The following is a 57,671-nucleotide window of genomic DNA, read 5'->3' as shown; positions in this document are numbered from 1 at the left end:
ATCGGGACCGTCGATCTTGTTGATGCTCAGCTCATCCAGCAAGTCGTTGATCTGACCGCGCAATCCTTCGTGGTCATTCGTCAGCTCGCGTTCGACTTGCTGCTGATTCAGGCTAGCGCCCTGCAAGGTATCGATGTCGGTTTTCTTCAGCTGCCCGGTCTGGTCGAGCTGCACCTGCAGCCCCGAGACGTGCGAGCGCGCCGATTGCTCGAGCTCGCGGACGCGCGACAGCTCGTTGAAGATGACCGTCTGCCGATCGGCAAGTCGGTCTTGAACTTCTTCGGCCGAAACGATCGTCAATCGCCGCGGCAGGCTTTGCCCCGCCTGGCCTGCATAGTCAACAGCCGAAGCGTGAAAGGAGACCTGCGTGCCAGGGGCCAGCCCCAGCGGCGCGAGCTGCCACTGGTAAGAGATCTCGTGATGGTCGCCGGCAAATCCCTCGGCGGCCGAGGCCGTGGCCAGTTCGGCCGTCACCACGTCCGGTCCCGCGAGCAACTCGAGCGATTCTTCACCGGTATCCGACTTGTCGCTGCGCAGGAAATCGAGCGACACGCGGCGGACCGCCAGATCGTCGCCGGCGCGAACGCTGAGCGTGATCGCGGCGTCGGGTGTGACGAAAAGGTTCGCCTTCGGCTGCACGACCTCGACCGTCGGCGGAGCGTCGGGCACGGCGCGAATCTCATATTTCGTCGCCGCGGCGTTATGAAACCCCTCGCGGTCCGTCAGCAGGAACGAATAGGCCCCGGACGTGCGAATCTCGAACGGCGTATCGGCATCCGGGGCGATCGAGCCCGCGTAACCGTCGGCGCGAATCGTGGCCGGAATCTCCGCGTCGTCGTCCAGTTGCAAGGCCGCTTCGGCGAGCGGCTTCGTAAACGTGGCATTGACCGCCACTTTGGTTCCTGCGAGCGCTCGAATGTTGGCTTCGCTCGCGCGCGGCTGCCAACCGGTATAGCCGGGGAAGTGCAACATCAGGGACGAACCACGCACGGCCGGCGGCTCGACGACCGCAAGCGCGATCCAGGGCATCGTGTAATCGTCCCCTCCCACGGCGCGATACTCGAAAGAGCGCTCGACTCCTTCGCGGCGCGCCAGCATCGGCCCCCCCAGCGATTTGAGCGGTTCGGTCTCTTCGACGATTTCGCCATCGGCGCTGGGAAAACGATAGTGCATCACCACGTCGTCCGGCGGCATGCTCGAACCCTGATCGACGACCTCGACCTCGAACGACTGGCCGTGGGGCAGGCGTTCGACGGGATTGAGTATCGCCAACTGGTGCGTACGCGGCCATTCGACGTCGCTCAGCGGGTTGAGCAAGCGCCGGGCAGCAATGCGAGAGCTCGGGCCCGCGGCGACAGAGAGCAACGCCACGATCGCCGCGACGCCACCCAAACCGTACAGCGCGCGGCGCGCCGGACGGTCGTCGAGCGCCAAGGACAGGTCCAGTTTCTCGACGGCGCAGGTGGCATCACGAATGACTTCGCGGCGCAGTTCCACTGAGCCCGCCAGGGGATCGTCGGCCGGCTCGCGCGAGAATTCGACGGCGCTGGCCAAACGTCCGCGCAGGGTGGGAAAGAGCCGTTCCAACCTTTGCGCGATTTGCACGTTGCCGGACCGGCTGTCGCGCAGCGTGCGCCAGACGCGCCGGCCGGCCACAGTGATGGCGGAGAGCAGCGCCAGCGAAGAGATGGCCCGCAAACCGCGGTCGTGATAATGAAACAAGGCGTCGAGGGCCGCCAGCGCCAGCCCGGCCACGAGCACCAGGGTCACGCTGCGTGCAATCGCCTTGGCGAGGACGAATTGCCGCGCACGACGGCGGATTCGCGCGAGTTTCTGCTCGAGCGGATGCGGCATAACGATGGTTCCTCGCCTCAAATCCCGCCACCAGCAGATTATACCATCGCGTGCCGTTTGCGCAGCAGCCACTCGCCGACCAACAGGCCGAGGAATGCCAGCAGCAGCGGCCAACGATTCCAAAGCTCAACAGGGGGCAAGGCTTCGATCGGCACCTGCCGCCCAGGGGGCAACGACTTCCGCAGTTGGCTCACCGTGGCCAGCGTGAAGCTTTGGCCTTTGGTGGCTTCGCTGGCGCGCGCCAATTCGACGAAATCGGCCTCGACCCGCTCGAATTCGCCGGCGGCCGAAGTCACCGTGAAATCAGCGGCCGGCGCGCTCCCCTCCAGGGTCGGCGCGGCAATCCAGGAGTGGTAGCGCCCCTCGGGCAAGTCGGGAAGCGCCGCTTCGAAGACGCCGTGCCCCATCGGGGCCCGTTCGAGTTGCACGCGCGTGTTCTTGCCCCCTTGTTGTTCGAGGACGATCGTTACGCCGTCGTCCTGGACAGGAGCCAAACGCTCGTCGGTGAAGCGTGCGCGGACCAGGACCGTCTCACCGCGACGATAATCGCGCCGATCGGTCGTGAGTTCGGCCGAGCGATCTTTGCCCAGCAGCTTGGCCCGGCTGAGATAGCGAATCGTCTGGATCCAGTATCGCGCGAAGAACACGTCTCCGACGCGATAGCGCCAGCGCCAGGTGCTGTCGATGGCGTGAAACAACACCTTGCCGGCGCCCGCGTATTGCAAGCAGATCAAGGGGAGCTTCGCGCCGTTGTCTCCCGAGCGCGCCGCGTGCTCGGCCAGTACGCGCACGGCCGGTTTCAACTTCGAAACTTCGAACATCCAATACAGCGACGGCAACTTGCTCCAGATGTCGCGCGACTCCTCGGGCGTATCTCCTAACTGCATCGTCGGGCTTGCCAGGCCCAGCTCGGTGGGCAGGACCTGAAACCCCTCGCCCCGCCCCGTGATCGGCGCACCCGGCGTGGCGCCGTCGAACTCCAGCGGCAATAGCGCCGCCAGCGGCGTGTCGCGGTAGGCGTCGGGCGTAAAGCGCAACCCGGAGATAAAAACCAGTCCGCCCCCTTTGTCGCTGACAAACTCGTGCAGGTTGCGCATGACGTTTGCGCCCAACAACGTGGGATTGACGTCGCCGAAGAGGACGACGTCGTACTTGAACAGATCCTCGCGCCGCACCGGGAATGACCGCAGCGCCGACTGGTCGATCTCGGCGTACGCGGGATCGGCCTCCTGCAGCACCGTGTGCAGCTCGATCGTGCTGTCGCGCTCCAAAAGGTGTTTCAGATAGCGGAATTCGTAGTTCGGATAAGCCTGCGCCAGCAAAACGTGGATCTGATCCTTCCGCACGCTCACCAGGTGCTCGACGTGATTGTTGTCGGGCTGCACCTCGTCGGCCTGGCCAGGCACCTCGATGACGTATTCGAATTCGCCGACGGCCGTCGGCCGGTAGGGAAGGACGACTTTCTTGGCCACGCCGTCAGCCCCGACGGCGACGGTCAGTTTCGCCAGGGGCGCAGGATTGCTCTTGTCGCGCAGCACGACTTCGACCGTTTTGTCGGCAAAGCCGTGGCCGGTAAGTTTGAATTCGAAGTTCACCACGTCATCGACAAACACGACGTCGTCGACCAAAAGGTCGCTGAGCGCCAGGTCACGATTCGGTCGCTCGTTGCCCAGCGCCACGGTCAACAGCGGCACGCCGCGGCGGCGCGCATAGCCGGCGGCGTCGGCCAACGATTCGCCATCGGTGTTGATGCCGTCGCTCAAGAGAACAATCGCCGAAGGGGGCGCCCCGCGCAAATCGTTCAAGATCGAGCGAATCCCCTGGCCAAGGCGAGAACTGGTGCCGCTGGCCTCGACCTGTCGGACGCGGTCGATCAGTTCGTCCGGATCGCCCAACTCGCTGCGTGCCGTGTCCGACACGAAATACAGTCGCACCTTGTGGCCGCGCGCCGCGTCTCGCAACAATTGGCCGTCGTCGGCCAAGAGCGCGCTCTTGGCGAGGTTCAAGCGCGTCATCTTGTCGAGCCGGATCCCTTGCAACTGGCTTTTGGCCAGCGAGGCCAGCTGCGGATCGTCGTACCGATCGACCACGCCCATGCTGGCCGAGTCATCGACGGCGAATACCAGGTAGGGCAAACCCGTACGCTGTAAGGCCACGGTGACCTGTGCGATCATCACGCAGATGATTGCGAAGGCGGCCAGGCGTACGCCGGCCAAGGTCAGACGCATGGCCCGGCCCGCGCGCCCTGCCTCGCGCAAGTAGAAAAAGACGACAAGCGCTACCACCGCCGCCGCTGCCAAGAGCGTGATACCGGCCGGCCAGGGCCAATAATAGTCGAGCGTCCAGACCGTACCTTCACCACTCTCGGCAGGCTCCAGGCCGAGCAGCGGCTCCAACCAACTTGGCACGGTTCCCTTCATTGCGCGTAGCGCCCGCTGAACCAGGTTAAAAAGCTTTCGGTCAACAACAGGCAGACGGCCGTGGCCAACAGCCAAATGTGCAGCCGATTCCGCACCACGATCGCTTCGGTCGTGCCCGGTTCGGAGTCGCGCCAATTCGTGCGATGAAAGTAACGCACGCCGGGCCACACGTCGCGAGCCAGTTCCTCGGGCGTGACCTGTTCCAGATCGCTCTCCGCCGTATTGAGGTTCACGGCGAACGCTTGCTCCGCTTGAGACGTGCCAGATTGATCGGCGGGCGCGACGCGATAGATGCCGCTTTGCGAGGTTTCCGCGTAAGACCAGGCCCGATCGGCGCCGTCATTGGTCACTACCGCGCGCTTTGTCTCGCCGGAGGGTAAATGCACCGCGGCGCCGCTGGCGCGCCCCTGCGGCAGAACTCCTCCCAGCGGCTGACCGACGAGAAGGTTATGCTCGCCGAGCCGGCCGCCCGCGGCGAACAGCAGCATCTCTTGCACCAAAGGAACGTAGCTGGGCCACATCGGCATGGCGGTCCAGCTCACGTCGGCACTGGTGGCGACCAGAATGGAGCGTCCGCGGCCGATCGTCTCTTCGACGACCAGCGGGTCCCCCTTGCCTGCCGCCAGCGCTACCTGCGCCCGCGTGGGCTGGGGGAGTTGCAGCTGAAAGTAGGTTTGCAACGGCGTCGTAAGCAGACCGGTCTGCTCGGCATCGCGAAAAGCAGCCACCAACGGATGCCGGTAGCCGAGCGGATCAAGACCGTGTTCCCCCGCCTCGACGGGGCTTCCCAATCGTGCGGGCAGGACGTGCCTGTCACTGTCGGTCTTGGCGGCCAAAAGTCGGTTGTAGTTCTCCGGCTGCACCTGGTCGCCGAGAAAGAAGACCAGGCCACCGCCGAAGTTCAAGTACGACTGGAGAACGGCGGCTTCGCGCTCCGTGAACTGCGCGACGTTGCACAGAAAAACGCACTCGTATTGAGTCAGGTCGGTGTCCAATAGCGCACTTTCCGCGACGACTTCGGGGTGAACGCGGGACCGCTGCCGATCACCGGCCGTTGGCGACAAAGCGACCGTCAGAAAATCGGTCGCCGACTTGAATCTTCCTCCCGACGGACGACCATCTACGCACAGCACGCGGACCTGATCCTTGACGGGCGCGGCCAGGTAACGGCGGTTATCGAGTTCGAGCAGATCAGGCGTCAGCCGCACTTCGATCGCGTGTTCACCGGCACTATCGAAGTAGCAAGGAAAGCTCACGGCCGCACGGCCGCCGGCCGCCAGGTCGATCGCGCGCTGGGCTGTGTGCCGTCCGTCGACAAACAACTCGATCGTTTGCCCGGATCGAGCTTGTCGCCCGAAATTTCGTAGCTCGGCCGAGATGATAGTTTCCTGGCCGACCGTCACGAAACCGTCTTGCAGCCGTAGCTGCTCGACGGCGATGTTTTCTGCGCCCGCCTGCCCCAAGTCGATCACCGAGAGCGAGGCCGATTCGCCCAAGCGCCGGCTGCGTTCGCGAAATTCGCCCAGAGCGGCAGCGCTCAGGTCGGGCGCCCACGTCGTGCGTCCCAAATCGGTGAGGATATAAATCTGTTCGCGCGTCAGTCGCGGATACTCGCGCCGCGCGGCGGTTACCACCTGCTCGACTTGCGCGAGAGTCGATGCCAGGTCGGCGCCGCCGTGGGTGATCCTGGTCGCGGCGATTTCTCCCAGAAACTCGGTCGGCGAAAACGAGGGCGTGGCAACGATTGTCTGCGGAGGATCCGCCAACAGGACCAGCGTGAAGCCGTCTCCCTGACCACGTTCTTCGACGATCTGCTCCGCCAGTTGCTTGGCCCGATCGAAGCGCGTGCGGTCCGTCGGCTTGTAAGCCATTGAGTAAGAGGCATCGAGCACCAGGATCTTGTGCGTCGGCTGACCCGTATGGGCGACCACGCCGCTGCGCTCGATCATCGGTTCGGCCACGGCCGCGACGACCGCCATGACGAGCGCCGTTCGCACGGCCAGAATGAGCCAGTTTTCCAGATGAATGCGCCGCGAGTTCTTGCGCACCGCCGCCAGCAGGTATTGCACGGCCGCCCAGGGCACTTCCTGGTAGCGGCGACGGCTGAGCAAATGGATCACCAGCGGCGCAGCAGCCGCCGCCAACCAGCCCAGCATGGCCGGATGCATCCACAAGCCCAGCAGTACGAGTGATGCGAACAACGTTGATCCTGGCGCTAGAGTTTGAAAAAGGTTGCTCGCCGCGACCGTGCGTGTGTCGCGACCGCACCTTAGCCGGCATGCCTCAAACGAGACGACAAATAGGCGGACAAGGGGACGTCCAAGGTTTGATCGGTGCGCATGGGAACGTAATCGATGCGTTGCGCGCGGCAGCCGCTTTGCACTTGCCGCAAGAACGCCTGAAACTCGGCGAGGTAGGCCCGCCGCAGGGCCCGCGGCTCGCTCAACACGTCGGGCAGTTGCTCGAGCCCCTTGAAGAGCGTCGTTTGCTCGAAGGGAAAGTCCATTTCCGCCGGATCGAGGATGTGAAAGATCACCACCTCGTGCCGCTTGTGGCGCAAATGCTTCAGGCCGGCCATCATCGACGGCACGTCGTCGAACAGATCGCTGAGAATCACGACCAGGCCCCGCTTTTTCAGCCGCTCGGCCAAATCGTGGAAAATCGGTCCGGTCGCGGTCTTGCTCGCGGCGTGCATCTCGTCCATCAAATGCACGATCTGCTTCAAGTGCGACGGGTTGCCGCTGGGGCGCAAGAGACTGCGAATCTCTTGATCGAACGTCACCAGGCCGACACTGTCCTGCTGCTTGAGCGTGAGGTAGGCAAGCGAGGCGGCAACGCACTGCGCGTATTCCAGCTTGCTGAGCGACGTGTGTTCGCTCTTGTAGCGCATGCTTTCACTTGTATCGAGAAGCAGGTACGAGACGAGATTGGTTTCCTCTTCGTACTGCTTCAGGTAGACCTTGTCGGTCTTGGCGAAGACTTTCCAGTCGACGTAGCGCAGGTCGTCGCCGGGCACGTACTCGCGGTGCTCGGCAAACTCGACCGAAAAGCCGTGGTACGGACTGCGGTGCATGCCGGCCACGTACCCTTCGACGATCGAGCGCGCGCGTAGCTCCAGGCCGTGCAGCCTAGCGAGCGTCTGTGGATCTAAATACTTCTGCAACTCGTCCACCGCCGCTGGTCTCCAGGTCCGATTCCGGAACGACTTCGATCAACTTGCGAATGATATGGTCGGGCTTGATGCCCTCGGCTTCGGCATTGAAATTCGTGACGATCCGATGCCGCAACACCGGCGCCACCACGGCGCGAACGTCTTCGCACTCGGCATGGTAGCGGCCGTGCAACACGGCCCGGGCCTTGGCGGCCAGCACCAGGTATTGGCTCGCCCGCGGCCCCGCGCCCCAACTGACATAATCGCGGACGAACGGAGGCACTTCGCCCTTTTCGCGACGCGTCAACCGCGTGAAGCGCAACGCGTAGCGGGCCACGTGCTCGGCCACCGGCACGCGGCGAACGATGTTTTGCAGAGAAAGGATATCCTCGGTCGAGAGCGTCGTTTCCAACGTCGGGGCCACGTCGGCCGTGGTGCGCCGCACGATTTCCAACTCTTCGTCCTCGTCCGGATAGTCGACGAACGTATTGAACATGAAGCGGTCGAGCTGCGCCTCGGGCAGCGGGTAGGTCCCCTCCTGCTCGATCGGGTTCTGGGTGGCGAGCACGAAGAACGGCGGCGCTAACCGATGCCGGGCTCCGCCGACCGTCACCTGGCTCTCTTGCATCGCCTCGAGTAATGCCGCCTGCGTCTTCGGCGGCGTGCGATTGATTTCGTCGGCTAGGATCACATTGGCGAAGATCGGGCCGGCGAGAAACTTGAATTGCCGCACGCCCGTCGCTTTGTCCTCCTGGATCACTTCCGTGCCGGTAATGTCCGAGGGCATCAGGTCGGGCGTGAACTGGATGCGGCTGAACTTGAGCGACAGCGTGTCAGCCAACGTGCGAATCAGCAGCGTCTTGGCCAGGCCCGGCACGCCGACCAGCAGGCAATGGCCGCGGGCGAACATGGCGATCAGCAACTCTTCGATGACCTGCTGCTGGCCGACGATGACGCGTCCCAATTCGGCCACCAGCCGGCCGTACGCCTCGTTCAATTTCTGCACCGATTGGACATCATCATCCGCGAACATGCTGTTCCTCGTCATCGACCTCGGTTAACGATCTTGTCTGCGCTTCAGCCGATTGTTCGTCGCTGTTTGCTCGTGTGCTTTTGCCGCAGGCGCCGTATCGGAGGGCGGCTGCTTGTCGCCGCTTAACGTGCCGTCGGCAGGCGACAGATGGGCAGGCCCCAGGGCCGTGATGCGATCGTTCCCCGCAATCAGCAATATTTCGCCAGCCGCGATCAAATTGCCGGAGTGCAAACCGCGCGCTTCGAGTTGGAGGGGCGCCTGCTCCTGGCCGCTGCGCTGATCGAAAACGTGAATCGCGCGTACCGTTGGCCAATAGACCCTGCCGCCGGCCAGCAGCCCGCGGCCGAATCCCTTGGGTGTAGGGCCCTCGGGCCAAGGGTAGCTCACTTTGCCCGTGTCCACGCTGATGTGCCACAGTTTCTCGCCGCTGGCCCACAGGGCGTCGCCGCCAACGCCCAAAAGATGCACCACGTCCTTGGCGAGGCTTGTTTCCCATAGCAAAAGCCCCGTGGCGGCGTCGTAGGCCAGCACGCTTTCGCTATCGGCCGGCGCCACGATCAAACGGCCACGCTCGTACAGGCACGGCGTCAAGTCGCGATAGAAGTGCGTGGCGCGCTGATTCAGGTCCCCTTTCTTGGCACGCGGGTAACGGACGATCCACTGCGGTCGGCCCGTGTCGGCGCTGAGGGCTGCCACGGCTCCCAGGTTCGTGTTGGCATAGATCACGCCGTTGACGAGCGTCAACAGGTTGTGCGTACACTCCCCCGACTGACCTCGGGCCGGTGTTTCGGCGCTGGCGACGAATTGTCGCCACACCCGCCGGCCGGTGCGTGCATCGTAGCAGGCCACGTGCAGCTGAGGTCGCGTGCCATGCCGCAGCGCAACGTACAAACGGCGCCCATCGCTGACCGGCGACCCTTCGAACGCCCATTTCTCTTCGGCGCGAAGCGGCGGCCACGCCAGACGCCCTTCGCCCGCCAGATCGAGCCCCACCAGGTAGCTCGGCTGGCGGTAGTTCAAATGGTCTTCCGGACGCGTGGTGAGGGGGTCTCCCAGGCGAGCGTACAAAAAGCCATCCTGCGCCGTGAGCGTGAACCGCGGTACGCCCAACGTGCTCACGGTGCCGTGCAGGCGCTCGGAAACCGGCTCGGCCGGACGAAAGATCGTCGCGTCCGCTCCCCAGGCGGGGCGTCCGGTACGCACGTCGTACACGCGAATCTCGTGCAGCGTGCTCACCGCCAACAGATTCCCGACGACGATCGGGTGATAACTCAATAACTCATTCTTCGTCTCGGCCACTCGCGGTGAGGGATAAAACGAATCGGTGACCGGCGCCTTCGGCAACGGGATCGCCTCGGTCCAGAGAGGCACATCCGGCGACAGGGCCACCGGGCCCGCATGCGAACGGGACTGCGCGCCGGCAAATGTGGGCCAGTCGCGACCTTCCGCCTCGGCCGGCCAGTCGCGCGCCTTGGCCAGCAAATCCGTCAGGGCATCGCTGTACGTCACTTCCAGTCCGCCCAGCCGCCCGCGGGCGTCGTTGTGTAATGTCTTGAAGCCCGTCAGTTCTTCGGCGGCGCGCGCCAGCGAACCTTCGAGAATCGACACCAGCACGAGTCGGGCGCGCAGGCCCGGCATGTCGATATCGCAATCAGGATAAGCCAAACGGCCGGGCAAAATGCCACGGGCGTTCCAGAATTCGACCAGCGAGCGGCGCGCTGCATCGTCAAGCGGCTCGTCGCGGCGCAGCCAATACGTTTGCGGCGGCAGCGCGCTATCGGCGACGTACCACTTCTCGAGTTCCTGGCGATGCTCGGCCGGTAGTTGTTCGTCGGCCAGCACCCGTTCGAAGTGCTCGCGCGATATCGATTGCGGCGGCGTGGGAATGAGCTTCTCCCACCACGAGCGAGCTTCGCCGTGCTCGCCTCGTTCGAGCGCCATCTCGCCCAGCGCCATCAGGGCATCGTCGCCGACGCTGCTGGCAAAATACTGATCGAGCAACTGCCGCAGCTTCGCCGCGCTGCGCTCTGTGGTGGCTTCTTTGAACAGCCCGCTGGCTTGCGCATCGACGCGGCCCCGATACAGGGCAAGCGCTTCGGCCGGCAAGGCCGCTATCCGCATGTGGCAATATTCCCGGACGCTCGTGTAGCGGCGATCGCTGGCCCGGATGACGCGCCCCGTGTCCTGTTCCATGACCTGCCGGAGTGCTTCGATCGCCTCGTCGTATTGCTGATCCGCGGCGAAGGCTCTGGCTTGCTCGAGCCGGGCCAGCGTATCGGCATCCGCTTGCGGCACCTCGACCGAGTCGGAAAGCTCGAAGCGGCTGGAGAGGCCGTAGAAGAATTGCTGCTGCGCATCGACGCCAGCGGGCAACAGATACAGTGCTAACGCCGTCACCGCCCAGACTTTCCGGCTTGGCAAACCGATCATCACGTTCGCACGGACCTCGCAGAGGGCTCGGGCGGGCCTTGGCCGTTTTGGAGGAGAGTCCGTCGCGCGCAGCAACTAACTCCATGACCTCTAAGTATAAGCCGCGACGCGACTCGCGGAAAGAAAGCCGGCCTGAAGGCTCGCAGCGCAAGCCCCTGCGGCGACAGGGATACCGACTGGAAAATTACCGAGAATTACTACGCGCCGCCGGCCACGCCCATGCTGACGGCCGCTCCGCCCCCGGGCGGGCTGACTTGTTGCCTGCTAGCGCTGCGCATACCCTTCGAGCAAGCGGCCGATGTAGAACAGCGAGATCGCGGCGACGGCCATGACCAGCATCTTGCCGACGCTGATCCGATCGGTGATTTGCATGAGGATCGCCAAGATCGGAAGCACCAGGCCCGCGATCTGCATCAACCGACCAATCGTTCGCACGAAACCTTCTCCGACAGGTGTTTGGCTCGCTGGCGGCACATGGTCGCGCCGTTGGCAGTAGAGTATCGTACAGTCTGGCCGCGCCGCAACGCGCGCGGTGAAAAGGCGGAGCAAACATGAGTCTGTGGAAGATTCTGGGACGGACAATGCGGCTGCGCTGCCCGCGCTGCGGCGAAGGAAAGCTTTTCAGCGGCTGGGTCCGTATGCCGCGCGAGTGCGAAGCGTGCGGACTGAAATTCGAGCGCGAGCCGGGCTACTTCCTGGGCTCGATCTATTTCAACTACGGCGTCACGGCCTTCATCGTTACGGTGGCCGCGCTCGTATTACTCATGTTTACCGAGGTCTCCGAACGCACGCTGCTTATGTCGCTGGGCGCCTTCTGCGTGCTCTTTCCCATGTGGTTCTTCCGCTACGCACGCGCCTTGTGGATGGCCTGGGACCATTTCGCCGATCCACTGCCGACATCGGCGGCCACTTCTTCGGCGAGCACGCCGCCAGCAACTGAACACGCGCGGCGCAGCACACCCGGCTGACTCAGTTGGTGATCGACGCCGCGGCGCGCTTTTCGGAATCGAGCTGTCGGACTGAAACTGTCAGACGAAAGCGCGCGAGTTAGTGTCCGCTACGGGAATCGCCCGTCGCCGGTTCGCCGCCCGCAGCTCGTTTCAGGTCTTCTTCGCGGCGGGCACGGCGCACGAGATGATAGAAGTAGCCGCTGAGCGATCCAAAGATCGCGAACGGCATCGAGAGCATGAACAGGATGCTGTACATCATCCCCGTGACCAGGTCCCCTTTGCCGTCTTGATTGGCCAACGCCGCCTTGCAACTGGGGCAAGCCGACGCCGTCTGGGCGGCCAGCAAGACAACCGCAACCGCCGCGATCAGCGCCACGCTCGACAGCGCCTGACGACGACGATTGATACGCTTTTGATCGCTTGTGGGCTTCATGTTCGCGCTCTTGTGATCCACAGCTCCACGCGACCCAATTATAGCCGTTCTTGAGGGCCTGGGTAGAGAGGATCGATGGCCGGTTTATCCGTAAAAGGACGCAATTTTGTCGCTATGTGTTGTCCTGCTCCGGCTGACGATCGGCCGGAGCCTAAAGACCCTCGGTGGCGTAGCCCAACCACGGCCCGTGATACAGCATGACGTACACGACGACCCCCGTGACCGACACGAACAACCAGATGGGAAACGTCCAGCGAGCGATCCGTCGATGCCGCGCTCGCTGATCCGTAACGCCCAGATAGATCGTCGCGACGGCCAGAAAGGGCACCGCCGCCGCCAGGATCACGTGCGGAATCAGAATCGCGTAGTAAACGTATCGCACGCCGGTGGGCCCGGTGAATTTCACGTGCAGCGCCTGGTAGTGATACGTCAGGTAGCAAGCCAGAAACACGATGCTAACGACGAACGCCGAGAGCATGGCGCGCTTATGCGCTTGCTCACGCCCACGCTTGATCAACACATAGCCGGCCATCAGCAGCACCGTGGCCGTGGCATTGAGCAGGGCGTTCACGGTCGGAAGATCCGCGACCGAAAACGCGAAGAGCGGCGGTGGCAACAGGCCTGGGGTTCCAAGCAGCGTCACGGTGCAGCCTCGGTCGGTGCTGCTTTTTCAGACACTCGATCAGCGGGCGCGGCTGCGGTTGTGACCGGCGTGGACTGATCGCCCGCGGGCTCCTTCGCGGTCTCTGCCGCTGCGTTAACCGCCGCGGCTTCGTCGCTGGCGACCGTGTGGCCGGCGGCCGCATCGGGTTCCTCGGTCACTTCGGGCGGCGTCTCCTCGACCAGTAGCTTCTTGATCTTCTTCTTCAGCGCCAGCATCTGGCTGGGGTCGCTCGTCAGATACAGGCCGCGGACGTTGCTGAACTTATCCACGAGAATTATGCGTTCGGTGTGCATCTTTGGTCCGACCGGAACTTGAAACGCCTCGGTTCCCAGCTTCTGCACCGATTCGAACGGCCCGCTCAGGAAAGTCCACCGTGCGGGATCGGCCTGAAACGTGCGGGCGTACTTGTCCAACACCTCGGGCGTGTCGTTCGTTGGGTCGCAGGTGATGCTCACGAATTTCAGGTGCGGGTCCTTCTCGTCTCTTTGCAACTCCGCCAAGGCGCGATTCATCTGCGCGCACGGGCCAGGGCAGGCGGTGAAGAAAAAGCTCGCGATCCACACGTCTCCTTTGAGTGCCTCGAGCGCAAACGGCTTGCCCGACGTGTCGACAAGCGCCGCATCATCCAGCGAACCGGTGGCCCGCGTCCGCTCGATATGACGCGGACGGCTCACGACTTCGTCACGGTCGAACATCGTGGCCTGGTACACGCGCCAGCCGGCGTACGAACCGTAAGCGGCCAACGACACCAGCAATAAGGAGAGCCACATCTTCAATTGCATTGTCACAGTAAGTCCCCCGTCGTTCGTTGGCCGGCGATCCAGCACGCCAGGCCAAACGTTACTGCAGCGAACAGGACAGTCACCCCAAGCGACACCGATAACGATGGCAGGCTCCCCATTCCCGCCACGGCGGCCGGCGCACTTTCCCCCAAATAAAGCAACCGCCTCAACCCGGCGATGCCGCAGGTGAGCGGATTAATAATCATAATCCAGCGCAGCCAGCCGCTGTCGGCCGGAAAAAACGCACCGGAGAGCAGCCACATCGGCAAGAGAAACACGCTCATGATGGCGTGAAAGCCCTGCGTCGAATCCATGCGCCAAGCGATGACAAATCCCAGTGACGTAAGCGCAAAAGCCACGAGCACGGAAAACAACCCGGCCGCGATCGTGCCGGTGAGCGAAAAGTGCAAGCCGACGGTGAGCCCCAGGATCAGAAACAACAGCCCCTGCCCGACGGCCAACACGGTGCCGCCGAGGATCTTGCCCAGCACCATGGTCCATCGCGAAATCGGCGCGACCAGGACCGATTGCAAGAACCCTTCGCGGCGATCTTCGATAATCGAGATCGTGGAGAAAATGGCCGTGAACAATAAGATGAGCGCCAGCGTGCCGGGAAAGAAGTATTCGCGATAGCTCACCTCGGCGCCGGCGCCCGCCATTTGAAACGACGGTCCCAGGCCAGCGCCGAACAAAATCCAGAACAACACCGGTTGGCCGATCGCGCCCACGATGCGGTTGCGCTGCCGCAAGAAGCGAATCAGTTCGCGCCAACAGAGGGACCACACGGCCGAGCCTGACGCGGCGGACGCCGATGCCGTGTGGCCGACGTCGTTTTGTCCGCGCGAAGCACTTCGGGCACCCGACGGTGCGACGTCCGCCGGATTTGAATCGGCAGGAGTTGGCAACGATTCAACACTTCGTTCAGCCAACGCCCACCTCCTCGGCCTGCCAGAAGCGATGGCCGGTGCGGGCGATGAAAACATCTTCCAACGTCGGCTTGCCCACCGTGATCGAACGGACCTGGCCGGGAAACTCTTCCACAAGCCGGGCGACCCATTGATGACCGTCCGCTTTTTCCAAGCGCACGCGGCCGTCGACGACCGTGGCCGGGCTGTCGAATCGCGCCGTGATGGCCGCGGCCAGTTCCGCCGGATCGGCCGTTTCGATCCAGATCGTATCACCGCCTACCGTGCCGCGCAGCCGCTCGGGCGTGTCGAGGGCGACCAGTTGACCGGCGCTCATGATCGCCAGGCGATCGGTTTTTTCGGCCTCTTCCAACAGGTGCGTCGTCAGCACGACGGTGACCCCCTCTTCGTCGCGCACGCGATGCAGATATTCCCACAGGTCGCTGCGGGCGCCCGGATCGAGTCCCGTGCTCGGCTCATCCAGAAGCAGCACGCGGGGCCGATGCAATAGCCCCTTGGCCAGTTCGACGCGGCGGCGCAGCCCGCCGGAAAGCGTCTCGACCAGGTCACGAGCGCGATCCGCCAGGCCGAACCGGGCGAGCATCTCACGGCGCCGCTCTTCGAACGTCGCGCCGGTGACACCATAAAGTTGCCCGTGCTGCCACAGGTTCTCGCTGACGGTCAATTTGCGATCGAGGCTGGGGGCCTGAAACACCACACCAATGCGCCGGCGCACTTCATGCGCCTGCCGCGTGACGTCGAGGCCGAGAATCGTGATCGAGCCCTCCTGCATCGGCACCAAGGTCGATAGCAGCCGAAAGAGCGTGGTCTTGCCACCGCCGTTGGGGCCCAGGAAGGCGAATATCTCGCCCGGCGCGATCTCGAGGCTGACGTCCGCTAGCGCGCGGCGCTCTCGGTAGCGGTAACCGACGCCCGAAATCGAGATGGCCGCGGAAGAAACCATGGAAGTCACTTGGAAGGCGAGGCAGGAACGTTCCGATCGGGCAGTCGCCTACCCAATCGGATTTTACGGCGCGTCACCGGCGGATTGCCCACCGGCGCACAGATCCCCCACAGGCGCGCCGCACACATGGGCATTCGATGCGGCCGCGCGCCGCACCAGGCTACCGATCAATTGTAGGTCTAACAGACCGCGACGACAGCTTCCGTGGACTGTCACAGGCTCGAGTAAGCCGTGACAGCCTTCGTCGGACCGTCGCGGGCTCAGGGAGCCCTGGCAAGATTAATGGGCAGCCGCAGGCGCGTGCCCCGACTCATCGTGTACCGGTTCCAACTTTTTCACTTCAGTCTGGAATTTCTGGTATTCCTTCTCGGACATGGCGGCATGCTCGCGTCGTTCGGGCGAGTAGGTGCGCATCCGCAGCCCAACGTCCGGAACCAAGGCCATCATCAACAGAATCGACATGATCGAGGCGGGAATCGTCAGGACGTATTTCCAGTCGGCTTCGTACTTCAGGTGCATGAAGAACAAAATCACCAACATGGCCTTGGTGCAGGAGACGGCCATCATGAAGGTGCGCCCCACCTGCGGCTGATCGTGCCACGGCCACAAGCTGGAATACGTAAAGAACGAGCAGCCGGTCAGCACGCACAGCGCCAGAAAGACGTAAACGTACTTGGCGATCCCACCGTGATCGCCGTGGGCGTGCGCATGAGCGTCGGCCGAATGACTGGCGTCGTGCATCGTTGGTAACTCCGCGAAAAGGCAAGCCCGCGTGCGCGGGATTTAGAACAGGTACAAAAGCGGGAACAGGAAGATCCACACCAGGTCGACAAAGTGCCAGTACAGGCCGATGTTCTCGATACCGACAGCATGGCGGATATCAAGCGTCCAGGTCATCATGATGGCAAACACGATCAAGCCTACCAGCACGTGGAGGGCGTGAAAGCCGGTCAGCAGAAAATAGGTGCTGGCCCACATGTTGCCACCGGGAATCACGATCGGCATTTTGAACGACTCGATCAACTCGCGCACGTACTCGACCTTGTCGGCGCCTTCGTCCGAATACGGAAGATTCACCCACGGGTGCTCTTCGGACAAGGTTTCCGGGTGCGCCGCCGCGCTCGTGTGTTGTCCCTCGAGTGTCGGCGGCGGCATGATATCGTCGGCCATGCGCTGCAAGGTGACCAGGTTGGTCGAGCCGAAATCTTCCTTCATTTTCTTGGCCAACAGCAGCTCGTCGGACTGTTTCTTGTCGATGGCGTCGGCAGGCAGCTTGGCCAAGGGCTCGATGATCGATTGCAGCTTGATGCGCGCGGCCGAGCCGAAGTCGAGATCGGCCCGCTCGTGAATGCGGCTGCGCGGCTTCATGGGGTAGATGCCGTGCGAAAACTTGGCGTTGTACTCGTACATTTTCACGCCGAGGAACACGCCCCCCAGGGCCAAGGTGACCGCCATCCACGCTTTGGCCAGCCCTGCCTTGTTCGCTCGGGCGCTTTCCAACGCCAGCACGATGCTCACGCTGGAGCAGATCAGCACGAAGGTATTGAACGCACCGATGGGCTCCGAAAGGTGTACGTCGTGCGTGGCCGGCCAGTCGGGCGCGCCGAAGCGAATCACGATGTACACGCCGATCAGCGCGGCAAAGAACATGATCTCCGTCGACAGGAACAGCCACATGAACAGCTTGCCGTTTGGCAACGGCAAGCCCGGCTGATACTGCAACTTCAAATGCGTGTCATGCCCATGATGGGCGTCTGCGACTGTGGCCATGACCGGTAGCTATGCCTTTCTAAAAGCGTCGGACAAAAGGGGGGCGGACATTTGGTGTTGGCAGTACTGCTCTGGCACCCAGACCATCCCCGTTTTGTCGAACGATCGGTCTCTTTCTCGCATTAACTCGCCATACGACTCGATAACAACAGCAACACCAACACCGTCGGCAAATAAACGAGCGACGCCCGCAACAGCAGCCGCGCCGAACGCTGGTCCAAGCGACGGGCAAACCAGGCGGCCGCCGCCAACTGCGCCAGCCCCAGTGCCAGCGCCGCGAAGAAATATCCCGGGCCCGCCAACCGCACCACGGCCGGCAACACGCTAACGGGCAAGAGCACCTGCGCCGCCACCACGGCGAGCAATCCCACGCGCCGCCCCGTCGGATCGACCACGCTCAGCATCTGGCAGCCGCCGGCCGCGTAGTCGTCGCGGTACATCCAGGCGATGGCCATGAAATGCGGGAACTGCCACAAGAAAACGATCATGAACAAGGTCGCCGCGGCCAGGTTCAAATGTCCGCCGACGGCTGTCCAACCCATCAGAACCGGCATCGCACCGGCGACAGCGCCCACGGCGGTGTTATGCGAAGTGCGCGACTTGAGCGGCGTGTAGAAGCAAACGTAAGCGGCCCAGGTCGCTAGACCAAGCGCGGCGGTCAACCAGTTCACCATCGCCGCCAATAGCGCAACGCCCGCGATGGTTGTAACCGTGCCAAACCAGATCGCTTCGCTACCCGACAGCCGGCCGGCTGGCAGCGGGCGATCGGCAGTGCGCGGCATACGCGCGTCGCTTTTGCGTTCGATCCATTGATTCCAGGCGCTCGCGCCGGCGGCCACCAACCCGGTGCCGGCAAGCGCGTAGGCCAAAAGCTGCCAATCGGGCTGCCCCCAACTGGCAACACTGGCGGCGACGATAATCGTCACTAACTCCATGACGACGATTTTCGGCTTGGTCAGCTCGACGTAATCGCGCAATCGCACGAGCACGCGGCTGCGTGACGTGGGCACAGCAGCGGTTGTCGTGGTGACACTGCTCATGCCAACACCCCCGCGGCAATGGCACTGCGCGCCGCATGTCGCTCGGCAGCCGGCAGGAGCAGCGATCGCAGCGCTACCAGGAGCGCGGTGACCAGGATCAGCGATCCGGTCGCGACATGGCCGGTGGTGACCCAGGCCTGCACGCGCCCTTCCTGCGTGACGACGAACTGCTGCGCCCACGCGAAGCGGCCGAAGATCGGCTCGGGCCAGCCGTAATTCACCACCCAGGCCCCGACACCCAAGCCTAATTGCACGAGCACAAGCCCGGCCAGGGTCACGGCCGGGACAACTATGTACGAATCGGACGCGAACGAGCGCACCGCCCGGAGAGCAAGCAACATCACATGGGCGACCAAAGCCGCGGCCATGAACAAGTGCAACCACACCGCCGCGCGAAATACGGTGACGTCGACCATCGGTCGCACGTGACGCAGTTGCGAGCCGAGCACAAGTTGCAGGTAAGCGATCGCCACCGTGAGGAAAGCGAGTCGTTGAAAGCGCGCCGCAGACCGAGCCCGCGCGGGATCGCGCATTTCTTCACGCCCGGCAAGCCAGCGCGGCGAGGTCCATACGGCCAATGCCACGGTCAGCGCAAAGAATGCCGGACCGACGCAGCCATGCACTTGGGCCAGTAAGCGCTCGTCGAACAACACGCGCATGCCGCCGAGGGCTCCCTGGGCGATCACAAGCGCCAAGGCGCCGAGCGCGGCAAAGCGCATCCAGCGACGCGAATCACACAAGAAAACCGTCATCACGAACAGGATCGTCAGCAGGCCCACCAGGGCGCCGAATAACCGATGCCCATGCTCGATGAACAAGTCCCACGGACCGGCGATCCACGTCTGCCACGGGTAGCGGAACAGGTTGTAGCCGAACGTGTTCGGCCAGTCGGGCACGGCCATGCCCGCTTCATACGTCGTGACCAGCCCGCCGACCCAGATCAAGGGAAACGTCGCGCAGACCAACAACACCGCCATGCGATGCGGCCAAGGACTGGCCGACGTCGCGGGCGACTGAGCGGTGCCGATTTGTGTGCGCGATTGCACCACGATTAATGGTGTCCGTGATCTTCCGTGGGGATGTGCCCTTCGGGGGGCGGCTGCGTCTGCGGGTAGTAATCGGTGTCGACTTCCGGCGAGCCGTACTCGTACGGGCCGCGGTAGACGATCGGCTGCATGTCGAAGTTGCCGTGCCCGGGCGGGCTGGGGGCAAACCATTCCAGGCTGTTGGCGTGCCAAGGATTGCGCCCGACCTTCGGCCCGAAGAAGATGCTGTAGAAGAAGTTGATCGCGAAGATGATCTGTGCCGCACCCATGCCGAGGGCGCAGATCGTCATGAACTGATTCATCGGCTGCAAGTGGCGGAACGTCAGGTAATGGTAAGGATCAGCCAGGCGGCGTGGGAATCCGCCGGCACCCAGGATGTGCATCGTGTAAAAGGTGCCGTTAAAGAAGATGAACGACAAGAAGAAATGAACCTTACCCCAGAACTCGTTCATCATCCGGCCGAACATCTTGGGGAACCAGAAGTAGATGCCGCCAAAGACGCCGAACGCCGTGCCGCCGAAGAGCACGTAGTGAATGTGGCCAACGATGAAGTACGTGTCGTGAATGAAAATATCGACCGGCGTCGCGGCCATGAAAATCCCCGATAGACCGCCGATGATGAACATTGACACGAACGATAGGGCGAAGAGCATGGGCGTAGTGAACTGGATCCGCGCGCCCCAGATGGTGCCCAGCCAGTTGAAGACTTTAACGGCGCTGGGTAGCGCGATGAACATCGTCGAGACCATGAACGTCATGCCCAGGTACGGGTTCATGCCCGACATGAACATGTGGTGCCCCCACACGATGAACCCGAGCCCGGCGATGCCGGAAATCGAGTACACCATCGGCTTGTAGCCGAAGAGGGGCTTGCGGGCAAAGCAGGAAATGATGTCCGAGACCATACCCATCGCCGGCAGGATCATGATGTACACGGCCGGGTGCGAATAGAACCAGAACAAGTGCTGCCAGAGCAGCGTCTGGCCACCACCGGCGCCGGCCGAGACGTTATTCACGATCAGCCCTTCGGGGATGAAGAAGCCCGTGCCGACCGTGCGGTCGAGCAATTGCATGAAAAGGGCCGCGGTCAAAACCGGCAACGCAAAGGCTTGCAGGATGGCCGTGATAAACATCCCCCAAATCGTCATCGGCATGCGGAACATGGTCATGCCCGGAGCGCGCATCTGGATGATCGTGGTCATGTAGTTGACCGAGCCCATCATCGACGAAATACCGACGAAGATCAGGCCGATGAGCCACAGCGTCTGCCCGGCCTGACTGCCCGGCGCGGCGCCCCACACGGCAGATAACGTGGCGTAGGCGGTCCATCCCGAGGAGGCGGCGCCACCGGCCACGAAGAAGCTGGCGATCATGACGATAAACGCCGGCCACATGAACCAATAGCTGAGCATGTTCAGCGTGGGGAAGGCCATGTCGTCGGCACCGATCATCAGCGGGATCAGGAAGTTGCCGAACGCACCGGCCAGGATCGGGATGATCACGAAGAAGATCATCACCGAGGCGTGCATCGTGAACAGCATCGTGTAGAACTCGGGCGAGATCTGGCCCCCTTCGGCCGAGAACAGCATCCGCCCCACGATCGGCATGTCGGACCACGGCCAGGCCAGTTGCCAGCGCACGGCCAAGGCCAGAAGCCCCCCCACGACGAACCACAACAGCGTCGAGAACAGGAACTGGATGCCGATCACTTTATGATCGAGCGAGAACACGTAGGTACGCAGGAAGCTGGCCGAATGCCCATGATCGTGGGCATGCGCAGCGTCGTGAGCATGATCGCCAAAAGCGGAGGTACTCATTTCGTCGCCTCTTGAGCCGCAAACATTTCAGACAGCCACTCGTCGTACTGATCGCGATTCTGGACGGTGAGCCGTCCTTTCATCTTGTAGTGCCCCCAGCCACATAGCTCGGCGCAGACGAGGTCGTAAGTGCCCGTCTCGGTCGCCTTGAACCAGACGGGGATCGCCATGCCGGGCACGGCGTCTTGCTTGACGCGCAAGTTCGGCAGGAAGAAGTCGTGCAGCACGTCCTGGGTCTTGAGTGAGACCAGAATCTCTTCGTTGACCGGGATGTGCAGGTCGTTGACGTGATAGATATCGTCCGGCGTGCCGAGCTTGCCGTCCTTGCCAGGGTAGCGCAGCCGCCACTCGAACTGCCGGCCCGTGACTTCGACTGTCACCGGCAAGCCTTCGCCGCCGGGATTGCGAATCTTCACGTCGGCCCAAGCGTTCATCTGGTAGATGGCAATGAACAGCAAGGTGGCGGCGGGCAGAATGGTCCAAATGACTTCCAGGTTGTGGCTGCCGTGCGTGTACTTCACGGGATCCGCGTTGTTCGCGCCGTCATAGCGCCACAAGAACCAGAACAACAGTCCCTCGGTAGCCGCAAATACCAGGCCCGTGAGAATGAGGATGAACGTCCACAGGTGGTCGATCTGGTGGCCATGCTCCGAAATATCGCGCGGCAGCCAATAGCCGGCGCCGGGCGCCCACCAGAAGACGCCAACCCCCAGGATCGGCACCAACAGGAATAGCAAGCTCCAAAACCTACCCACGATCATCCTCCCACAAGCGTGCTTGTGCGGTTATGCGTATCGGACGACAACGACTGTTGTCGTTCCGAAGTTGGTGTTCCACTTTGACTCGTGCGGGGCGTTTATTCGTGCCGCGTATCCAAACCTGCCAAGCGTCCCTTGCCCACGTACGGATCGCTGAGCTTTTCGTACGGAAGCGTGCGAACGTAATTGACGATGTGCCAGATTTCCTCCGGCGTCATACCACTGGGATTGCTGGCATCAGCACCACCTTGCGGCATCGGCGTGCCGTTGATGCCGGCGAAAATGCGGCGATACATATCGACCGGGCGGCGCCCGAAGCGATAGGTGCCCAATCGCAGATTGCGCGGTTGAACCTGCTGCTGCGGCAACAGCCACTTGTCGTTCTCGGCGATCATCTTTGTTCGTAGATCACTGAGCGTTTCCGATCGTTCCTTGCGGTCGGCGATTTGCTCGGCGTCGGCGATCTTCTTGGCCAGGTCGGCGAACTGCTTGACCTTGTTCCAATCGTCGAAGAGCAACTCTTCGCTGCCATCGCCCATCGCCGTCGGACCGTGGCATTTGGCGCACTGCGCCTTGGCGCCGCGGAACAGTTCGGCCCCCTTGGCCACCGAGGCGGCCAAGGCCTCGGGCGTATCGGTCGGCGGACCATCGGGCGGAACGATGATCGACGATTCGGCCTGCGCCCACGACTCGGCGACCGGCGTCACGTATTCGCTGGCCAGCTCGCTCAGCTTCACGGTCTTCAGATCGATCGAGTCCCCTTCGTCCAGCACCTTGATCAACAGCAGGGTCTCGGTCTGGCCGCGAATGCTGAGGTATTTCACGTACTCGACCAGGGCGTCGATCTCGTCATCCGGCAAGAGAAGGAACGAGGGCATGGCCGTGCCCGCGATCCCTTCGTGCAGGATGCGGCGCATGTCGTCGTTGGTTGGTTTGGCCGCGCGGGCCGTGCTCTTGAATTTGAAAGCGCCCGTGCGATAGTCGCGCGGGTAGGGGTTCAAGAAAGCCGCCGTGGGACCGGCGCCGTCACCGCTGATGCCGTGGCAATGAGCACAATGCTGACGATAAAGTCCGCGCTGCCGTCCCGATTCGTTCGAGCCGGCCCGGCCGGATGCCAATTCGATCTTCCGCGGATCGAGCCCGGTTTCGGGCATGACGTACGGATCGTCCGGCCCGCCGAACATGGCGTACAGCACGGTCGAAACCGTTTTCAGCGCGGCCTCGTTCGCGATCTTGGCGTCTTTTTCCGCCTGCTCCTTGTCCTTCGAGGTGACGCGGAAGTCATCCGGACTGCGCCCTTGCAGGTTCAGGCGAAACACGGCTGGATCGCTCTTGCCGCAACCGACCAGCACGGGCAGCGCCAAGACGCTAGCCACCAGGCTCAGGCGTGACAGACAGTCAAACGAAAATCTCTTCATGATCGAATCTCGAAATTACGCGCGATCTCTAATGAAATGCGGTGGCGGGGACTTCGATCGTGGCCAGGTCCAACTCACCGTCGGCCGGCACCTTGACCTTGAAGCGCCCCTTGTTCCAGCCTGCCTTGGCCTCCAGCCCACCGGTGGCTTGCTCGTGCCACACCTGGAACTCGATATCTTCGCCGGCCGGCAGGTTCTTGATCTCGAACGAACCGTCGGGCTTGCTCACAGTGACGTACGGATCATCGCGGGCGATGATGTAACCCTTCATCCACGGATGAATGCTGCACGTGGCGGCGGCCGGGGCATTCATCGCGCGGCTGAACTTGTAAGTCACCGACGAATTCGGCTGCAGCAGCGGGTTGGCCGGCGTATTGCCGCCGCCCGGGTCGAAGCTCGTATTGTGCGACACCGGATCGCTGTTCTTGATCTCGAGCGGTTCTTTCGTGCTCGTCGCGAAAACGTGGCTGAGGAACAAGCAACCCTTCTGATCGAAGATCGCAGGCGCCGCCTCGGCCGGCGCCGCACCATCCTCGGGCTTGAAAACTCGCGACACCTTGCGGGCAAAGACCACGACGTTGGCCAGGCCCTTGTTGCCCGAGTCGACGACCAACTGCTGATTGGGAACCTGCTGACCGCACACGGCGCCGTCCTTGCCGCCGGTCGACAGGAAGCTGGCGGCCGGCGCCTCGCCGGCGTAGACGAACTTGCCTTTCAGCGTGCCCCAACCGGTGCCGGTCGGCTGCGCGGCTTGCGCGGCACCGGCCTCCCCGCCGCCGCCTGAGCCGGCACGCAAGTCATTGGCGAGCTTGATGTCCGGCTTGGGGTTGATGGCCACCGCTTCGCGGCAGCCGGAAGTGCCGGCCAGCAGCAGGGCGCCGCAGGCAAGAATCACGATCGAAGCAAAAAAACGGTTCACGATATTCCTCATGGGGAATCGAGGTGCTCGCGGGCGCACTCGACAATTACTTGTTGAACAACTTCGGTTCCAGTTTCACCGTGCCCAGGTCGTTAGTGTCGCCGGCCTTGATATCCATCGTGAAGCGTCCCTTGGGCCAGGCCTTCGTATCCACGTTGCCGGCTTTCTCTTGCCACACCTGGAACTCGAGCTTACCGACGGGCAAGTCCTTGATCTCGAACGTGCCGTCATCCTTCGACACCGCGAAGTAAGGATTATCACGTGGCAGCACCATCGCCTTCATCCACGGGTGAATGTTGCAAGCCACCGGTTGCGGAATCACCTGGGGCCGGGCGTACTTGTAGGTCGCTTCCTTGCCCGGCGCGATCAAAGGATTCGCTCCCTGCCCGCCGACCTCGGTGACGTTGCTGTTGTGCGAGAAGGGATCAGAATTCTTCACGACCAGCGTTTGCGAAAGCAGCATCGGCAGAATGTGCGGCTCGAAGCGGCAATTCTTGTTGTCGATCTCGACCTTATCCGGTTGCTTCTCGAGCGACGGGTTGACCTTCACTCCCTTGGTGCGGACGAAGATCACGACGTTCTTGATGCCGCCGTCGGGCCCGACAATGAGCGACTCGTCCGTCAAATTATGAGCGACGCACATGGCCTCTTTGCTGGTATCGAGCTTCTTGGGCTCGGGCGCTTTGCCGTCGTAGACGAACTTGCCCTTCAGGTTGCCCCACTGAGCATTGGCCGTTGTCGCGGCGCCGAGAGCCAGAACCAGGCATGCCGCCCTCGTGCCAAGTCGCTTAAGCGTGCAGAGCTGCTTCATCATGCGTTTTCTTCTCCTCGAACCGTCAAGCCAGAGACCTTGCTCCGGCTCGACGTCAAACTGGGCTTGCGTTATCGATCAAACGTTTGCGATTGGTCCGCTTTGCGGACCTGATGGTTCTCGTGGACAAGGCGCGCTACGGCGTCGCCGCCTGAACCGCGCCCGACGCATCGGCCGAGGTCGTGGCCGGCGGCGCCGGCTTGACCATCGGCTTGATCGACGTGCGGTCCTTCATGTAGGCGTCGTAGTTCAACAGGAAATCGACCACGCCCTCGACCTGCTCCAGGCTGTCGCCCGGGAATAAGGCTTGATCGGCGGGTTTGTCCGGCGGGAAATTCACGGGCATGCCGGTGTAGGGGAGCAAACGCTTCGGATTGCCGATCCACTTCTCTACAAAATCGGGGCGCAACCGCTGGTAGACGCGGTCCAGGTTCGGTGCCAGCGCTGCGGCGCTACCGGCCGGCGTGAAATCGCCGACCTTGTGGCATTTCACGCAGTATTCGTTGCCCGTGATGATCTTCAGGGCATCCTCGAATCGCTTGGGATGTTTCGCGTCCTGCTCGGCCAGGTAGCTCGAGTCGGTGCGATGATCGACCAGGTACGGATACTGCGCGCCGTCAGCGGCCGCGAAGTAGTTGGCCAACTGCGTCGCCTCTTCGCTCGACATGTTGAACCGCGGCATCCGCAGCACCACCGCCGGCCGGATCGGGTAAGGATTCAGCAGGAAGTCGTGCAGCCATTGCGTCTGCACCTTGATGCCCTCGTTCAACAAGGGCGGCGGCACCCAGCCCCAGGCGTCGCTCGCCTTGGCGTTCGGGTTCGTGGCCTGCTCCATGGCCAGCGCCACGGGATGCAGAAGTCGGGCGAAATTACCGCCGTAGGGCGGAATCTTCTTCGTGATCCGGCTCTCCTGCACCGGGGCCTCGGGGCCGCCCACGATCCACGGCTGGCCGTTGATCGGCAGCGACTTCCACAGGCCGAAGTAGTACAGCGGGTTGCCGTCGTCATCCTCGGCAACTTCCGGATTCGGCATGCCGGTCACCGTGGCGTGCCCCAGCCCACGGCGATCGACCCGCTTCGAATCGGCCAACTGCTGCGGCGTGAAATGGGGTTTCTCGAAGGCGTAGTCGTCGAACGGCGGCGGCTCGGGGAAGGTCTTGGGATCGTAATCGAACTCCCACGTCTCCATGCGGAACGTATGGCAGCCGTCGCAATTGAATTTCGTAATCAGCCGCTCGCCGTCCAGCACCGCCTGGCGGCGCGGATCGGCTTTATAGACGTATTGTGCCGCCGGCGGCTCGGCCACCAGCCCCAGAACGAACGTGATCACGGCCTCGCGCTGCTTGTCCGTGAGATTGAACTTCGGCATCCGCAGCCGCTCGATGTAATCCTTGTTCTCCGTCATGCGGTAGTCGTAGCTGCGCGGCTCGCGGAGCTTCTGCCAGATGAAGCCCTCGCGCTCGTGGTTGACGACCGCCTCCAGGAAGAACCCGGTGTCCGGATCGACATTATGCGGATCGAGCGCCTGCTCGATGTTGTGCACGTGGCCATGGCCGTGGACGAAATTCTCTTGCGCGATGTACTGCACGACCTGCTCGAAGGCGAGTTTCGATGGCTCTTTGCGGCCCCAGTCGGCCAGACCCGTGCCGATCGACTTCGCATCTTCGAAGCCCGGAATGTCATGGCAGCCGGCACAGCCCAGGCGGCCAATCGTGCGGCGACCGACATACAAGAGCTTGTGCCGAGTGTTCTCCTCGGGCGACATACCCTCGGTCGCGACGAGCAGCCGTTCGTCGACCTTCAACTGGTCGCGAAGCTTGGCCGGAATGCCGTTCTTCAGATATTCCTCGGTCTGGCGATGCGTGAAGCTGCCGCGCAGGTATTCGGCCGCCAACTCGTCCAAGTTCTTCTCGTCGACGGCCGGTGCATCGCCCGGCTTCCAGCCGTCGCGCGACGAGAGCAGGTACGCCGTGACGTCGGCCGCCGGGTCCGAGGTTTTGCCGTCGGCATCGGTGACCGGCTCGAGGAACAAGTTCGGCATCACCGTGCGCGCGTGATAGTGCTTCGGCTCACGCACCCAGCTATACAACCACTTGGCCGCCTCGGGCGAAGTGAGCTTGTCGCCGATGCGCGACAAGTCAGGCCCTTGCGTGTCCTTGGCGTCGGGGAAGTCCTTGTGCTGATGACAGGCCAGGCAGCCGCGCACCTGGAAGACCAACTTGCCGCGTTCGGCCGAGGCTTCTTCCACGCCTTGCTGCTTTTCGATGTACTTGAACGGCTGGCTGATATCGAGCAGGTATTCGCTGACCGCGCGAATTTCGACCGGCTCGAACTTTTCCGACTTTTCCAAGCCGGGGCTGGCGACGTAGACGGGCACCATGACCGGCTCGCCCTCTTCGTCGAGCACGACCTTGCCATCGGCGTCGAGCTTTTCCGTCAATTCCGGACGGCCGTGCTCGTCGCGGCGAATTTCCCGCAAGTGGCCGTCGAGGCCGAAGAATTTCGGCATCCGCGTGGTCGGCCGGAAATCGAGCGGATTGCGAATCCAGTTCGATAGGAAATTCGCGTCGAGCTTGCTCTTCACGTATCGCAAACTCGGGCCCACCTTGCGATAGGTGCCCGGCGTCTCGTCGTCGGTACCCAGCAGAGCGCCGAGTTGATGCGTCTGAACGCTCAGACGGGCTTGCTTCGCATCGTCACCGGACGAAGCTTTTGCCGCGGCATCGTCGGCCAGCATTTCGGCCAACAGCTTACGCGGCTGCTTTTCGGTGGGATGGTCGACGACCTTTTCGGCCAACTGCCGCTCGTAGTCGTTGAGGCCTTTGTCGGTCAGCACGCTGGCCGCGACGGCGCCGTAATTCGGTTCGACGCGCATGTCCGGCCCGCGCCGGCGCGACGGGCCGTCGAAGCCATTGATCTCGTGGCAGCCGAAACAGCCGTATTGGCGGATGATATTGAATCCTTCCACGAGCTTGGGGGCGGGCGGATCGGGGAAGCGCTCGCTCGGCTCCAACTCGGTCACGCTGAAGTGGCACTTCAAGCAGCTGCTTTCCAGGAACCGCTCGGGACGCATCGGGAAGATCCAGTGATGATTGCTGAACCAGCCGTGCTCCTTCTGCCACTCGGCCATTTCGTGAGGATCGTTCGGCGTGTGCGACGCCCATTGGAAGCTGGTCGCGCTCCCTTGCCCTTCGTGGCAGATCGTGCAGCCGACGTCCATCATCTTGTGTGGGCTGAGCGAGCCGACGAACAGGTCCAGCCGCGGGTGCGAGCTGAACGGATGCGGCAAGCCACGGTTCACGCGGACCGAAAGCGGCTTGCCCCAGGCGACGCTGTCGAGCAAATAGCGATACACCAGGCCGCGCTCGTGGGCCACGTCCACGTCGTTGACGTATTGCAACACGTCGCCGACCTGGAATTGTGCGTCAGCCGCCAGGCTCTCCGGCTTCACGACGCTGACCATCACGTCGCGGCTGTCGAACAATCCCTCGTCGGCGAGTTGCAATCCGTAAACATCCCAAAGCGCTTTCGCGAGCTCTTTTCCGTCTTTCGGTGCGCCCTTCTTCAACCCTTCCGGCGGTTCGGCAGGCGTCTTTACGGTGAGCGCGACGAACTCGTGCGGGCGCGCCGGATAAGCGGGCAACGAACCCGGACCGGCCGCCGACTTATCGATCGCCTGGTGACAGGTGATGCAACGATCGAAGCGCGCCACGTCGCTGAAGTTGTTGTTCAACGTCAGCTTCGGCAGCCAGATCTGCTCGATCTTCAGCGGGCTGTTGAAAGCGTTGATGATCGGCAGGTCGAGAATCTCTTTCGTGGGCGACAGCCGCCGGTCGGCCTTGGCTTTTTCCAGGACTTCGAGATCGGCCAGGTGTTTGCCGAGTGCCTTTTTCGCGTCGGCGATCTTGGTGCCAGCCTGCCCAAGAATCTGTTCCAGCTCCAGGCGATGCGTCTTGGCTTGCTGATATTCGAGCGTCATCTCGTTGACGTTTTCTACCACGTCATTGACTGCCTCTTGCCGCGCCACCAACTCGGCCTCGGGCAACCCTTCGCCCACGCCCAGGTTGTAGTTGCTGCGAACGACGTCCAAATCGGCGCGACGGAATTTGAGCAAGCTGAAACGCTTGTCTTCGTCGAACTGCGCCTTGCGCACGACCTCGCCCATGCCCTGCACGAGATTGGCGCGGGCCTTGATCAAGTTTTCCTGAGCGTTTTCTTGATCCGACTTCTCGGCGGCCTCACGAAGCGCCTTGTCGGCCGCTTCGATGCGCGGCAGATCGGACTGATAGCCATTCTGGTCGGCGCGCGTGCGCGCCTCGTCGAGGAAGGACGTGACGATCCCTTCTGCCGGCGGCTCGGCTTCGGCTTTGGCGAGCGCCTCCTTCAACGCGACGGTCTTCTGCTGGAACTCGCTGTCGTCCTGGTCGTTGATTTTCGCCTGCGTGTACCAGGTTTCGATCTCGCGAAATTTCCGCTGGACGGGCTTCCATTCGCGATTGTGGTCGGCGGCCAGCATCCACACCGTGGTCACCAGCATGGCCACGCCCGAGATGCCGAACACGACGTGCAGCAGCTTCGAGTCGCGCCAAGTTTGTTCAGTAGCAGGCATGTCGAAACGCCTTCAGCCTATGAGTGCGTCGGATAATCAGGAATAATCGCGCGCGGGAAACGAGCCCGCCACGCGTCAAAAATTCAGCCGCGTCAAAAATTGAGGAAGTACTCGGGAATGCTGATGAAGTATTTCAGGTTCACGCTCCAGCGGGCGACCATTTTCAAAGGCAACGACCCCATCATCAACAGCAAGTTCGCCATCAGCATGTAGCGGATGAAGCCCATCTTGACGAAGAACTTGCGGAAGATCGTGGCGGCCATGATCGGCGGCAACAGCACGAAGTAAGCGAATACCAGCAGAATGCCCGGCAGTTCGCGGTACAGGATATAAAGCAACTCGGTGCCGGCCCCCGCCCCCGTCGGCGCCTTGGGCATGCTTTGATTCAGCCACTTGATCCAGAAGAACTGCGACAGGTCGACGTTGTTCTGCGCGAGCACCTTGTGCGCGTCCCAGGTTTCGAACGGGCCGAAGAAGTTCCAGTTCGGACCGCGCAGGAAGGTCCCCAGGATGATCAAGATCACCCACAGTTCCAGAAAGCCGAACTGGAAAACCAGGTACGCGAACTTGCGCTCCGAAATCGTGTAGTAACCCGATCCCTTGCGATTGAAATCCAGATACGGAATCGCCATCAGCCCCAAGAGCACGACGCTCGGCAGCACCACGCCCGCCATCCACGGATCGTAGTAGACCAGCATTTCCTGCAAACCGAGGAAGTACCAGGGCGCCTTCGAGGGATTCGGCGTCTTCACGCGGCTCGAGGGCTCTTCCAGCGGCGCCTGCAAGGCGATGGCCCAGATCAAGAGGAAGGCCGTCAGGGCGACCATGCAGATCAGCTCGGTGTAGACCAGGTCGGGCCACACCAGCACCTTTTCGCTGTCCTCTTTTTCGAGCGGCGGCAAACCTTGCGCCGCGCGGTCGTCGTTGATCACGGCCTTGTACGTCGCCAGCCAGGTGAAGAAGCCGAGCAGGAACACCAGGCCCACGATCGGCACGTTATCGGGCTTGGCGACGATGGCGGTGAAGTTGGGGTCGGTCATCGACATGCCCATCGCCAGGAGCGCCAAATTGAACAGCGTCCAGGCTATTGGCGGCGCGGTCCACGCGCGACGGAAGACGAACAACACCGTAAACAGCGCAAGCGAACCGAGCGTCAGCGTCACCGGGCCGGAAAGCTCGTTGACGACCTGCTTCACTTCGGGAGGAAGCGAAGGGGGCAGGCCGATCATGGCCAGCGGCGCACAGATGAAAAACGCCGACCCGACCAGCAGCCAGATCAGCACGTTGGTGACCGGTATCTTGGCCGGCCCGAGCTCGAGCGTGGTGTAGGTCTTGGCTCCCTTGCGCCACATGAGCAGGGCGGCGCCCCAGTTGATGGCGCAGAGCAGCATGTAGTAGAAGCCGAGCGGCGTCGCAACTCGCGTCAGAAAGCCCGGATCACTGTGCATGTCGATTTCCGATTTCTACGAATTCCGCCAGACCAGGTGGTAAAGCGGCCCGCAATGCTGCCCGTGAACGGCTGCGTCGCGGCGCCGCTGTGCTCCTTGGCTGGATATTGTCGCCCAACTCGATTGATGTCTCAAAAACGCTTCCCGTCGGCAAACTCTGCAAGCATCGGCCGCCCGCCTTACAGCGGGCCGCTGATGCCGCCGTCTTTGCGCACCCGCCAGAAGTGGATCGCCAACAGCAAGGCCACGGCCAGCGGAATCGCGATGCAGTGCAGCACGTAAAAACGGTTCAACGTATCCTCGCCGACGAACCGCGCGCCGATCGTCACGAAGCGCGCGTCCGAGGCGTTGGTAATCATCGAAATGCCGTCGATGTTCAACAGCTTCGCACCCGGCCCTTCGTGCCCCAGGATCGGAGTCGCACGGGCCATGTTCGAACCGACCGTGATAGCCCAGATCGCCAATTGATCCCACGGCAGCAAATAGCCGGTGAACGACAACAGCAGGGTCAGCAGCAATAACAACACGCCGACGACCCAGTTGAATTCGCGCGGCGGTTTATAACTGCCCGTGAGAAACACGCGATACATGTGCAGCCACGTCGTGATGACCATTGCGTGCGCACCCCAGCGGTGCAGCTCGCGCATGATGCCCAAACTGGTCACGTCGCGCAGCGAAAGAATATCGTTGTACGCCCACTCCAGCGTCGGGCGGTAATAGAACATCAACAGCACGCCGGTCACGGTCTCGACCAGGAACAGGAAGAACGTCACCCCGCCCATGCACCACGTGTAGCTCAGCGCGATGCCTTGCTTCTTGATCGACACCGGGTGCAGGTGCAGGAAGAAGTTCGTCAACATCACCACGATGCGATTGCGCCGATCGAGCGGCATCGGGTGACGGAAAACGCTCTTCCAGAGCTGCGAGTTACGAATGGCTTCGCCGAGAGACATGGATGATTCCGCGTTTTTGTGACGTACGACCTGGATGACGGTGGTGAACCGAACGAAAACTTCCGCAGCAGACGTTTCTCGAAACAAAAAAGCTGTCGAAACGAAAAAAGCGGGAACCCGGCTAGGGTCCGCCGCTAGGCTTCCGTTGCGCCTGAGTTACCGTCCGGGCTCCCGAAATACTCTGGACAGCCGCGGCCATGCAGACGCTTACACGGATACAAAGCAAGCAGCGTCACTCCACTGCCCCAACTCCTCCTGAAACGTCCGGCTCTTGTCGACTTCCAGTTGTCCATCGTCAGCCAGACGAATCGCGTACCGCTCGAGCGGGCGCGGGGCCGGGCCTTCGAAATTGATGCCGTCCTTGTAAAAGCCGCTGCCGTGACAGGGGCATTTGAACTTTTGTTCCGCTTCCAACCAGTTCGGCGTGCAGCCCAGGTGCGTGCACACGGTCTTCAAGGCCACGATTTGCCGTTGACCCTTGTATTCCACGTTGACTGGCCAGATGCCGAATTGCGCTTTGAACTTTTCGTCGACCACACCCGGCGGGAAATCGCCCGGGAAGCCGATCTTGAACTTGCTGGGCGGCTCGGTCAGCACGTTGGGGAACATGAAACGCAGCGTCGCCAGCGTCCACAAGCCGCCGGTCGCGGCCAGCGTGCTGAATCCCAAGCCGAGAAACGACCCGAACAACACGCCCAGGAAGAAACGCCGATCTTCTTGCGGTGCCGCCTCCTTGGCCTTCGGCTTGGCGTACTCGGGCTTGGCCGGCATCGGCGGCGCGACGGTCTCTCCCTTAGCGGGCTTCGCGGGAGCCGACGGCTTCAATCGCGCGGCTGCTTCTGATTTGCTCACCGGACCAGGCTTCGCCGCAGCGCGTGCGGCCGCCAAGATGCTTGACGTATCGCGTACGGCCGGTCCGGCCGCGGCAGCCGCTGCCGGCTTCGCGGCGGGCTTATCGGCCTTCGGCTTCGGCGCTGGCTTCTCGGCCGCAGGCTTCGCCGCAGCAGCAGGATTGGCCGGCGCCGCTCCGGGGGCCGCTTTGTTGGCGCGGGCCATCGCCATGATCTCGGCAACGCTCAGCTTGGCGCCACCAGCAACGGCCGATTTCGGCTTCGCCGGAGCTGCCTCAGCGGGCGCAGATTCAGCGGGCGCCGATTCAGCGGGCACCGTTTCAGCGAGCGCAGCGACTTCGGCTTCAGCCGCGGCTTCTCGAGGGGCGGCCTCTGCGGCTGGCTTCGAGGCCGGTGCCGCACCAGCAGCGGCGTTCTTGCGAGCGGCCGCCAGAATATCGGCCGTGGACATCTTCTTCTTTTCAGTCATACGGCTGTACTCGCTGGCACGATGCGCGCGATCGAGAGCCAAAAGCGGACCCGGTCGAGCAAGCGCTGCAAAGGACTATGGAAAAACAATTTACAGCTCGATGAGCGGGCGAGAAGGGGTCTTGTGACATTTTTCACGAACTCCCCGACTTAATTTCTATCCTAACCGGCACGATTGTCAACTACCTTGGGGCCCCAAAATGCCGGCCACCACCGGCCCAGCCTCTTGGGAGCACCTAGGGGGCCGGCGACCTCCATTCGCCGCCGCGCCCGGCCCGGCGCATCTCCGGCCCGCGACCAGTCGCTCCTTGGCGACCCGAAACAACCCGCGATCGCCCCATACAATAAGGCCTTGCCGCCACCGCACCAAGGGCGCGGGCTTGGTTACAATCTCGATATCCTTCCCACCCGCGAACAAGCAAAAACGACTTGGCTGCTGATCCCGATTCTTTTTGGCAGTCGCTCGATTCCTTGGTCCGCCGCGATCCTGCGCGCCGTGGCGTCGCCAGTTTCACGAGCAACGGAGCACCGCTTTGCCCTGGCCACTTGCAGGCAAGCGTCCTGGATCTGGCTGCGCGGGCTAGCGCCGTCGCCATTGTGACCGGATTCTGTATCGTCGACGCCAAACCGCCCGCGGCCGAGACCGACGGCCCGCCGGGCTCCCTGTTCCTGGCGCGGGCGCTGCGATCGCTCGGAATCGACGTAGCACTTGTGACCGACCGATACGCGCTTGCAGCGCTCGAAGTCGGCTGCGATTTCCTGGGCATCCCGCGCTCGGTGATTCATGAGATTCCGCTAGACGGCGATCACAGGCCGACGACGCCCGGCGAGCCGTCACGTGCCGATCAATGGGTCGATGATTTTTTGGGATCCGCCTTTGGCCGCAGACTCTCGCATCTGATCGCGATCGAGCGCGTGGGCCCTAGCCACACCGAGCGATCGCTACAGGCACAGCGCCGCACGAACGCCACGCCTGCGAGCGAATTCCAGCGTGAGGTGCCGCCGGCCAGTCGGGATGTGTGCCACAACATGCGTGGCGTCGCCATCGATGTTTGGACGGCTCGGGCGCATCGGTTATTCGAGGTTGTCGCCGAGCGCGATTTGCCCATCACGACCATCGGCATCGGCGATGGCGGCAACGAAATCGGCATGGGAGCGATTCCTTGGGAGATTTTGCGCTCCGCGATCACCGTTGGCCCGGCGGCCCTCGTGCCCTGCCGCATTGCGACCGATTACACGATTCTGGCCGGCGTCAGTGATTGGGGGGCCTATGCACTGGCGCTGGCATTATGCCGCCTGCGCGGCCTGGCCGAGGCCGCTCGCTGGACAATGGAGGAATTACGCGAGCTCATCGAGCGTTTGGTGGGCGATGCCGGGTTGGTCGATGGAGTGACCGGGCGACGCGAGGCAAGTGTCGACGGCTTGCCGCTTGCGACCTATTTGCAGGTCTTTGCCGGCATTCGTGCGCAGTGCTTGGGCGAAATCGGAGCCTAGTTGTCCGCCGAGCAAGTCGGCAGCTAACTGCGACGACACGTTTCGCTGCTGACCGCCGACTGCCCGCTGCCCGCTTCCGCGATCCTTGTACGCATTTCCCTGAGGCGCTAGAATCGCCAGCGATGGGGCATGTTCTCAGGTGCAACGTCGTTTCCCTCGTTTTTCTCTTGGTGCACCGGCTATGAAGGTCTTGGTGATTGGTAGCGGCGGCCGCGAGCATGCGCTGGCCTGGAAGCTCGCGCAAAGTCCGCACGTCGACCGCGTTTTCGTCGCCCCTGGTAACGCCGGGACGACTGGCGTCGCCGAGAACGTCGATATCAGTCCCACCGATTTTCCGCGCCTGATCAAGTTCGTGCGGCAAAACGATATCGGTCTCACGGTCGTCGGGCCCGAAGTGCCGCTGACGTTGGGAATCGTCGATGCCTTCACGAGCGAGAAGCTGCGCATCTTCGGCCCCACCAAGGCCGCGGCCGAGTTGGAAGGGAGCAAGGTTTTTTGCAAGAACCTGCTGCGGCACGCCGACGTGCCGACAGGCGATTATCGCGTGTTCCGCAATGCCGATAGCGCGATCACTTTCCTCAAGGATCGCGAAGACGTGCCGGTGGTCGTCAAGGCCGACGGCCTGGCCGCCGGCAAGGGGGTCATCGTTTGCGCGGGCCGGGCCGAGGCGCTCGAGGCCGTCGATCGCATCGCGCGCAAACGCGAGTTTGGTTCGGCCGGGGATCAGATCGTGATCGAAGAACGCCTCGACGGTGAAGAAGCGAGCGTCCTGGCGATCACCGACGGGCAGACGATCGTCACACTACCGGCCACTCAGGATCACAAGCGCGCCCACGATGGCGATACCGGTCCCAACACGGGCGGCATGGGAGCGTATTGCCCCGCTCCCTTGGTCACCGACGAGATGCTCGCGCGCATCGAGGAGCACGTGCTGGTGCCGACCGTACACGCCATGAAGCGTTCGCGGCGGCCGTTTCGCGGCGTGTTGTACGCGGGCGTGATGTTGACAAATCAAGGCGCCAAGGTGCTGGAGTACAACGTCCGTTTCGGCGATCCGGAGTGCCAGCCGCTGCTCATGCGGTTGAAAAGCGATTTGCTGGAAGTGCTCCTGGCCACGACCGAAGGCCGCCTGGACGAGATCGCGCCGCTGGAATGGGATCCTCGCCCAGCCGTGTGCGTAGTCATGGCTGCCGAGGGATATCCCGGGAAATACGCCCGGCACAAGCCGATTCGCGGTCTCGACGAAGCCGCCCGCTTGAAAGATGTGCAAGTATTTCATGCGGGCACGACCATGCTCGATGGCCAGGTCGTCACCGACGGCGGCCGCGTCTTGTCGGTCACGGCCCTGGGTACGACGATTCCGGCGGCGAAGTTGAACGCCTATACCGCGATCAAAGCGATTCGCTGGGAGGGCGCTTGGTGCCGCAAAGACATTTCCGACAAGGCGCTGTGGAAAACCACCTAGCACGCATCGAGGCTCTTCGTCGCACGCTCGAATCATCCACCTGCGAAGCCAACCAGGGAGCTTACCGACCGTGAATTACTCTCACCTCCGACTGCAAGACCAAGGCGAGGTGCTGGTCGTCTATTTCCAGGAGGGAACGATCACGGATCAGAACATGATCGATCAGATCGGTAAGGAATTCGCCGACGTCGCGCTCGAAGCCGCAGGCAACAAAAAGTTGCTGGTGAACTTCCAAGGCGTGAAGTTCATGTCCTCGGCGATGCTCGGCAAGCTGCTGCCGCTGCACAAGCGCTGCAAGAACGACAAGATCACGCTCAAGTTCTGCAACATCTCGCCGAACCTGCTCGAGGTGTTCAAGATCACGAACCTCACGAAGCTGTTCGATATCTCGAACACCGAGGCCGAGGCGGTCGCCTCGTTCGGCAAGCGCGGCTTCTTTGGCTGAGGGCAAGGCCCGAACTCTGGTGGCAATCTCGACCTAGGCCGCTTTGCGGCGCCGATCGGGCGGCGGCCCACGCCGCTCGCGCTTCGGCATGGCCGTTTCGATGGGTAGCTCGGTCGTGGCCTGGTTGCTGCGCTCGCGGCGCGACATGGCCGCTACGCTGTACACGCCGCGGATACCGCCCACGATCGCGAAAACCGCGACCGCAAAGCCAATGCCCAGAAGCACGTCGATTCGCGTCAGGTACTGCATACGTCTTGCCCCCGCGCGGCGGTGGATGTGAGAACTACGCGGCCGCCTCTCTGCGTGGGGCCGTTTCGATCCCTATCGAAACCATCGTCGCGCCCGTCCGCCAAACTTTGCTAGCATGGCGGCAGGGCATGATTTGCCGCAGGGGCAAGCTGTAGCGGGCCGCACACCTTTCCACGCCATGCACGATCTTCAAGGAAAACATAAATGACGTTACGAGACGTCAGTGATCGATTACGCGCGGCCGTCCGCCGCGACCGATTGCTCAACACCGCGCAACAGCTCGTGGCGGTCCCTAGTCCGACGGGCCAGGCCGGCGCCGCAGCCGACTGCCTGGCTCATTTGCTGCGCGGCGAAGGGTTTGTCGTCGATCGGCCTGTCGCCGGCCATCCCGCGTCGCCTGCCGTGGTAGTGCGCTTCGACAGCGGGCGACCGGGCCGAACGCTGCAATTCGATGGCCATCTCGACACCGTACATTTACCATTCGTGCCGCCAGCGGTCATTGATGGGCAGCTCACCGGCAGCGGCGCCTCGGACATGAAGGCCGGCCTGGCCGCGGCCGTCGAAGCGTTGTACGTCCTGCGCGACACAGGCGCCTTGTCGGCCGGCGCCATCTTGTTAGTCGCGCACGATCTGCACGAGGCTCCGTGGGGATTGGGCCAGCAGCTCAACGCGCTGATCACCGCCGGCGTACACGGCGACGCCGTGTTGATTCCCGAGCCACTCTCGGCCGAGTTGCCGCTCGCCGGTCGCGGCTCGGCGACCTGGAAAGTCACATTGCGGCGCTCAGGCCCGCCCGTTCACGAAGTGATGCGCCCGGCGAACGAACCGAGCGTGATTCGCGCGGGCGCGGCGTTGATCGAGGCGCTCGACGAGCTGTCTGGCCGGCTGGCGCAACGGCGGCATCCGGTCGCAGGGATCGAAACCGTGTTCGTCGGCCAGGTACACAGCGGCGAAATCTACAACCAGTATCCGCAAGAGTGCTGGCTGGAAGGAACGCGGCGCTGGTTGCCCGATGCCGACGCGCTGCGTGTCGAACAGGAATTTCGCGAGCGGGTGGACAGCATCGCCGAGCGCAGTCGCACTACTGCGGAAATCGAGTGGCGGCCGGTCCGCGGCGCGTTCCTGCTGGAGGAAGATTGCCCGCTCGTGCAATGTTTTCAGCGCGGTTACACGACGCAGCAAGGCCGGAGAATCGCCTGCGGCGCCAAGCCATTCGTCGACGATGGTAACAGCTTCTGGGCCTTGGCGCGCGTGCCGGCGATTACACACGGTCCGCGCGCCGGCGGCCAGCACACCGTTAATGAGTGGGTGTCGATCGACGACCTGCTGCGCGTAGCCCACCTGTACGCGCTAACGGCCACGCTCTACTGCCCCGGATCGGACAACTAATCGCCGCCTTCGACTTACCGCGGCCGACTCGTTGCGGTTTACTTCACGCCTACTTACCCATGTCCTTCAACTGCTTCAGCGCCCGAACCGTGATCTTGGTCGAGGCGGGCTTGGCCGGCACGTCCATCAGCTCGCCCGGCTTGAAGGGGTTGGGGACGCCGGTGCGGGCGGGCTTGGCCGGCACGTGCTTGCGCTCGATCTTGACCAGACCGGGGATCGTGAACGAGCCGGGGCCGTCGAGGCTCGCGCCGATTTCCTCGCTGAGCGCATCGAATACGGCACTGATTTGAGCTTTCGTGAGCTGCGTCTTCTCAGCGAGCGCGTTGAGGATTTCGGTCTTGGTCGGGGCCTTCTTGGAAGCGTCTGGCGTCATGATTCGTCCTGTCCTTATTCGATCTGTGGTTTGGGGGCGAGAATGCTTACCGAGCAGCACGTCCGACGCAGCCGCCGATTGACTGTTGCTGGTGCCTTGTTCCAGGGGGACCGCCGCGCCGGCCCTCGTTAACAGCACAATCGGAGCAGTTCAACCACTGGCCGCCGGGTTGAACAACCGAACATTAAAAACGACGCGGCACATGCTGGCAACCGCAAATCACCGCATCTGAGCCGAGAGTGGGGGTCAAGGTGGGCCACCGAGCCCCGGGTTTCTCACCGTTTTCGGTGGGGAGCGAAGCGGGTGAAACGGCACTCCTCATGGTGCTTTTCGGCGGCATCGCCGCGATGGCGGATTGGTCCATACTTCCTACACCATGTATACTTACACAGACGCCGTGGTGGGGCGCGCAGCCTGTTCAGGAACCGTTCTCGATGTGCAGTCGACCTGTAGAAAGTTGCACGCGGTTGGTCGCGGTGGCCTTGCTGATGACGGCCACCTTCTCGACCGGCATGCAGCATGCGCATCCAGGCGGCCTGAGCCCGCACGACCATCACGATGCGGTGCCGCTGGCCATGCTCCAGCCGTCGGACGACTGCGACGAGCCCGCCTGGTTTGCCGCGCAGGTGCATATGCACATCTTCCTGCTCGGCTTCCAGTTCACGCTTCCGGCGCAGGATCAGGAGCACGAAGACTCGACCGATTCCGGCGAGCACATGCTTGTCGTGCGATTAATCGGTGACGACGTGACCGACTCAGCGGCGCGCCTGCCGGTAGTCTCTGTAGCCGCACCGCCGGCCGCCGAGTTCGAGGCTGTGCCTCTTGTCGCCGCCACGCCCGAGACAGAAGCGGCGAATCGGCAAGCCTCATTCCCGCTGTGTGACACTGCGCGCCACGAGCGCTCGGGAGTCCTGCGGACCTAAGACGGCTTCTCGCGCGCGATCTCTCTATCGTGCGCTTTCGACAGGCTGCGACGCGGTTCGAGATGCGCGTCGGCCTTCCCTTTGGCGATTCGTGTATCCTTGGATCCTCGCGTTTTCCTTGTGGATGGTCCATGTTCGTAACCGCCACCATTTCAAGCGCGCCTGCTCATCGGACGACGATCGTCGTTCTTGCCGCCTACTGCGCCGCCTGTCTATTCGCGGCAGGTTGCACCGGCCACGGCGCTGCAACGGACCAAGCCGAACAGAGCAAGCATCACGAGCATTCTGACCACGAAGGGCATGCGCATGAGCACGACGAGCACGGCCACGGCCATGATGCAACCGCCGGCCACGAACACGACGAAGAAGACGTCGCAATCACGGAAGCCGATGTCGACATGCCGCGCGACTACCAGAGTGCCGTCGCGCGCTTGGCGGCTTACCGCCAGCAGATTCTTTCCGCGCTTGCCGAAGGGCATCCGCCGCGTGCCCACCGGCCGCTCGATGAAGTGGATATCGTGATCACGAAGCTGATGCTGCTGGCACGCGACAGCGGCGTGCCACGTCGCGACTGGGAAGAGGTCAACCTGGCGCGTCGCGACTTGCGCGCCCAGTTTGATCTGGCACATGCGGCCCTTGGTGATGGCCGGTCCGTCGATCGAGCCGAGTTGGAACAAGCAACAGTGAGTCCCTTGGCACGGCTAACGGCGGTCGCCACCCGGTTGCCTAAAACAGCCGACACCACGGATACCGAAAAACAAGTAGCAGCCCCCGGCGCGGAGGCGCAGCCATGAAGAATCGTCCGTGGCGTATCGCCTGTCCCTTGTCTTGGTCCATCGTGGTGGCAGGCGCGCTATTCGCGCCATTAACGGTCCATGCCCATGACGAGCACGATAATCTGCCCAGCGCGGGCGCAGCCGTGCGCGGCGATCGCTTGTTGATTTCGTCCGCGGCTCAGAAATCACTGGGCGTCACGACCACGGTCCTGCACTTGCAAGACCTCGAGCGCGACATCATGGCCAATGCCACGGTCGAGATTCCCTGGCGGACCCACGCCTTTGCCACGTCGCTGGTCGCGGGGCGCATCGCCGAGGTCCTGGTGCAGCCCGGCGATACGGTCGAAAAGGGACAGCGGTTGGCCGAGGTTGAGAGCCAGGAAATCGAGACGCTGCAGCTCGACTTGCTCAAGGCCGCCACCGAATACCTGCTGGCCAGCCGGCTGCTCGAGCAGCGCGGCGGATTGGCCTCCAGCGGCAGCATCTCCGAACGGCGCGTGTTGGAAACACAAGCCCTGCGCGATCAATGGGCGGCCGACCGCGGCATCGCCATTCGCAAGCTGCTGTCCCTGGGCTTCACCCAGGCCATGATCGATCAATTGTTGACCACGCGCGAGCCGATTCGCACCATTCCCATTGTCAGCCCACTGGCTGGCGTCGTGGCGGCCGCGAACGTGCGCGTGGGGCAGGTGGTCGCGCCCTGGGAGCAGGTCTACGAGATCGTCGACCTCTCCGTGATGTGGGTACACGGCCAGGTGCTGGAAACCGACAGCACGTCAGTGGCCGAAGGACAGGCGGTCGACGTGCTCGTGGATGCTCTCCCGGATCAAGCCTTCGTCGGCAAGGTCGACCACGTGGGCGTAAAGCTCGACCCCGAGTCGCGCAGTTTGCACGTCCACGTGGAAGTCGACAATCACGAGAAGCTGCTGCGCGAAGGGATGTTTTGTCGCTTGCGCATCCGCGCGCGGGTGGCCGCGGACGCGATCGCCTGTCCCTACGATGCGGTCGTCGATCCCGGTGGTGCGCCATGGTTGTTGGTCGAAGAACGTCCCGGCACCTTTGTGCGCCAGCCGGTGAAGCTCGGCATGCGCAGCGGCGCGTTTGTCGAGATTCTCGATGGAGCATTTCCCGGCGACCCGGTCGTATTGACCGGCCGGCATGAGCTGGCTTCGCTCTTCACGGCGGCTGACGAGCAGGCGGCATCCGCCAACGCCGCGCCCGCATCGGCCGCGGGGGCGCGATCCGCGCAGCATATCGCCGCGCCGCGACAAGTCATCGCCCAGGGACAGATCGAGCTTCCCACCGATAAGAAAGCCATGGCGTATTCGACGGTCACCGGGCGCATCGCCCGGATAGTCGTCGAACATGGCCAGACGGTGAAGGCCGGAGAAGTCTTGGCCGAAGTCGAGAGCCTCGAGCTGCGCAACGTGCAACTGGATCTGCTGCGCGCCCAATCGCAACTGAAGCTGTCGCGCAAAGTGCTCGAGCAGTATCGTCGCCTCAATACAACCGGCGGGATCGCGGAAAAGGACTTGTGGGAAACGCAAACCGAAACCGAAAACCTGCAGGCGACCGTCAACAGCCTGAAGCACAAGTTATCGCTGATGGGCCTGGCCGACGACGAGATCGAAGAGATCGCCCGGCTCGACATTACCGAGGGAGCCTCGTCCGAGGCGATCCGCACCACGAGCGTTATTCGTTCGCCGATCGATGGCCGGATCACGCTGTTTGATCTGGCGATCGGCCAGGTCGTACGCTCGCAGGACGAGCTCTTCGAGGTACACGACACCCGCCGCGTCGTTGCCCGCGGCTATGTACACGAACAGGAATCGGTCGACGTCGGCGTCGATCAGCCGGTCACGGTGACGATCACGGCCAACCCGGCGTACGCGGCCACGGGCGTGGTCAATCGCACGGCGCCGATGCTATCGAGCTTCAGTCGTGCGATGAGCGTGTGGGTCGATCTCGACAATAGCGGCGGAGAGTTGAAAGAGGGAATGCTGGCGCGGCTGGCCATCACGCCGCGAGCTCGCCCCGATGCCACGGCGCGCGGTCCCGCGCGGCAAGTGGCGGCGCCGCACACGCACCAGGATGCCACGCCATGAGCCAATTCTCGCGGACCCAGGTGCCGGCATGCTGAACCGCATCATCGCGATTTCGTTGAAGAACCGCTCGCTGGTGCTGGCCGCCACGGCGCTGCTCTTGATCTATGGCGGGTACGTCGCGGCGCAATTGCCGATCGACGTGTTCCCTGATTTGAATCGGCCCACGGTGGCCATCCTCACCGAAGCGCCGGGCTTGGCGCCGGAAGAGGTCGAGACGCTGGTCACCTTTCCCATCGAATCGGTATTAAACGGCGCGACCGACGTCTTGCGGGTGCGATCGGCCTCGGGCATCGGCATCAGCATCGTGTGGGTCGAGTTCGAATGGGGGACCGATATCTACGTCGATCGGCAGATCGTCAACGAAAAATTGCAGCTCGCCCGGCCGCGCTTGCCACGCGCCGTGAATCCGCTCATGGCGCCCATCAGCTCGATCATGGGCGAGATCCTGCTTGTCGGCCTGCGCAGCGACGGGCCGACCGACACCATGGAGCTGCGCACGCTGGCCGATTGGACGCTGCGGCCGCGTTTGCTCGCCCAGAACGGCGTCTCGCAAGTCGTGGTGATGGGGGGCACGCTCAAGCAGTTTCAGGTGCTGACCTCGCCCGAGCGGTTGGCCCAATACAACGTGACACTCGACGAGCTGACGCGGGCCGTGGAGAAATCGAACGCCGTCACCGGTGGCGGGTTTCTGGTGCGCGGCGACGAGGAGTCGCTGATCCGCATCGTCGGCCGTGCGATCACGCTCGAGGATCTGGAAAACACGGTCGTTCGCGAAGGCGAGCCGGTCGCCGTGACGGTGCGGCAAGTGGCGGACGTCCGTTTCGGCGGGCCCATCGCGCGCGGCGACGGCAGCGTGAACAGCCAGCCGGCCGTGATTCTCACCATCCAGAAGCAGCCGGGCGCCGACACGCTGACGCTGGATCGCAAGATCCTGGCCACGCTCGACGACATTCAGGCCACGTTGCCGCCGGACGTGAAGATCGAGAGCGACATCTTTCGGCAAGCAAACTTCATCAACGTAGCCATCAAGAACGTCGAAGAAGCCATCCGCGATGGGGCGGTATGGGTCGTGGTGGTGCTCTTCTTGTTCCTGTGGAATTTTCGCACCAGCGTGATCACGCTCACCGCCATACCGCTATCGATCATTGTCACGGCATTGGTGTTCCATTTCTTCGGCCTGTCGATCAACACGATGACGCTGGGCGGCCTGGCCGTGGCCATCGGCGAGTTGGTCGACGATTCGATCGTCGACGTCGAAAACATTTATCGCCGGCTGAAAGAAAACCGCGCCAAGCCGGTTCCGGATAATCCGATCAAAGTCATCTTCCTGGCCTCGGCCGAGGTGCGCAACAGCATCGTTTACGCGACGTTGATCGTCGTGCTGGTCGTGCTGCCGCTGTTCTCACTCGGCGGATTGGAAGGGCGCATGTTCGCGCCGCTGGGGCTCTCGTACTTGTTGACGCTCTTGGCCTCGCTGGGCGTATCGCTCACCGTGACGCCGGTCCTGGCATCGTACGTGCTTCCTAGGGCAAAGTTCCTGGAGCACGCCCACGACCCGTTGCTGTTGCGCTGGCTGAAACGCATTGACGAGCGCTTGTTGCACATCACATTGCGACACGCGTGGATTGTGTTGGCCGTGACCGCCGTGCTGGCCACGATTTCGGTCGTGGCCGTGGCGTTCATGGGGGGCGAGTTCATGCCTCCCTTTAACGAAGGCACGTTGACGATCGGGTCGACGGCGCCCCCGGCCACGAGCCTCGACGAATCGAACCGCATCGGACGCTTGACCGAGGACATGCTGCGTCAGGTGCCCGAGGTGACACACACCTCGCGTCGCACCGGCCGCGCCGAGCTGGACGAACACGCCGAGAACGTGAACTACTCCGAGATCGACGTCGGGCTGGTCGAGCATGAGCAACCGAAGCCGGGCATCTTCTATGCTTTCATGCGTGCCATTCCCGGCATTGCCGGCTGGGGTATTAACGAACAAGGCCGCCCGCGCGAGGAGGTGCTGGCCGACATCCGTACGCGCCTCTCGCAGGTGCCGGGCGTGGTCTACAACATCGGTCAGCCTATCTCGCACCGGCTCGATCACATCATGTCGGGCATCCGCGCACAGATCGCCGTGAAGCTCTACGGCTCGGACTTGCAGGTGCTGCGCGCGAAGGCGCGCGAGATTTACGGCATCATGCAGAATGTGCCCGGCATCGTCGATCTGCAGATCGAACCGCAAGTCGAAATCCCGCAAGTCCGCGTCACGGTGTTGCGCGAGAACGCCGTGCGCTACGGCCTGTCGCCCGCCGACGTGGCCGACGCGCTGGAAACTGCGCTGCAAGGACGCAAGGTCTCGCAAGTACTGGAAGGGCAACGCACGTTCGACCTGGTGGTGTGGTTCGACGCCAAGGCGCGCAACGACATCGAGGTGGTGCGCTCCACGCTGCTCACGACCCCCTCGGGCGCGCGTGTGGCGCTCGGTACGGTGGCCGAAGTCGTGCAAACCGCCGGGCCGAACACCATCAATCGCGAAAACGTCGTGCGGCGCATCGTGGTCATGGCCAATGTTGCGGGCCGCGACCTGGTCGGCGTCGTTCACGATATCGAAGAAGGGGTATCCGCCAAGGTGCTGCCCACGTTGTCGGCCGGCTACTTCGTCGAGTACGGCGGCCAGTTCGAGGCGCAGCAGGAAGCGAACCTGCGGCTGCTGATCCTGGGAAGTGTGGCCGTAACGGGTGTCTTTCTCTTGTTGCTCAAGTGCCTGGGCTCTTGGCGCGCGGCCTTGCAGGTGATGGTGAACATTCCGCTGGCTGCGATCGGCGCCGTGCTCGCCCTACTGCTCACGCAATGGCCCACGGCCGAGGCCCTGCGCGAGGCCCCGTTCTGGCAGTGGCCGCACGTGTGGATTCAGGCCACGAGCCTGTCGGTGGCGCACTGGGTAGGCTTCATCACCCTGATCGGCATCGTGAATCGCAACGGCATCATGATGATCTCGCACTACATCCACTTGATGCAGTACGAGGGGGAGCATTTCGACGAGAAGATGATTATCCGTGGCAGCCTCGAACGCCTGGCGCCGGTGCTGATGACGGCTCTCACCGCCACGATCGGTTTGATCCCGCTGGCGATGGGGGCCGGCGAGACCGGCAAAGAGATTTTGCACCCGCTGGCTGTCGTCGTGATGGGCGGCTTGATCAGCTCGACCTTGATGGATCAAATCGTCACGCCAGCTCTGTTCTACAAGTTCGGTCGAAAAGTTTACGAACATCGCTTCGAAGAGCACCACGGTGAAAAGGCGCACGCGGCCGTCGAGCGCCTGGCCGATGAGCTGGACGACTGAGCGGAAATTCCCGGCGAGGACCGCTGGTCGCGACGCGACCGCGTTTCGGCTATCCTGGCGGGCACGTCATTTCTGCATCGTTCGCTCGGCGGCTCTTACGGGGAGATCCATCTCATGCGTGACAACTCTGTTGCCCGACGTTTTCGACGTGCCATTCTCCCAGCCTGCGCGATACTGATTGCGGGCGTTTCTCTTGCAGCGCACGCGCGTGCTGCCGAAAACGGTGCCATTCCCGGCATCGGCCCCACCGGCCCAGCCAAGGAGATTGCCGGCACGTTCAAGTTCACCGAAGGACCGGCTACCGACAAGAACGGCGTCGTCTACTTCACCGACGTCCCGGCCGCGAAGGTGTACAAGATCGAGCCGGATAATACGGCCGTGGTCGTGCGCGAAGAATCCCATGGCGCGAATGGCCTGATGTTCAACGCCGCCGGCGACCTCGTCGGCTGCCAGAAAAACGGGATTGTCGTCTGGAGCCTGACCAAGAAGGAAGAACACGTGCTGGCCAGCGAGTTCGACGGCAAGCCGCTCAATCGACCCAACGATCTGGTGATCGATAACACGGGCGGCGTTTACTTCACCGATCCGATCTTCGCGCTCGATGGCAAATCGAATCAGCCGGTCTCCGGCGTGTTCTACGTCACCGCCGATGGCAAACTCACGCGGCTGATCGACAACATCGTCGGCCCAAACGGCATCATTCTGTCGCCCGACGAAAAGACGCTGTATGTCATCACGTTTCTGCGCGAGCAGCAATGGGCCTATCCCGTGCTTGGACCCCGCAAGCTCGGCCCGGGCAAGGTGTTTTGCACCGTCGAACAACCCGCTGGAAAGAAAGGGGGCGGCGGCGATGGTTGTGCCGTCGATAGCCGCGGCAACTTGTACATCGCGGCGGCCACGGGCGTGCAAGTCTTCGACCCACAGGGCAAGCTGTTGGGCACGATCAAGGTGCCGAAGTCCCCGTCGAATTGCGAGTTCGGCGGCACGGATTTGAAGACTCTCTACGTCACCGCGCGCACGAGCGTCTACGCGTTTCCGATGGAAGTCACCGGCCATCGCTTTCCCGGCGGCCCGGCAAAGTAGCGCTTGGACGCTGCCTTACAGCCCTCGTTGGGGTGCCACTGGTGGCTTGCCGCCAGTGCTAGTCGGGCGGATGCCGCGTGAAAAACTCCCACATCAAGTCATTGGCCGAGATGCTCTGCGTCGAAGGGCCAAGCGCCGCCAGCCGCGGCACGCGCCCGGGCCAGGTGTGCCCACCCCCTTCGACGACGTAGAGCACGACCTCGGCGCCGCTCGGCCCTGCGGCATACTCTTGGCGAACAATCGGCAGGCCGTCAGCGCCGACGTTGGGTAAATCGGTCACCGTCGGCTCCGCGCGGCAGCCATTGATTTCGACCCACCGCCGAATCGTAATTTCGACAGAGCTGAACGCGTGCTGTGTCAGGCTGCGCACGCCGCGGCCGCCCGCGAATGGGACAAACTCGTCGGCGGTGCCGTGAAAGTGAATCACGGAGACGGGCCGGGACGGTTCCGCAATATCGAGCTCCATGGTGCCTGCCACCGGCGCGATCGCCGCGACGCGGTCCGACATTTCGGCGGCCAACCGATAAGCCATCATGGCGCCGTTCGACATGCCGGTCGCAAAGATACGCCGCTCATCGATTGCCCCTGTGTGGGCGAGCTCATCCAGCACGGCGCGAACAAACTCGACGTCGTCGACGTTGTTCCGCCGCGCGTGGCCGCAACAGTTGCCGGCGTTCCAGGAAAGCAATTTCGGTAATTCGCCGGTGCCATTCGGATAGGCGACAAGAAATCCGTGCTCGTCCGCAGTCTCGTTCAAACCGCAGAAGCGGACCATGTACGACGCGTCGGTCGCGCCACCATGAAAAGCCAGCACCACGGGGAGCCGCTGCGTGTCCTCGTACGACGGCGGCACGTGCAGCAGGTAGCTGCGCTCGCGCCCGCCGATCGCGATCGTGCGACGATGATCTCCCGGTGTTAGCGACAGGCTGGATGACATTGGCAAGAGCCGCCCTGGGAGAAGCCAGGCGTCGAAAAAACCGACCGATTACACGAGCTGACCGAAGTACAGCTCGGTATCGTACTCGAAGCGGACGCGGCCGGCCTCTTCGTGCGCTGCAAACAGTTTTGCGAGCGCCGCCAGCATCGGCGCATGGCGTGGATCGTCTTCGGCCGGCACGTACGACGATGACAACAATCGGCCCGTCAGCCCGGCCAGATCGAACACTTGCTCGTTGGGAATCGCCCGATAGCTCGGCGTGGCTCCGAAAAACCGCTTGAGTGTTTCGGGACTGACGTTGGCGTGATTCACTTCCTGGTAATCGGTGCCGAACTCGAGGAGCAGCTTTTCGTAGCCGCGCAAAAAGGGCGTGGTGTCGGTCAGACGCGTGTTCCACATCAGCACGACCCAGCCGCCCGGGCGCAGAACGCGCAGGAATTCATGCCGCGCGCGATCGACGTCGAACCAGTGAAAGGCCTGGCCGGCCACCACGTAGTCGATGCTATGATCGGCGAGCGTGGTCTGTTCCGCCGTACCGTTCACACTGTGAAAGCGTGGCTCGTCGCGCGAGAGCACTTCGGCCGCAGCACGCATGGCGTCATTCGGTTCGACGGCGTAAACCGTGTTGCCATGTTCGAGAAACAAACGCGTCGAGATGCCGGTCCCCGATCCGATATCGGCCACCACCGCCCGCGGAGAGAATCCGGTTTGTTCGGCGAGCACCCGCAACACCTCGGCGGGATAACCGGGCCGATATCGCACGTAGTTCTCGACGCGGGAGCTGAAGCGCCCGGTGGGATCGACGTCGCGTTTCGTCATCCTGCGCCTCTGGGTACTTCGAAGACGAAAATCCTTAAAGCTCGCTAAGCCGCTTATCGTAATCCGCGTGCGACCCGATCCAGAACCAAACCAAGTCGTCTCCGTCCAATATCGCTAGCGCGCGATAACTAATCCCGACGCGCGCGGAGTAAATCGGTGGATCGTCTAGAACCCGCTTGAATCGCAAACCGGGATGATGCGGATTGGCGACGAATAAAAGATAGGCTTCGCGCGCTTGTCGCTGCACCCGCGCAGGCAGTGCAGACAAGAGGCGGGGAAATTGATGAGTCGTGCGACTTCATAGTCGCTTGGGATCAAGCTCTTCAGTCTTGCCGGCGCGATTCTCAGCAATGGCTTCGGCCGCCATTTTTGCCAATTTGTCGCCGGACTGACTAATAGCGCGATCGAAATCATCGTCTGCCGCCAGCTCAGCGAGCAATCGTGCGGCGAGCAAGTCCTGCTCAGCCGGGGAAAGCTTCGCCGCTTCCAGGAAGGCCCGCTCAAGCATTTTGGTCATACGTGTTTCTCCACGTAATACATCATACTCAAGACGCGCTGCACGAGGGAATCGCTCTACGACGATTGAGTCAGGGGCATTTCGCTGCTGGTCAGGTGGCTACCGTTCGTCTCGCCCCCCCCGCGCCGCGCCGCCGGATCGTAGCCTTCCACGCGCAGCGGAATGTCGAAGACCCATTGGAAGAACTCGCACCGCCGCCGCGCGCCCCACAGGTCGACTTCCGGCAACTCGTCGGCGATGACGTGCATCGTGATGGCATCGGGCTGGAATTCGAGCTCGACGTCGCGCACCTGCTGGCTGTGACTGCGATCCAATCCGCCCGCGATCCGCAAGATCGCCGCCAGCCGCCGCACGCGCTCGCGGTCCGGGGCGCTCAGCCGTTCGTAGTTGTCGTGCTTCGCCTTGGGCTTGCCACCGCGATGGTAACGGGCGATGTTGGCGATCAGCTCCAGTTCCTGCGGTCGAAAGCCCGACAGCCGACTGTTGAGGATCAAGTGGTAGCTGTGTTTGTGATGCTTGTCGTAATCGATCAAGTAGCCGACGTCTTGCAGGCGGGCGGCCGCTTCGAGCAGTGGGCGATCCTCGGGCCGTAGTTGAAAACGCTCGGCCAGCTGCGCGAAAATCAAGCCGGCCAGCCGCGCCACTTGCCTCCCATGCGCCAGGTCCACGCCGCAGCCTGCCGCGAAGCGCTCGATGGCCAGGTCCTGATCGTGCGGGTCCTGGCTCGCGGTGCCCAGCGTCGAATCGATCATCGTCAGCACCAGACCGTCGCGAATGCCGCGATTGTGTACCTGCAAGCGGTTCACCTTGAAGCGCCGCATCAGCCGATCGATGATCGCCATGCCGGCCACGATGATGTCGGCCCGATCCGAGCTCAGCCCGTTGACGTTGCGCCGTGCCTTGGCGGGCATCTTGCGCAGCCGGTCGAGCAGGTGGCGCACCTCGGCGTGCGTAACCTCGTAACCGCGCAAGGGAAGTCCGGACTGCCCCTTGGTGGCCATCACCATCTCGGCCAATGTCGTGAACGTTCCGCCCGAGCCGATGAGCACGTGCGGCACGAAAAAACGCTTCTTGATTTCGCGACGCAGTTTGCGATCGATCGATTTGAGCAGGCGCTCGAAATCGTCGAGTTGCACCTCGCCGTCGCCGAGATACTCGTCCGTCAGGCGCACGGCGCCGAGTGGCGTGGTGTAAATGGCCTCGATCATATCGCCCGAGGCGAGGATGATCTCGGTGCTGCCGCCGCCGATATCGGCGATGGCCACGTTCTTGCCGGCCAGAGGAAAACTTCGGGCGACGCTATAGAACGCCAGCCGCCCTTCCTGCTCGCCGCTGATCACCTCGACATCGAGGCCGATCGCTTCCTTGGCGCGGCGGCAGAAATCCGCGCCATCTTTCGCTTCGCGCACCGCGCAGGTGGCGATCACGCGGATCTCGCGGGCCTGAAACCCGTCGGCGATCTGCTTCATGCGCCGCAGGGCATCCAGCGATGCTTCGACGGCCGCGGGATCCAAGCGCCTGGTCTTTGCCAGGTTGCGGCCCAGGCGGGTTGTCTCTTTTTCTTCGTCGAGAATGCGATAGGTGCCATCGCGCAGCGGCTCGACGATGAGCAGCCGAATACTATTGGTGCCGATATCGATCGCCGCCAGCCGGTAGGCCAGGTCAGGCGACAGAAATATTTGTTTGTCATCCATGGAGAAATGCCACAAGCCCGTAATCTTTTGGGCACAATCCGTCGCGCCCGCAACTAGCGATAGGATAGCACATCGGGGCTGCGGCGTGGATCAATCGTGCCCGTCCTTGCCTTGAAGGCCCGGCAGCGGCGCGATACCGTTGAAATGTGAACCTCTCGTACTGCGAAAGTCGGCGCCGGCTGCGGATCAGCCTGTTTATTGCGCTCGCGACGGTAGCCGTTCACGTGGTCGGTCCGGTCACCGCGGCGCGGGCCGAGAACGAAACGAAGACGGCGCGTGCGCTGTTACTGGCCGGCAAGTACGAAGAGGCAGCCGAAGCGTACGCGGCACTCGCCGACTCACAGCCGATCGAGGCCGCGATCGGCCTGGCACGTTGCCGCGCGGCGGTCGGCAAACGCGACGAAGTGGCCAAGTTGCTCGCCGACGCCACCGCGAAGCGTCCGCAATCCGCCGCGCTACAAGCCGAAGCCGCGCGGTGGGCCTTGGCACGTGGCGACCTCGCCGCCGCCGGCAAGGCCGCCGAGGCCGCGCTGGCTCTCGACCGCGATCAATTGCAGGCCCGCTGGGTTCAAGCCGAACGCTTGCGCATGACGGGCGATCTCGAGGCAGCCAACGCGGCCTACAAATGGTTCGTCGATTACTACAACACCCATGATGTGACCGACCCCGAATCGTTGGGTTGGATCGGCCTCGGCGCCGCGCAGTACGCGCGCTGGAACCGACTGTCCGGCCAGTTCAGCTTCCTGGTCAACGAGCTGTATCCCGACGCACTCAAGGCCGATCCGGCGTGGTGGCCCGCGCACTACGCCGCCGGGGTCCTGTACCTGGAGAAGTACAACCAGCCCGAGGCGGCGCGCGAACTCAAGGCTGCGCTGGCGCTTAATCCTCATGCGGCCGAGGTGCACGCGGCGCTCGCCCGACAGGCGGCGCAGAATTTCGACGTTGGTGCGGCGCGCGCCGCCCTCACTCGGGCGTTGGAACTCGATCCGACGGTCGAAGAAGCGTTGCTGGTTCGCGGCGATATCCTGCTGTCGAATTTTCAAGCCACGGAGGCCGTGCCGGTCTTCGAAGAGGCCGTGCGGTTGCATCCCGCCTCCGAGGCCGCGGCCGGCCGGCTGGCCGCTGCTTATGCAGTGGTCGACGGATTTGGTGACGCCGACCAGGAAGCGCGGCTGGCGCACTTGATCCATCGCGTCGAGGTCACGAACCCGCATTGCGGCGAATTCTATGCGTCGTTCGGCATGGGGCTCGACCAGAGTCGGCGCTATCCGGACGCGGCAAAATACCTGCGCGAAGCGATCACGAAGATGCCGCAACTGGTCGGCGCCTACGGCGACCTGGGTGTGGTGCTGATGAGGCTGGGCGAAGAAATCGAGGCCAAGCAGCAGCTCGACGCCGCCTTCGCCGCGGATCCTTTCAACGTGCGCGTCAATAACATGTTGAAAGTGCTGGAAGTGCTGGAGGGTTACGCCGTCCTCGAAACGGAACACTTCATCCTCAGATTCGATCGCGGCCGCGACGAGATCCTGGCGCGCTACGCGGCCCGCTACTTGGAGGACGAAGTCTATCCCGAGCTGTGCCGGACCTTCCAATTCGAGCCTACCGAGAAATCGCAGTTCGAAATCTTCAACCGGGCCCGCAACACGAACGGCCACGGGTGGTTCAGCGCCCGAATGATCGGCTTGCCTTTCGTACACACGGTGGGAGCATGCGCGGGAAAGATCGTGGCGCTCGCTTCGCCGAACGACATGCCCACGAAATACAACTGGGCTCGCGTGCTTAAGCACGAGTTTGTACACGTGTTGAACCTAGAGCAAACGCACTTCGCCATTCCGCATTGGTTTACCGAGGCGTTGGCCGTGCGCAATGAAGGTTTCGCGCGCCCACCGTCCTGGAATGAGCTTCTGAAAGAGCGCGTGCCGAAGAACGAGCTGTTTAACTTGGACACGATCAACCTGGGCTTCGTGCGGCCGCAGTCGGGGCTCGATTGGCAAATGGCCTACTGCCAGGCTGATCTTTATGCGCGGTACATGACCGAGAAGTATGGCGACGACGCGCTGGCCAAGATGTTGAAAGCGTACCGCGATAACCTCGATACGCCGGCGGCGCTGGCGCGCGAGCTCGGCGTGCAGCAAGCCGACTTCGAGAAGGGATACGTCGAATACGTGCGCGACGTGGTGGCCCGCCTGGGCGCGCACACGGTCGAGCCCGATGAACCGGCCGCGACGCTCGAACGGCTGCACCGCGCACAGCCGGATGATGCGCGGGTCGCGGCCCGGCTTGCCGCCAGTCGGCTCGCGCGGAAGGATTATGCCGAGGCGCGCAAGCTGGCCGAGGCGGTTTTGAAGAATACCAAGGCCAATGCGCAGGCCCGGCAGCAGGCGGCGTACGTGCTCGCCCGCGTTCGACTGGTGGTGGGCGAAACACAGACAGCCGTGGCGCTCTTGGAAGAACATCTGAATCGCGAGGAGCCCGACGACCATCTGCTGAATCTGCTGGCCGGCTTGCGGCTGAAGGCCGAACAGTATGCGGCCGCAGAAGAACTGTACCGCATCGGCGCCGCGCGCCATCCGGCGGCCGATTCCTGGCAGCGCTCGCTGGCCAGGCTATATCTTGCCCAGGCTGATGACGTTAAGCTGGCAGAAGTGTTGGAAAAGCTGGCCGCGCTCGACGCCGATGACGTGCCGATTCGCAAGAAGCGGGCGCAACTGGCCCTGGCCGCCGACGATTATGCGGCCGCCACGCGCTGGGGGCGCGAGGCGCTGCACATTGACGTCATGGACGTAGACGTGCATCGGCTGCTGGGCAAGGCGGCGGTCGGGAGTGGTGATTTTCGAACCGCGGCTGATGAATTTGAAGTGGCCGTACAGCTCGACGGAAAAGATGTCGCGTCGCAAATAGCCCTGGCCGAGGCGTGCCTGCGGGCCGACCGACGCGATCGGGCGCGGCAAGCCTTGCAACGGGTGCGCGAGCTCGCGCCGGGCAACCCACGCGCGGCGGCCTTGGAGAAGGATTTGTCCCAGTGATCGATTCCCAATCAAGTTCCCCGTCGACGTCTCAGCCGAGTTCTCAAGGTGGCAGCACCGCGATCGCGCTCTCCGCGTTTCAGCAATTGATTCGCGACATGTATCTGAAAAAGGACGTGGCCCGCGGCGTCGACGGCACTTTCATGTGGTTCATGGAAGAGGTCGGCGAGCTGGCCGCTGCCCTGCGCAGCGGCACGCACGAAGAGCGGCTGGGAGAATTCGCCGACGTACTCGCCTGGTTGGCCACGATGGCCAACGTCGTCGGCGTCGATCTCACCGAGGCCGTTGCCAAAAAGTACGGCGCCGGCTGTCCCGGTTGCGGGCAATTCGTCTGCGCTTGCGCCGATGCGGAGAAGCCATGAGCAAGTGGGCAGCAACGTGGGGCCGGCCAGTTGCATTCGCGCTTGCGCTTTGGTCCTTGGCGGCGGCTCCTGTCGCATGCGCCGCCGACGGGCCCGCGGTCGTGAAGCTGCGCGTCGGCTTCGACAGCCGCTACAAACTGGGCCATTGGACGCCCGTCGAAGTGACGTTCGACGGCGCTACGGAGGCAATCACCGGCCAGGTCCGTTTGATCCTGCCCGATGGCGACGGCGTGCCGTCGGTCGTCACCGCGTCGCGCCCTGTGCAATTGCTGCCGGGCCGGCCGACGGCGGTGCTTCTGTACGCGAAATTTGGGCGCGCCCTCGGCGATCTGCGCGTACAGTTTCAAGCCGACGACAAAAATCTGGTCGATGAGATTTTTGACAACCATCCACGCCCGGATGGCCTCGCATTGCCGGCGCCGCTGGGCGATCAAGAAAAGCTGATTGTCACGTTGGGCGCGTCGATCGGCGCCGAGGAAGCGGCGCGACTGCACCAGCAGAGCACGGGCGTCAAGGTCGCGATTGCAAACCTGGCGAGTAACGACAGCCTGCCCACGCAATGGTACGGCTACGATTGTGCGGATGCGATCGTAATTTCGACGGGCGAGCCTGACCGCGTGCGCTCCATGCTCGATAGCGACACGCGACGCCGAGCCCTCGACGAGTGGGTCGCCCTGGGCGGTCATCTGCTCATTTGCGCAGGCACCGAAGCGCCGGCCGTTCTGGCCGCCGACTTTCCGCTGGCTTCCTATGCGCCGGGTAAGCTTGTCGAGATGACAACGCTACGCCGCACCGTCGACCTGGAAAACTTTGTCGGCGGTTCGCGAAAGGTGCGCGCGGCTCAGGGAGGCCTTTCGCTGCCCGTGCCGCGCCTGGCCGACGTGCAGGGGCGTATCGAGGTGGCCGACGGCAATCTGCCGCTTGTCGTGCGTTCGCAGCGCCGCTTCGGGCAGGTGGTGTTCGTGGCCGTCGACCTTGACCGGCGTCCATTTCCCGATTGGGATGGGCGCGGCAACCTGGTGGCGCGGCTGCTCGGACTTTCGGAACCGGGTACGGGCCCTGGCGCTACGGCCAGCAATTCAGCGACGACGATGTCGGGCGGACGACGCACGCCCGACCTGCTCGATCAAATGTGCCAGGGGCTCAGTAAATTCACGGGCGTGACGCCGATTTCGTTCGCGCTGGTGGCCGCCATGATTCTCGGCTACATCGTGTTGATCGGCCCCGGCGATTATTTTCTGGTCAAACGCTTGCTCAAGCGTATGGAGTTGACGTGGGTCACCTTCCCGCTGTGGGTCGTCCTCGTCAGCGCCGGCGCGTATGCCTTGGCGACCTATACCAAGGGCCACGAATTGCGTCTCAATCAGGTGGATCTGGTGGATGTCGACGTTGCCAGCGGCTGGGCCCGCGGCACGAGCTGGTTGAATCTGTTTTCGCCGCAGTCGCAAACCTTCGACCTGGCGATTGAACCGCTTGCTCCCTCGGGCGCGCCGGTGGCCGATCCGCAGCGATTGCTGTCCTGGCTCGCGAGCGGAGACTCTCGATTCACCGGCGGATCGAGGGGGCTGTTCGCCGGCCAATACGAGTTCGCGCCGGAGCTTGATACTTTGCGGAACGTACCGGTTCAGGTCTGGTCGACGAAGGCCTTCGTCGGCCGCACCGCCTATCAAAATACCGAAGCCCCGGCGGCCAACATGGTACTCGCGCCTGACGGCGTGCCCGCGGGAACCATTCGCAACACGCTGGCGATTGATCTATCGCAGTGCATGCTTGTGTCGGGCACGTGGGTGTACCTGCTGGGTGATCTGAAGCAGGGCGCCACGGCGCGGCTGCAGCCGGGCGAGCAGCGCGATTTGAAACACGTGCTGCGCCATCCCGAGACCTGGAAAACGTCATCGCCACTGACACAGCATTCGGCCGAAGCGCAGAAGGCGATCCAGGCGCTCGAAGATATGCTGTTCTTCCAAGCCGCCGGCGAGGGGGCGAGCCATCACACCACCAACGCGCAGGAATCGTACATCGATTTTTCGGAATTACTCGATCAGAACCGGGCTATCCTGGTGGCCTACGCCGAGCGGCCTGCCGTGAAGTTGACAAACGCCGGCCATGCGCTCGGCGGCGCGGAGGACATGCACCAGACCGTGTATCGCTTCGTCTATCCGCTCACCAAGAGCAAGACTTTCACACCTTAGCAGCGTCCCGCATCACGCACCGCCGAGCGAGCAGAGCCTGTCAACTATGATCGAAACCAAGGACCTCACCAAGACATACGGTCAGAAGAACGCGATCAGCCATCTCGACATCAAGCTCGATCGCGGCGACGTGTTCGGCTTCATCGGCCCTAACGGCGCCGGCAAGACGACCACGATGCGCATTCTGGCCACGCTCCTGAATCCGACCTTCGGCGAAGCGTACGTGTGCGGCTACTCGATTTATACGCGACCGAAGGAAATTCGCCGCGTCATCGGCTACATGCCTGATTTCTTCGGCGTGTACGACGACATGAAGGTGATCGAGTATTTGGAGTTCTTCGCCGCCGCTTATCGCATCAAGGGGCACGCGCGACGCAAAATCTGCGACGAGGTGCTGGACCTGGTCGACCTGGGCTACAAGCGCGAGGCGCTCGTCACCAGCCTGTCGCGCGGCATGACACAGCGGCTCGGCCTGGCCCGCGTCCTTTTGCACGATCCGCAAGTGCTGCTGTTGGACGAGCCGGCCAGCGGCCTCGATCCGCGAGCCCGCATCGAAATCCGCGGCCTGCTCAAAGAGCTGCGCAATATGGGCAAGACCATCATGGTTTCGAGCCACATCCTGCCCGAGCTGGCCGATATCTGCAACAAGATCGGCATCATCGAACTAGGCGAGTTGCGGGTGAACGCGGACGTAGCCGAGGTGATTCGCATGGTGCGGCGCCAGCCGGTGTTGAAAGTGGGCGTCGCCGGCAACACCGATGGCGCCGCCAAACTCCTCTCGCAGCACAAGGGAGTGGAAAAGATCGACACCACGGGCGGCGTTCTCACCGTGACCCTCGCGCCCGATGTGCAGGACTACAGCGATCTGCCCAGCCTGTTGATCGGCGCCGGACACAAGCTGACGCTTTTCAAGGAAGAAGAGGTCAACCTGGAAACGGCCTTCATGGAATTGACCAAGGGCATCACGTCATAGAGCACCATGAAATTCGCGCAG

At 62.9% G+C, this 57,671-nt stretch carries 45 protein-coding genes (1 of these 45 running past the window's edge); 14 read left to right on the top strand and 31 right to left on the bottom strand.

Features of this window, described 5'->3' with window-relative positions:
- The 7 genes from VHD36_08240 to VHD36_08210 all read right to left on the bottom strand — a co-directional run.
- Positions 1-1,854, bottom strand: partial view of a DUF4175 family protein gene (locus VHD36_08240; GenBank protein HVU87296.1) — the 5' portion only. The gene continues 1,797 nt to the left of window position 1, outside the view; the window shows 1,854 of its 3,651 coding nt (coding positions 1-1,854); it begins with the start codon at positions 1,852-1,854; its stop codon lies beyond the left edge, outside the window.
- Positions 1,855-1,892: 38 nt separating this feature from the next.
- The gene (locus VHD36_08235; GenBank protein HVU87295.1) at positions 1,893-4,262 is read right to left on the bottom strand and encodes a VWA domain-containing protein; all 2,370 of its coding nucleotides are present in this window, start codon (positions 4,260-4,262) and stop codon (positions 1,893-1,895) included.
- 8 nt (positions 4,263-4,270) lie between these two features.
- Positions 4,271-6,475 (bottom strand): BatA domain-containing protein, encoded by a 2,205-nt coding sequence (locus VHD36_08230; protein HVU87294.1) that lies wholly within the window; start codon positions 6,473-6,475, stop codon positions 4,271-4,273.
- Positions 6,476-6,543: 68 nt separating this feature from the next.
- Positions 6,544-7,446, bottom strand: a complete 903-nt coding sequence (locus VHD36_08225; protein HVU87293.1) for a DUF58 domain-containing protein — start codon at positions 7,444-7,446, stop codon at positions 6,544-6,546.
- Positions 7,403-8,458, bottom strand: a complete 1,056-nt coding sequence (locus VHD36_08220) for a MoxR family ATPase (protein ID HVU87292.1) — start codon at positions 8,456-8,458, stop codon at positions 7,403-7,405. Before VHD36_08220 ends, VHD36_08225 begins: the two co-directional genes overlap by 44 nt.
- A gap of 24 nt (positions 8,459-8,482) precedes the next feature.
- The gene (locus VHD36_08215; protein ID HVU87291.1) at positions 8,483-10,855 is read right to left on the bottom strand and encodes a PQQ-binding-like beta-propeller repeat protein; all 2,373 of its coding nucleotides are present in this window, start codon (positions 10,853-10,855) and stop codon (positions 8,483-8,485) included.
- A gap of 297 nt (positions 10,856-11,152) precedes the next feature.
- On the bottom strand, positions 11,153-11,323 hold the full coding sequence (locus tag VHD36_08210; protein ID HVU87290.1) for a hypothetical protein: 171 nt from the start codon (positions 11,321-11,323) through the stop codon (positions 11,153-11,155).
- Positions 11,324-11,439: 116 nt separating this feature from the next.
- On the opposite strand from VHD36_08210, the gene VHD36_08205 reads away from it, so the two are divergent.
- Positions 11,440-11,856, top strand: coding sequence for a DUF983 domain-containing protein (locus VHD36_08205; protein ID HVU87289.1), 417 nt, complete (start codon positions 11,440-11,442; stop codon positions 11,854-11,856).
- A 79-nt stretch (positions 11,857-11,935) separates the two neighbouring features.
- On the opposite strand, the gene VHD36_08200 is transcribed toward VHD36_08205, so the two are convergent.
- The 18 genes from VHD36_08200 to VHD36_08115 all read right to left on the bottom strand — a co-directional run bounded on the left by VHD36_08200 (position 11,936) and on the right by VHD36_08115 (position 33,495).
- Positions 11,936-12,271 carry a hypothetical protein gene (locus tag VHD36_08200; GenBank protein HVU87288.1) on the bottom strand — a complete coding sequence of 112 codons (336 nt, stop codon included), beginning with the start codon at positions 12,269-12,271 and terminating at the stop codon, positions 11,936-11,938.
- A gap of 151 nt (positions 12,272-12,422) precedes the next feature.
- Complete coding sequence (locus VHD36_08195; GenBank protein ID HVU87287.1) at positions 12,423-12,914, bottom strand: DUF420 domain-containing protein; 492 nt, start codon at positions 12,912-12,914, stop codon at positions 12,423-12,425.
- Positions 12,911-13,717, bottom strand: coding sequence for an SCO family protein (locus VHD36_08190; GenBank protein ID HVU87286.1), 807 nt, complete (start codon positions 13,715-13,717; stop codon positions 12,911-12,913). The genes VHD36_08195 and VHD36_08190 overlap by 4 nt, the downstream gene beginning before the upstream one ends.
- 2 nt (positions 13,718-13,719) lie before the next feature.
- On the bottom strand, positions 13,720-14,502 hold the full coding sequence (locus tag VHD36_08185; protein ID HVU87285.1) for an ABC transporter permease: 783 nt from the start codon (positions 14,500-14,502) through the stop codon (positions 13,720-13,722).
- Between the two features lie 136 nt (positions 14,503-14,638).
- Positions 14,639-15,586: an ABC transporter ATP-binding protein gene (locus tag VHD36_08180; GenBank protein HVU87284.1), complete on the bottom strand. Its 948-nt coding sequence runs from the start codon at positions 15,584-15,586 to the stop codon at positions 14,639-14,641.
- A gap of 279 nt (positions 15,587-15,865) precedes the next feature.
- Positions 15,866-16,327 (bottom strand): cytochrome C oxidase subunit IV family protein, encoded by a 462-nt coding sequence (locus VHD36_08175; protein ID HVU87283.1) that lies wholly within the window; start codon positions 16,325-16,327, stop codon positions 15,866-15,868.
- Positions 16,328-16,369: 42 nt separating this feature from the next.
- Positions 16,370-17,356, bottom strand: a complete 987-nt coding sequence (locus VHD36_08170; protein ID HVU87282.1) for a heme-copper oxidase subunit III — start codon at positions 17,354-17,356, stop codon at positions 16,370-16,372.
- A gap of 122 nt (positions 17,357-17,478) precedes the next feature.
- Positions 17,479-18,396, bottom strand: coding sequence for a heme o synthase (gene cyoE / locus VHD36_08165; GenBank protein ID HVU87281.1), 918 nt, complete (start codon positions 18,394-18,396; stop codon positions 17,479-17,481).
- Complete coding sequence (locus VHD36_08160) at positions 18,393-19,445, bottom strand: COX15/CtaA family protein (GenBank protein ID HVU87280.1); 1,053 nt, start codon at positions 19,443-19,445, stop codon at positions 18,393-18,395. Before VHD36_08160 ends, cyoE begins: the two co-directional genes overlap by 4 nt.
- 2 nt (positions 19,446-19,447) lie before the next feature.
- The gene (locus VHD36_08155; GenBank protein ID HVU87279.1) at positions 19,448-21,259 is read right to left on the bottom strand and encodes a cbb3-type cytochrome c oxidase subunit I; all 1,812 of its coding nucleotides are present in this window, start codon (positions 21,257-21,259) and stop codon (positions 19,448-19,450) included.
- Complete coding sequence (coxB, locus tag VHD36_08150; GenBank protein HVU87278.1) at positions 21,256-22,014, bottom strand: cytochrome c oxidase subunit II; 759 nt, start codon at positions 22,012-22,014, stop codon at positions 21,256-21,258. Before coxB ends, VHD36_08155 begins: the two co-directional genes overlap by 4 nt.
- Positions 22,015-22,115: 101 nt before the next feature.
- The gene (locus VHD36_08145; GenBank protein HVU87277.1) at positions 22,116-23,435 is read right to left on the bottom strand and encodes a cytochrome c; all 1,320 of its coding nucleotides are present in this window, start codon (positions 23,433-23,435) and stop codon (positions 22,116-22,118) included.
- A gap of 28 nt (positions 23,436-23,463) precedes the next feature.
- The gene (locus VHD36_08140; GenBank protein HVU87276.1) at positions 23,464-24,354 is read right to left on the bottom strand and encodes a hypothetical protein; all 891 of its coding nucleotides are present in this window, start codon (positions 24,352-24,354) and stop codon (positions 23,464-23,466) included.
- A 46-nt stretch (positions 24,355-24,400) separates the two neighbouring features.
- The gene (locus tag VHD36_08135; GenBank protein ID HVU87275.1) at positions 24,401-25,168 is read right to left on the bottom strand and encodes a hypothetical protein; all 768 of its coding nucleotides are present in this window, start codon (positions 25,166-25,168) and stop codon (positions 24,401-24,403) included.
- Between the two features lie 133 nt (positions 25,169-25,301).
- Positions 25,302-29,774, bottom strand: a complete 4,473-nt coding sequence (locus tag VHD36_08130; protein HVU87274.1) for a hypothetical protein — start codon at positions 29,772-29,774, stop codon at positions 25,302-25,304.
- 92 nt (positions 29,775-29,866) lie between these two features.
- Positions 29,867-31,222: a hypothetical protein gene (locus VHD36_08125; protein HVU87273.1), complete on the bottom strand. Its 1,356-nt coding sequence runs from the start codon at positions 31,220-31,222 to the stop codon at positions 29,867-29,869.
- Positions 31,223-31,401: 179 nt separating this feature from the next.
- Entirely contained in the window at positions 31,402-32,175 is a 774-nt protein-coding gene (locus VHD36_08120) for a cytochrome b N-terminal domain-containing protein (GenBank protein HVU87272.1), read from the bottom strand.
- Between the two features lie 207 nt (positions 32,176-32,382).
- Positions 32,383-33,495, bottom strand: coding sequence for a Rieske 2Fe-2S domain-containing protein (locus VHD36_08115; protein HVU87271.1), 1,113 nt, complete (start codon positions 33,493-33,495; stop codon positions 32,383-32,385).
- Positions 33,496-33,923: 428 nt separating this feature from the next.
- On the opposite strand from VHD36_08115, the gene VHD36_08110 reads away from it, so the two are divergent.
- The 3 genes from VHD36_08110 (at position 33,924) to VHD36_08100 (ending at position 36,898) form a co-directional block, all read left to right on the top strand.
- On the top strand, positions 33,924-34,988 hold the full coding sequence (locus VHD36_08110) for a glutamate cyclase domain-containing protein (protein ID HVU87270.1): 1,065 nt from the start codon (positions 33,924-33,926) through the stop codon (positions 34,986-34,988).
- Positions 34,989-35,169: 181 nt separating this feature from the next.
- Positions 35,170-36,453, top strand: coding sequence for a phosphoribosylamine--glycine ligase (purD, locus tag VHD36_08105; GenBank protein ID HVU87269.1), 1,284 nt, complete (start codon positions 35,170-35,172; stop codon positions 36,451-36,453).
- 70 nt (positions 36,454-36,523) lie between these two features.
- Positions 36,524-36,898 (top strand): STAS domain-containing protein, encoded by a 375-nt coding sequence (locus VHD36_08100; protein ID HVU87268.1) that lies wholly within the window; start codon positions 36,524-36,526, stop codon positions 36,896-36,898.
- Positions 36,899-36,931: 33 nt separating this feature from the next.
- Here VHD36_08100 and VHD36_08095 read toward each other — a convergent pair whose 3' ends face one another.
- A complete protein-coding gene (locus VHD36_08095; GenBank protein ID HVU87267.1) occupies positions 36,932-37,147 on the bottom strand; it encodes a hypothetical protein in 216 nt (71 codons plus the stop codon).
- Between the two features lie 204 nt (positions 37,148-37,351).
- Between VHD36_08095 and VHD36_08090 the strand changes: the two genes are divergently transcribed.
- On the top strand, positions 37,352-38,536 hold the full coding sequence (locus VHD36_08090) for a M20/M25/M40 family metallo-hydrolase (protein HVU87266.1): 1,185 nt from the start codon (positions 37,352-37,354) through the stop codon (positions 38,534-38,536).
- Between the two features lie 49 nt (positions 38,537-38,585).
- Here the strand turns inward: VHD36_08090 and VHD36_08085 are convergent, their stop codons facing one another.
- Positions 38,586-38,909, bottom strand: coding sequence for an HU family DNA-binding protein (locus VHD36_08085; protein ID HVU87265.1), 324 nt, complete (start codon positions 38,907-38,909; stop codon positions 38,586-38,588).
- Between the two features lie 488 nt (positions 38,910-39,397).
- Here VHD36_08085 and VHD36_08080 point away from each other — a divergent pair, with 488 nt between their 5' ends.
- From VHD36_08080 to VHD36_08060, 5 genes are all read left to right on the top strand, one after another.
- Positions 39,398-39,832: a hypothetical protein gene (locus VHD36_08080; protein HVU87264.1), complete on the top strand. Its 435-nt coding sequence runs from the start codon at positions 39,398-39,400 to the stop codon at positions 39,830-39,832.
- 131 nt (positions 39,833-39,963) lie between these two features.
- Positions 39,964-40,626 carry a hypothetical protein gene (locus tag VHD36_08075; GenBank protein HVU87263.1) on the top strand — a complete coding sequence of 221 codons (663 nt, stop codon included), beginning with the start codon at positions 39,964-39,966 and terminating at the stop codon, positions 40,624-40,626.
- On the top strand, positions 40,623-42,713 hold the full coding sequence (locus VHD36_08070; protein HVU87262.1) for an efflux RND transporter periplasmic adaptor subunit: 2,091 nt from the start codon (positions 40,623-40,625) through the stop codon (positions 42,711-42,713). The genes VHD36_08075 and VHD36_08070 overlap by 4 nt, the downstream gene beginning before the upstream one ends.
- A gap of 28 nt (positions 42,714-42,741) precedes the next feature.
- Positions 42,742-46,047, top strand: coding sequence for an efflux RND transporter permease subunit (locus VHD36_08065; protein ID HVU87261.1), 3,306 nt, complete (start codon positions 42,742-42,744; stop codon positions 46,045-46,047).
- Positions 46,048-46,161: 114 nt separating this feature from the next.
- Complete coding sequence (locus VHD36_08060; GenBank protein ID HVU87260.1) at positions 46,162-47,130, top strand: SMP-30/gluconolactonase/LRE family protein; 969 nt, start codon at positions 46,162-46,164, stop codon at positions 47,128-47,130.
- A 58-nt stretch (positions 47,131-47,188) separates the two neighbouring features.
- On the opposite strand, the gene VHD36_08055 is transcribed toward VHD36_08060, so the two are convergent.
- The 4 genes from VHD36_08055 to VHD36_08040 all read right to left on the bottom strand — a co-directional run bounded on the left by VHD36_08055 (position 47,189) and on the right by VHD36_08040 (position 51,097).
- The gene (locus VHD36_08055; protein HVU87259.1) at positions 47,189-48,067 is read right to left on the bottom strand and encodes a PHB depolymerase family esterase; all 879 of its coding nucleotides are present in this window, start codon (positions 48,065-48,067) and stop codon (positions 47,189-47,191) included.
- Between the two features lie 48 nt (positions 48,068-48,115).
- The gene (locus VHD36_08050) at positions 48,116-48,886 is read right to left on the bottom strand and encodes a class I SAM-dependent methyltransferase (protein ID HVU87258.1); all 771 of its coding nucleotides are present in this window, start codon (positions 48,884-48,886) and stop codon (positions 48,116-48,118) included.
- Positions 48,887-49,184: 298 nt separating this feature from the next.
- Positions 49,185-49,403 carry a hypothetical protein gene (locus VHD36_08045; protein ID HVU87257.1) on the bottom strand — a complete coding sequence of 73 codons (219 nt, stop codon included), beginning with the start codon at positions 49,401-49,403 and terminating at the stop codon, positions 49,185-49,187.
- A gap of 56 nt (positions 49,404-49,459) precedes the next feature.
- Positions 49,460-51,097, bottom strand: a complete 1,638-nt coding sequence (locus VHD36_08040; GenBank protein HVU87256.1) for a Ppx/GppA phosphatase family protein — start codon at positions 51,095-51,097, stop codon at positions 49,460-49,462.
- A gap of 146 nt (positions 51,098-51,243) precedes the next feature.
- On the opposite strand from VHD36_08040, the gene VHD36_08035 reads away from it, so the two are divergent.
- The 4 genes from VHD36_08035 (at position 51,244) to VHD36_08020 (ending at position 57,650) form a co-directional block, all read left to right on the top strand.
- On the top strand, positions 51,244-54,123 hold the full coding sequence (locus tag VHD36_08035; protein ID HVU87255.1) for a tetratricopeptide repeat protein: 2,880 nt from the start codon (positions 51,244-51,246) through the stop codon (positions 54,121-54,123).
- A 98-nt stretch (positions 54,124-54,221) separates the two neighbouring features.
- Positions 54,222-54,485 carry a MazG nucleotide pyrophosphohydrolase domain-containing protein gene (locus VHD36_08030; GenBank protein HVU87254.1) on the top strand — a complete coding sequence of 88 codons (264 nt, stop codon included), beginning with the start codon at positions 54,222-54,224 and terminating at the stop codon, positions 54,483-54,485.
- On the top strand, positions 54,482-56,677 hold the full coding sequence (locus VHD36_08025; GenBank protein HVU87253.1) for a hypothetical protein: 2,196 nt from the start codon (positions 54,482-54,484) through the stop codon (positions 56,675-56,677). Before VHD36_08030 ends, VHD36_08025 begins: the two co-directional genes overlap by 4 nt.
- A 46-nt stretch (positions 56,678-56,723) precedes the next feature.
- Positions 56,724-57,650: an ABC transporter ATP-binding protein gene (locus VHD36_08020; GenBank protein ID HVU87252.1), complete on the top strand. Its 927-nt coding sequence runs from the start codon at positions 56,724-56,726 to the stop codon at positions 57,648-57,650.
- Positions 57,651-57,671: the final 21 nt, after the last annotated feature.

This window comes from Pirellulales bacterium (genome assembly GCA_035546535.1).
In the GTDB taxonomy this organism is placed as follows: Bacteria; Planctomycetota; Planctomycetia; order Pirellulales; family JACPPG01; genus JACPPG01.
This window is presented reverse-complemented; position numbering and strand designations above follow the sequence as displayed.

Bases quoted from the DNA above. Each gene is read 5' to 3' on its own strand.
- VHD36_08180 (HVU87284.1), bottom strand. From the start codon at position 15,586: ATGGTTTCTTCCGCGGCCATCTCGATTTCGGGCGTCGGTTACCGCTAC.
- VHD36_08135 (HVU87275.1), bottom strand. From the start codon at position 25,168: ATGATGAAGCAGCTCTGCACGCTTAAGCGACTTGGCACGAGGGCGGCA.
- VHD36_08075 (HVU87263.1), top strand. From the start codon at position 39,964: ATGTTCGTAACCGCCACCATTTCAAGCGCGCCTGCTCATCGGACGACG.
- VHD36_08190 (HVU87286.1), bottom strand. From the start codon at position 13,717: ATGCAATTGAAGATGTGGCTCTCCTTATTGCTGGTGTCGTTGGCCGCT.
- VHD36_08145 (HVU87277.1), bottom strand. From the start codon at position 23,435: ATGAAGAGATTTTCGTTTGACTGTCTGTCACGCCTGAGCCTGGTGGCT.
- VHD36_08030 (HVU87254.1), top strand. From the start codon at position 54,222: ATGTATCTGAAAAAGGACGTGGCCCGCGGCGTCGACGGCACTTTCATG.
- VHD36_08125 (HVU87273.1), bottom strand. From the start codon at position 31,222: ATGCACAGTGATCCGGGCTTTCTGACGCGAGTTGCGACGCCGCTCGGC.
- VHD36_08080 (HVU87264.1), top strand. From the start codon at position 39,398: ATGACGGCCACCTTCTCGACCGGCATGCAGCATGCGCATCCAGGCGGC.
- VHD36_08205 (HVU87289.1), top strand. From the start codon at position 11,440: ATGAGTCTGTGGAAGATTCTGGGACGGACAATGCGGCTGCGCTGCCCG.
- VHD36_08220 (HVU87292.1), bottom strand. From the start codon at position 8,458: ATGTTCGCGGATGATGATGTCCAATCGGTGCAGAAATTGAACGAGGCG.
- VHD36_08095 (HVU87267.1), bottom strand. From the start codon at position 37,147: ATGCAGTACCTGACGCGAATCGACGTGCTTCTGGGCATTGGCTTTGCG.
- VHD36_08045 (HVU87257.1), bottom strand. From the start codon at position 49,403: ATGACCAAAATGCTTGAGCGGGCCTTCCTGGAAGCGGCGAAGCTTTCC.
- VHD36_08175 (HVU87283.1), bottom strand. From the start codon at position 16,327: ATGCACGACGCCAGTCATTCGGCCGACGCTCATGCGCACGCCCACGGC.
- cyoE (HVU87281.1), bottom strand. From the start codon at position 18,396: ATGAGCAGTGTCACCACGACAACCGCTGCTGTGCCCACGTCACGCAGC.
- VHD36_08040 (HVU87256.1), bottom strand. From the start codon at position 51,097: ATGGATGACAAACAAATATTTCTGTCGCCTGACCTGGCCTACCGGCTG.
- VHD36_08085 (HVU87265.1), bottom strand. From the start codon at position 38,909: ATGACGCCAGACGCTTCCAAGAAGGCCCCGACCAAGACCGAAATCCTC.
- VHD36_08050 (HVU87258.1), bottom strand. From the start codon at position 48,886: ATGACGAAACGCGACGTCGATCCCACCGGGCGCTTCAGCTCCCGCGTC.
- VHD36_08120 (HVU87272.1), bottom strand. From the start codon at position 32,175: ATGTCTCTCGGCGAAGCCATTCGTAACTCGCAGCTCTGGAAGAGCGTT.
- VHD36_08130 (HVU87274.1), bottom strand. From the start codon at position 29,774: ATGCCTGCTACTGAACAAACTTGGCGCGACTCGAAGCTGCTGCACGTC.
- purD (HVU87269.1), top strand. From the start codon at position 35,170: ATGAAGGTCTTGGTGATTGGTAGCGGCGGCCGCGAGCATGCGCTGGCC.
- VHD36_08155 (HVU87279.1), bottom strand. From the start codon at position 21,259: ATGAGTACCTCCGCTTTTGGCGATCATGCTCACGACGCTGCGCATGCC.
- VHD36_08025 (HVU87253.1), top strand. From the start codon at position 54,482: ATGAGCAAGTGGGCAGCAACGTGGGGCCGGCCAGTTGCATTCGCGCTT.
- VHD36_08055 (HVU87259.1), bottom strand. From the start codon at position 48,067: ATGTCATCCAGCCTGTCGCTAACACCGGGAGATCATCGTCGCACGATC.
- VHD36_08060 (HVU87260.1), top strand. From the start codon at position 46,162: ATGCGTGACAACTCTGTTGCCCGACGTTTTCGACGTGCCATTCTCCCA.
- VHD36_08020 (HVU87252.1), top strand. From the start codon at position 56,724: ATGATCGAAACCAAGGACCTCACCAAGACATACGGTCAGAAGAACGCG.
- VHD36_08200 (HVU87288.1), bottom strand. From the start codon at position 12,271: ATGAAGCCCACAAGCGATCAAAAGCGTATCAATCGTCGTCGTCAGGCG.
- VHD36_08070 (HVU87262.1), top strand. From the start codon at position 40,623: ATGAAGAATCGTCCGTGGCGTATCGCCTGTCCCTTGTCTTGGTCCATC.
- VHD36_08170 (HVU87282.1), bottom strand. From the start codon at position 17,356: ATGGCCACAGTCGCAGACGCCCATCATGGGCATGACACGCATTTGAAG.
- VHD36_08065 (HVU87261.1), top strand. From the start codon at position 42,742: ATGCTGAACCGCATCATCGCGATTTCGTTGAAGAACCGCTCGCTGGTG.
- VHD36_08115 (HVU87271.1), bottom strand. From the start codon at position 33,495: ATGACTGAAAAGAAGAAGATGTCCACGGCCGATATTCTGGCGGCCGCT.
- VHD36_08090 (HVU87266.1), top strand. From the start codon at position 37,352: ATGACGTTACGAGACGTCAGTGATCGATTACGCGCGGCCGTCCGCCGC.